We start from the raw sequence: 53,930 nt of genomic DNA, 5'->3' as shown, positions 1-53,930 counted from the left end.
CGCACGAGGCGGGCGAGTCGAAAACGCCACTGGCGCAGTGCGCGCTGCGAGGCCCGCACCATTCTCCCTGCCTGCAAAAAGGCCTGGCTGGCGCGCAGCCGGCCGACCCAGCGGTTCTTCAGCGTCATGAACCAGCCGTGGCAGCGCGCAAACCAGCCCACCGCCAGCAGCGTCGGCAAAGTCAGAGCGTAGATCCGCGCCACGACCAGGGCGCCGCCCAGCTTGGCGATGACGATGGTGGCGATGCCGGAGAAGGCATGGCCGTGCGCGATCGCCATCAGCGCCAGCAGCTTGACCGGCAGGAGCAGCAGCCCGGGCAGCACGAACAGGCATAGCGCGCCCCAGGGCGGCAGCAGGCGCACCCGCGCTTCGATCGCCGCCAGCAGCGGCCAGCGCGCCAGGCCCGCACCCAGCCGCGCGCCCAGGTCCCAGCACCACTCTTCGAGCAGCAGGAGCAGGGCGGCCAGGTGCACCAGCGGCGCGAACAGGCGGGTGCGCGCATTCGTCATGGCTCGTGTCATGTCCGAATGATACGGGAAAAGGCGGGGCCCACCGCCGCAGCCGTGCCGTACATGCATCACGCTTGTGCGCTTGGCGCTACAATGTGACCTATGAACAAGGCATTTGTAAAAGAGTCCGACAACGAGGACGATGACGAAGCCCTGGCGCTGGCCCAGCAGATCCCGGCCGGCTCCAAGAACTACATCACCCCGGCGGGCCACAAGGCCATCAAGGACGAGCTGCTGCAGCTGATCGACGTCGACCGGCCCGAAGTCGTGCGCGTGGTGCACTGGGCCGCCTCGAACGGCGACCGTTCCGAGAATGGCGACTATATCTACGGCAAGCGCCGCCTGCGCGAGATCGACCGCCGCATCCGCTTCCTCACCAAGCGCTTGGACTCGGCCTTCGTGGTCGACCCGTCCGTCCATTACGGCAACGACCAAGTCTTCTTCGGCGCCACCGTCGCCTACCTGAACAAGGCCGGCGAGGAGCACACCGTCACCATCGTCGGCATCGACGAATTCGATCCGCTGAAGGGCAAGATCAGCTGGGTGTCGCCGGTGGCGCGCGCGCTGACCAAGGCGCGCGAGGGCGACCTCGTCATCCTGCAGACGCCGCTGGGCACGGACGAGCTGGAAATCCTCAGCGTCGACTATCCCGAACCCGTTGCCGACTGAACCATGAACCGTCATACCGAGGCCACGCATCGGGCCGCGCATCCGGGCGACCCGCTGGCCGCGCTGCGCACGGCCACGGCCAGCCGCCACCAGGAGCTCGACAGCGGCCTCCCGATCGGCGCCGCCGATGCCTCGCTGGGCGACTACGCCGTCCACCTGGCGATGCTGCGCGCCTGGCTGGCGCCGCTGCAGGACTGGCTGGGCGGTTTCAGCGACGGTCCGCAGTTCGATCAGGCCGGCCGGCTCGACCTGATCGAGCAGGACCTGGCCGAGCAGGGCATGCCCCGCGCACCGGTCGTGACGAATGCCATCGAAGACTGGCCGGCCGCCTCCAGCCCCGCCTGGCGCTGGGGCGTGTGCTATGTGATCGAAGGCTCGCAGCTGGGCGGCGCCGTCCTCTACCAGCGCCTGCACGAACAGCTGGCGCCACATCCGCTGCGCTACCTGAAGGGCGTCGACGCCGGCCCCGGCCCGCGCTGGCGCGCCTTCATGCAGGCGCTGCGCGAGCATGTGCACAGCCCGGAGGAGATTGCCGAAGCCAGCGCCGGCGCCTGCGCGGCCTTCGACAGCATCCTGGCGCTGGGCTTGCACAGGCGCTAGCCTGGCTATGCACCTCTACCGCGAATTCCCGCCCCATCCGGCCCTGGCAGGGCATGTCGCCTGCCTGTGGACCAGCCATTCGCTGCCGAGCGGCGCGCCGGTGCGCCATCGCGTGCTGCCGGATAACTGCATCGACATCCTGTGGCAGGACCGCGCGCCGCTCGGCTTCGTGGCCGGGATGATGTCGCGCCCGCACCGGGTCGAGGTCGCGGCGCCGGTGCTGACGGTGGCGGTGCGTTTCCTGCCGGGCGCGGCGCGGGCCTTCTTCGGCCTGCCGCTGCATGCGCTGCAGGACGGGCATCCTTTATTGTCCGAGCTGTGGCCGCGCGATGAGGCCGAGGCGCTGGCAGCGGCGCTGTGGGAGCGCGAACTGCCGGTCGCACAGCGCCTGGCGGTGATCGAGCGTGCGCTGCTCGGGCGTCTGCGCGTGCATGAGGCGGACCGCGCCGACCGTTTGGCGCGCACGGCCGTCGGATTGATCGAGCGTGCCGGCGGGGCAGTGCGGATCGAGGAGCTGGCAGACAAGCTGGGCGTCTCGCGCCAGCACCTGGCGCTGCAGTTCCGCGAGCGCGTCGGCCTGAACGCCAAGACCTTCGCCATGGTGTGCCGCTTCCGGCGCGCCAGTGCGGCCTTGCGTGCCGAACCGGGCGCCATCGACTGGGCCGTGCTGGCGGGAGAATGCGGGTATTACGACCAGTCGCACCTGATCCACGAGTTCCAGCAGTTCGCCGGCGAGACGCCGCAGGCCTTTGCGCGGCCACAGTCCAGCCAGCCCGGCTAGAATGCCGGCATGGCCAAGAAAACTCCCATTTTCCCCGGTCCGCGCACAGGGCGCGGCCAAGTCCTCGCAATCCTGCTTTCCAACGCCGACCAGGCCGGCGCCGAGCCCCTGCGCGGGCGCGTGACCCTGGCGGCCATCGTGCGCTCGCTGAAGCGCAAATACCACTGGCCGATCGAGACCACCAGCTTCCCGTCGAATGCGGCGGATGGGCGGGCGACCTGGGCCACGGTGTACAGCCTGCCGGCCGACGTCATCGAGAAGGCGCTGGACGGGCGGGGGCGGGACTGGTTGCGGAGCAGCCTGGGTTGACTACGATGGCGCGCTGGCTCATCCGGGCAGGCATCTTCTTTCTTGTCCTCGGCCTTGCCTTGCTCTCGCCGCTGGCTGAGCTGCTGCCTGTCGATATGTTCAGCTACATGCGCCAGCGTGGGGGGTATGTCCGGATCGTGCCGACGGAAGGTAATGGCGGCCAGCTTGCCATTGCGATACAGCTCTTCGGACTGGTGCTCTTGTGTGCGGGCCTGATGGCGAGGCGGCGATGAGAGCCTTCGTTGCTGTCTTGCTGGCAGTCGGCGGCATCCTCGCATTGCTGTTTGCTTTGTCCGACAAGCCGTCCGACGCCGAGGTCTCGCAGGTCCGCATCCGCAACCAGACCGGCGTGCCGCTCGGGCAGGTCGAGGTGAACGGCATCGACTACGGCGATATCGCGTCCGGCGGCGTGACCGGCTATCGGGACATGAAATCCGCCTATGGCTACCCGAAAATCCAGTTGCTCATGAACCGGCAACGCGTACGCCTGCAGCCCGACGATTATGTGGGCGAGCAGCCCCTGGGCCCCGGCCATTTCACTTATGTGCTCGTAAAAGAGCAGGGCGCGACGATGATCCTGATCGATATCCAGGCCGTCAAGGAGCCGGATTAGCGGCTGCGCTCCTGAAGCAACTGGCAGTGGAGACAGACACGAGACGCCGCGCCAGAATTCAGGCATAGCTGCGGGCGGAACAGTAATAGTCCAGAGACCGGCTTCAAGGCACTGCATCCCATGCCTCGATCGCGGTGGTATATTCACCTTATCGAAATTGAATTGTTGCACAATCAATCAAATCGCAAAGGGCCGACGCATGAGAATGCATAGCACCACTCCCATACTCCGCATGTTTGATGAAGCGAAGGCCAGAGAATTCTATGTGGATTTCCTGGGATTCAAGGTCGACTGGGAGCACCGCTTCGCGCCTGATCTACCGCTTTACCTGCAAATCTCGCGCGAGGGCTGCATCCTGCATCTGTCCGAACATCACGGCGATTGTTGTCCCGGCTCGGCCATGCGGATTGCGGTGGACGGGATCGACGAGCTGCATGCCGAGCTGATCGCAAAGCAGCATAAGTATGCGCGTCCCAGCCTGGACGATACCCCATGGGCTACCCGCGACATGTCGGTCAAGGACCCATTCGGCAATCGCCTGACCTTTACCACCGCAATCAGCACCTGACACGGCTATCTTCGACTTTCCCGAACTTGATCATCAGAATTTCCTGATGTTTTTATGAATTCCGCCGCTATACACTTTGTTGGTCGTTCATAAACATGACGGCCTGCCAGCACAGTGTGATTCGGCAGAACTCATCGAAAGGAAATTGAAATGAACAGGTTGCCATTGAAGGTGATCGGTATCGTCGTCGCACTGATCCTCGTGGTATCGCTCGCGCCCTTCGGCACCGTACCGTCTGGACACCGGGGCGTGATGACGACGTTCGGCAGCCCGAGCAGCGAGGTGCTGAGCGAGGGTATCCACTTCCGCATTCCGCTGGCGCAGAAGCTCAACCTGGTCAACGTCTCGATCCAGAAAGGTGAAGGCGACGGCGATGCCGCCTCGCGCGACCTGCAGATCGTGCATACCCGCGTGGCGCTGAACTACCACGTGCAGCCTTCGGCGGCGGTGACGGTGTTCCGCGACCTCGGTAACGAGCCGGGCACGCGCATCATCATCCCGTCCGTGCAGGAAGCCGTGAAGGCCGTCACCGCGCGCTTCACCGCCGAGGAGCTGATCGCCAAGCGCACCGACGTGCGCGACCAGATCATGGTCCAGCTGCGCGAACGCCTGGGCCGCCACGGCATCGTGGTCGACGAGTTCTCGATCGTGAATTTCAACTTCTCGCGCTCCTTCAATGAAGCGATCGAAGCCAAGACCACGGCCGAGCAGTTGAAACTGAAGGCGGAACGCGACCTGCTGCGTATCGAAGTGGAAGCCAAGCAGCGCGTTGCGCAAGCCAGGGCCGAGGCCGAATCGCTGGCCATCCAGCGCCAGCAGGTGACGCCGGAACTGATCCGTCTGCGTGAAATGGAGAACCAGCGCCTGGCCATCGACAAGTGGGACGGCAAGCTGCCGAATGTGGCGGGCGGCGCAATCCCCTTCATTAACGTGAACGGCGCGAAGTAAGCCTGGAGGCGGCCATGAAATTCAATATCTATGGCCGCTTCCAGGTCGAGGTCCGGCGCGAAAACGGGGAATGGCTCGTTTATCGCGCCGACTCGGGGAAGCGGACAAGACTGAACGATGTGATGATTCCGGCGGATGTCATGGCGCCGGACATCGCCATTTATCTCGACGATGTATTCCACGAGTATGCTGGCATCGGCCAGAGCGTCGAGCAGCTGGCCGATTAATGCGCCGACAGCTTCATCAGCACGAGGCCGCCGATAATCAATACCGCGGCGCACACGCGCATGAGGCTGATCTCCTCGCCCAAAAAGACAATGCCGACGATGAATGCGCCAATCGCGCCGATGCCGGTCCAGATGGTATAGGCCGTGCCTAAAGCGAGGCTGCGCATGGCCACCGACAGCAAGCCGAAGCTCGCCATCATCGTGACGATGGTAACGATGGAATAGGTGAGATGGGTGAAGCCATTCGACAGTTTCATCGAATAAGCCCACACGACTTCGAACAGACCGGCGACGAGCAACAGGATCCAGGCCATGACGGCTCCCTTGATAACCGGGCCGTCCCGCGTGTGTTCCCGGATGGGGGAGGTCGTCCTCCTGCAGCGATATTGTAGCCGAGCTTCCATTTTTCCAATACCTTGCCCTCGCGGGATGGCATGATGTCGTTTTGACAGGGATATCAGGAGACCAACATGATCAAGGGACTGCGTACCGTGAAGTACCCCGTGTCCGACCTCGACAAGGCCAAGGCCTGGTTCACCGAGGTGTTCGGCACGGCGCCTTACTTCGACCAGCCGTTCTACGTCGGCTTCGCCATCGGCGGCTTCGAGCTCGGCCTGGTGCCGGATGGGACGCCGGGCACGGCGGGCTCGGTGGTGTACTGGGGCGTGGACGACATCGAGGCGGAGTTCGCGCGCATCGTCGGGCTTGGCGCGAGCTCGCACGAGGCGATCCAGGAGGTGGGGGAGGGGATCAAGGTGGCGGAGCTGAAGGATCCGTTCGGGAATGTGCTGGGCTTGATCTACAACCCGGTGTTCGATCTGACGCAGGTACGGTGATGCATACGCGGGCACGGGGTGCCCGCCCTACCGATAGCCGTAGGGTGGGCACACTGTGCCCACGCGTGAAAATTACGTCCGCTCGCGCTCGACCCGGTTCACGCCCGCCACACGCCGCAGGTTGCGGATCAGGTGGGCCAGGTGCACGCGGTCCTTCACCTGGATGGTGAAGCGCAGCTGGGTCATCATGTGTTCGTCGTCCTCGTCCATGCCCACATAGGTGATGTTGGCGTCGGACTCGCCGATCTCGGCGGCGACTCTGGCGAGGATGCCCTTCTCGTTGTTGATCAGGAGACGGATGCGGCAGTCGAAGCGGCGGTTCAGCTCCGTGCCCCACTGGACCGCGATCCAGCGGTCCGGTTCCTTGTTGCGCAGGCGCTTGGCTTGCGAACAGTCGCCGGTGTGGACCACCAGGCCCTGGTCGCGCCGCAGCTGGCCGACGATCTGGTCGCCCGGGATCGGCAGGCAGCAGGGCGCCAGCTGCACCGACACGCCTTCGCTGCCGTAGATCGTGACCGGATTGAGCTCGGGACCGCCGGTGCTGTCCTGGGCCGGCACGGTGTCGACGGCGCCATCCATCAGGCCGAAGATGTGGCGCGCCACCAGCGCCGGCATGCGCTTGCCGATGCCGACGTCGGCGTACAGTTCCTCCATCGACTTGGCCGAGGATTCGGCCAGCAGCTTCTCGATGGTGGACTGCTGCAGCTCGCCCTTGACGCCGAGCTGGGCGAGCGCCTGCGCCATCAGTTCCTGGCCCAGTTCCACCGATTCGTTCAGGTTGATGGTGCGCAGGTAGTGGCGGATCGCGGAGCGCGCCTTGCCGGTGCGGACAAAGGACAGCCAGGTCGGGCTCGGGCGCGAGTCGGGGTCGGTCTCGATCTCGACGATGTCGCCGTTGCGCAGTTCCGTGCGCAGCTGGGCCGGCTCGTGGTTGATCTTGACCGACACGGTATGGTCGCCGATGCCGGTGTGGATCGAGTAGGCGAAGTCGAGCGGCGTGGCGCCACGCGGCAGCGCGATGATCTTCGACTTCGGCGTGAACACATACACCGAGTCCGGGAACAGGTCGACCTTGACGTGCTCGAGGAACTCGGCCGAGTCGCCGGTCTGCTGCTGGATGTCGAGCAGCGACTGCAGCCAGGCGTGGGTACGCTGCTGCAGGTCCGACATGTTCTGGTCGCCGGTCTTGTACAGCCAGTGCGCCGCCACGCCGCTTTCCGCGGTGCGGTGCATTTCCTGGGTGCGGATCTGGAATTCGACCGGGGTGCCGTAGGGGCCGATCAGGGAGGTGTGCAGCGACTGATAGCCGTTGATCTTGCGGATCGCGATGTAGTCCTTGAACTTGCCGGGCATCGGCTTGTACAGGGCGTGCAGGGTGCCGAGCGCCACGTAACAGTTCGGGACGGTGTCGACGACCACGCGGAAGCCGTACACGTCCAGCACCTGCGAGAACGACAGGTGTTTATTCCGCATCTTCTTGTAGATGCCGAACAGGGTCTTCTCGCGGCCATAGACTTCGGCCTGGATACCGGCGGCGGCGAGCGTGTTCTTGACCGCGTCGAGGATCTTCTTGACCACTTCGCGGCGGTTGCCGCGCGCGGCCTTGATCGCCTTCGCCAGGGTCTGGTAGCGCAGCGGGTACAGGTGCGAGAAGGACAGGTCCTGCAGCTCGCGGTAGATGTCGTTCAGGCCCAGCCGGTGCGCGATCGGCACATACACTTCCATGGTCTCGCTGGCGATGCGGCGCTTCTTCGCGGGCGCCATCACGCCCAGCGTGCGCATGTTGTGCAGGCGGTCGGCCAGCTTGATCAGGATGACGCGTACGTCGCTGGCCATGGCCAGCAGCATCTTGCGGAAGTTCTCGGCCTGGGCCTCGACCACGCTCTGGAATTCGATCTTCTCCAGCTTGGACAGGCCGTCGACCAGGTTCGCGACCTGCGGACCGAAGCGCTCGATCAGCTCTTCCTTCTTGACGTCCTGGTCCTCGATCACGTCGTGCAGCAGCGCGGCCATGATGGCCTGGGCGTCCAGCTTCCAGTCGGCGCAGATCTCGGCGACGGCGATCGGGTGGGAGATATAGGGTTCGCCCGACTTGCGTACCTGACCGAGGTGCATCTCGTCGGAGAAGCGGTAGGCTTCCTTGACCTTCTTGAGTTCGGCGGGCGTGAGGTATTCGGCCAGTTTGCTGGCGAGGTGGGAAATCGACGCGACGCCAGGAGCAGGCGCGGGTTCGGCTTCGTGCGGCTTGCTTGCAGACCGGCTGGGCCGGCCCTTGGTGGTGCCTGAGTGGATGGAATCCGGGGGAGACAAGGTCATACTCGAAGATAATCAGCCGCTGTGTGGGGACAGCATATCAGAATAAAGAGGGGTCAGAGCCCGGTTCATGCGGATGGGCTCTGACCCCGACTTATTCTGGCCTAACTGATTCTGACCCAAGTAGTCAGTTGGGGTCAGATCCCACCCGTAAGATTCGGGATCTGACCCCAAAAAATTACATAGGGACCTTTTTCAGCATCTCCAGGCCGACTTTACCGGCAGCGATTTCGCGCAGCGCGACGACGGTCGGCTTGTCCTTGGCTTCGACCTTCGGGGTGTGGCCCTGCAGCAGCTGGCGGGCGCGGTAGGTGGCGGCCAGGGTCAGCTGGAAACGGTTCGGGACGTTTTTCAGGCAATCTTCGATGGTGATGCGGGCCATGGTCTACTCCAAAAAAATGATCGATCGCTAATCCGGGAGGATTAGCCTTGCGGTTGATGCGCGTGGATTCCCAACTGTGCAAACAGCGAAGCATTGCGGGCCGCCTGCTGGGCGAAACGTGCTCGTGTCGCTTTGACAATCGCCTGCAGCTCGGACAGGGCGACATTGAACTCTTCGTTGATGATAGCATATTCGAACTCGGGAGCGTGAGCGATCTCGCCGCCCGCAGCCAACAAACGCCGCGTGATGATGTGCGGCTCGTCGGTGCCGCGCTTGTGCAGGCGCTCTTCCAGCGCCGCGATCGACGGTGGCAGGATGAAGATGCCGGCCGCATCCGGGAACAGCTTCTTCACCTGGCGCGCGCCCTGCCAGTCGATCTCGAGCAGGATGTCGACGCCGTTTTTCATCTCCTGTTCGACGCTCAGGCGGCTGGTGCCGTAGTAATTGCCGTGCACTTCGGCCCATTCCAGGAACTCGCCGCGGTCGGCGCGGGCGACGAAATCGTCGGCGGTCGTGAAGTGGTAATGCACGCCGTCCTGCTCGCCCGGGCGCGGCGGGCGCGTGGTGGTCGAGATCGACAGCTTGATCCCCGGCTCCTGCGCCAGCAGGGCGTTGACCAGGGTCGATTTGCCGGCGCCGGACGGGGCGGCTACGATGAACAGACTGCCGGAGAAGGCGTTGGTGATCATGGTTGTTCCTTTTGCTACGTTTGCGATGTTCATAAATCGGCGTGGGCACGTGGCGCCCACCCTACATCCATCGTAGGGTGGGCACCCCGTGCCCACGACAGGAATACCGCGAAAAGCGATTATTCCAGATTCTGTACCTGTTCCCGCATCTGCTCGATCAGCAGCTTGAGCTCCATCGATGCATCCGCCAATTCCTTGACCGAAGCCTTGGCACCCAGCGTGTTCGCTTCGCGGTTCAGTTCCTGCATCATGAAGTCGAGGCGCTTGCCGACCTGGCCGCCCTTTTTCAGGATGTGGCGGGTTTCGTTCAGGTGCGCAGTCAGGCGCGACAGCTCTTCGGAAACGTCGATGCGGATGCCATACAAAGTGACTTCCTGGCGAATCCGCTCGAAGACTTCCTGTCGCGTCAGCACCTGCGGGTTGCCGTGGCCAGCCAGGCCCAGCGCATCCTGCATGCGTTCGACCGCCTTCTGCTGGAACTGCGAGATCACCTGCGGGATCAGCGGCGTGATGCGCTTGACGATGGCTTCCATCGATTCGATACGCGACAGCAGCATCGCTTCCAGGGCCGCGCCTTCGCGCCTGCGGCTGTCGACGAAGCCGGCCACCACCTGCTTGGTGAGCTCGGCGACATCGGCCTGCAGCGATTCCTGGCCCACTTGCGCTTCCTCGATCACACCCGGCCAGCGCAGCAGCTCGGCCACCGTCATCTGGGGCGCGGATGTGAAGTGGCGCGACACTTCGGCCTGCAGCCGCGCGAGGTCGGCCAGCAGTTCCTGGTTCAGCGCCTGGGAGCCGCTCGCGGCCTTGCGGCCGAAGGAGAGGCGGACTTCCACCTTGCCGCGGGTGATCGCAGCCATGATCGCCGAGCGCAGGTCGGGTTCCAGCGCACGCAGCTCGTCGTTGATGCGGAACTGCAGATCGAGGAAGCGTGAATTGACGCTCTTGATCTCGATCGTGAGGGTGCCGGCAGCGCCTTCGCTGGTGGCGACCGCATAACCTGTCATGCTAGAAATGCTCAATTGGATCCCCGGATAATCACAGGGCCTTGATGGCCCGTTTATTCTTTACAAAGCGGTGATTTATCCACACAATCGCCGTGTTACGCAAGGAATACTTCCCAAATGGCTGCACAAAATAACGCTCCCCTGCCCGAAGGGCTGGAAATTGGCGGATATCGCATTGTAAAGAAAATTGCGTCCGGCGGGTTCAGTATTGTTTATCTTGCATATGACGGCGACGGCAATGCGGTCGCGATCAAGGAATACCTCCCCAGCGCCCTGGCGCTGCGCCAGCCCGGCCAGCTCATTCCCATCATCTCGAAAGCCAATCTGCCGGTGTTCCGCATCGGCCTGAAGTGCTTTTTCGAGGAGGGCAGGGCGCTGGCCAAGATCGTCCATCCCAACGTGGTGCGTGTCCTGAACTTCTTCCGCGCCAACGACACCGTTTATATGGTGATGGCCTACGAATCCGGCCACTCGCTGCAGGAGCAGATCTCGCGCCTGATGGCCAGGAGCCAGCGCGCCAGCGAAGGCTTCATCCGCCAGGCCTTCAACGGCGTCTGCGGCGGCCTGCGCGAGGTCCACGCCAACAAGCTGCTGCACCTGGACCTGAAGCCGGCCAACATCTACCTGCGCACCGACGGCACCCCGCTGCTGCTGGACTTCGGCGCCGCGCGCCAGACCATCAACACCGACTCGCCGACCCTGGCGCCGATGTACACCCCGGGCTTTGCCGCCCCCGATCTGTACGCCAGGGGCGCCACGCTCGGCCCCTGGACCGACATCTACAGCATCGGCGCCGCCATCTATGCCTGCATGGCCGCCGCGCCGCCGCAGCCGGCCGACCAGCGCAAGGCGCGCGATGAAATGGAATCCCGCTTCGCCAAGCTGGATGGCGCATACTCGCCGGACCTAGTGGCGATGGTGAAGTCCTGCCTGGCGATGGACCCGCTGGCGCGCCCGCAGAGCGTGTTCGCCGTCCAGAAGGTGCTGCAGGCCGGCCTCCAGGCTGCCCGCGCGCCGGCCCAGGCCGAGGAGCCGCCGCCGTCCGGCTGGCGCAGCCTCGTCAGCCGCATCAATCCATTCGCTTAGGACTACCATGCAGTTTTCCGTCTACCAGCAAAGCCATATCGGTGGCCGCAAGGTCAACCAGGACCGCATGGGCTACAGCTACACGCGCGAAGCCCTGCTGCTGGTGCTGGCCGACGGCATGGGCGGCCACCAGCGCGGCGAGGTCGCCGCCAGCATCGCCCTGCAAACCATGTCGGCCCTGTTCCGCAGCCAGGCCACGCCCTATGTGAAGAAGCCGGAGCGCTTCCTCGAAGACGCGTTCGAACAGGCCCATGAAGCGATCCAGCGCTACGCCCGCGAACACGGCATGTCGGACAGTCCGCGCACCACGATCGTCGCCTGCCTGGTCCAGCACAACTGCGCCGTATGGGCGCACTGCGGCGACTCGCGCCTGTACTGGCTGCGGCGCGGCCAGATCCTGGCGCGCACGCGCGACCATTCGCACATCGAGCACCTGATCGCCAAAGGCCTGGCCGACCCCAGCGAACGCAGCACCCACCCCGACCGCAATAAACTCTACAGCTGCCTGGGCGCGTCGACGCCGCCGAAAGTCGAGCTGTCGCGCCAGGCCAGCCTGGAACCGGGCGACGTGCTGCTGCTTTGCTCGGACGGCTTGTGGGGCATCCTGCCCGACACCGAGATCGTGCACCAGCTGTCCACCCACACCATCGTGCAGGCGGTGCCGGACATGATCGGCATGGCCACCGCCATCGCCGGCCCGCGCGGCGACAACACCACGGCCCTCGCCATCCAGTGGCAGGGTGCGCACGACGCCCCTTCGAGCGGCGACGACGGCATGGTCTCGACCATGATGCTGCCGGAAGGCGAGGTCACGACCCGCCTGGCCGAGGAGCCGGCCGCTGCTTCGCTGGACGACTTCGGCGACGAGGACATCGAAAAGGCGATCGCAGAGATCCGCGACGCGATCGAGAAATCATCCCAGCTACTCAAATAAAAAAGGATTCATCATGACTTTCACCACGCGTCCAAGCAACCGCACGGTCGACCAGCTGCGCGCCGTCCGCATCACCCGCCAGTACACCAAGCACGCCGAGGGCTCGGTGCTGATCGAATTCGGCGACACCAAGGTGATCTGCACCGCCAGCATCGAAGAGAAGGTGCCGGGCTTCCTGAAAGGGAAAGGGCAGGGCTGGATGACGGCCGAATACGGCATGCTGCCGCGCTCGACGCACACGCGCATGGACCGCGAGGCCGCGCGCGGCAAGCAGTCCGGCCGCACCCAGGAAATCCAGCGCCTGATCGGCCGTTCGCTGCGCGCCGCGTTCGACCTGGACGCCTTCGGCGAGCGCACCCTGCACCTGGACTGCGACGTGATCCAGGCCGACGGCGGCACCCGCACCGCCTCGATCACGGGCGCGATGGTGGCCGCCTACGACGCCTTCAATGCGCTGGTCGGACGCGGCCTGATCGCCTCGGTGCCGGTCAAGCAGTTCGTGGCGGCGGTCTCGGTGGGCGTCTACAAGGGCATGCCGGTGCTGGACCTCGACTACATCGAAGACTCGGACTGCGACACCGACATGAACGTGGTGATGACCGACCTCGGCCACTTCGTCGAAGTGCAGGGCACGGCCGAAGGCGCGGCCTTCTCGCGCGCCGGCATGAACCGCCTGCTGGACCTGGCCGAGCAGGGGATTCGCGAGCTGGTGACCTTGCAGAAGCAGGCGCTGGGCCTGGCGGGCTGAATCGCGTAGGGTGGGCACGGGGTGCCCACCCTACGACAGCTTGGGCGCCGCCGGGAACAGGTTGTCGACATCGAAGACTTCCGAACGCGCCCCGCCCACCACCATACTGAAGGGCGAGATATCGCGGCTGCCGCCGCGCGAGGTGGACAGGCGGCTGCTGAACAGCCCGAATTCCGTGGCGATCTGGCGCGGCCGCTTGTCGAAGCCATCGTAGCCGCGATCCTCTTCCCGCTCTTCCAGTTCTTCCACCCGGGCTTCGAGCTTCGCAATCGTCTCGCGCAGTGCGGCCAGCTCGCGCTCCTTCTCGCGCAGCGCCTGTTCATGCGCGGCCTCGAGCCGGCGCATGCGCTGCTGGGCGTCGCCGTGCAGGCGGTCGGCCAGCTGCTCGACGAAGTCGTGCAGGCTGCGCGCGGTGTCCTCGCGCCGGAGGCCGGCCTCGAGGCCCTTGTCCTCGTCGGCCAGCTCCTTCAGGAAGCGGTGGATGGTCGACTTCGAGCCGGTATTCCCGAGGGCCAGCCGCACCGCGTCGACGGAAGGGTAGCGTCCCTCCGCCAGCAGCTGGTCGCGGCAGGTCCTGACCTGCGATTTCGTGAGTCCGGTTCTCGCCATATCGTTTATTTAGTTTTCAGGAACTGGCCTGGTTCACAAGCCCTCGGTGCTGCTCCCGGTGCAGCTTGGGATGCACGACCGGGATCGTCAACATGGTACTGCCGACCGCCATCAGCAGCAAGGCCGTGAAGGTTTCGCTGGTGATGATCTGCTTGTCGAGCAGGATGTTGGCGAAGATGATCTCGATCAGGCCCTTGGTTTGAAGCAGCCAGCCGATGATCGATGCTTCGCCGTCCTTCCACTTGAGAACCTTGCCGGCGATGTGGGCGCCGGCCAGCTTGCCGCCGACGGAGGCGAACAGCAGCAGGCCGGCGGCGAAGAACACCTGGTAGCCGCCCAGGTCCCACTTGGTGCGCAGCCCGGTGCTGAGGAAGAACACCGGCATCAGTACCAGCAGCACGTGCTTGAACAGCGCGTCCAGCTGCTCCTGGCCGAACCATTCGACGTCCATTACCACGCCGGCCAGGAAGGCGCCGACCATGAAGTGCAGGCCGGCCCAGTCGGCGCCGAAGGCGCAGGCGATCAGCCAGATCGTCGCGACGTACCAGCGGTCGCTGCGCGGCAGGCGCACCATCAGGCGACGGAACACCAGGGTCAGCACGGCGAAGGCGGCCAGGAAGCCGAGCTGGCGGCCGACGCGCTCCCAGTCCAGCATGATCAGCGCCAGCACGCCCCAGATCGCAACGTCGTCCAGGCTGGCGTAGCGCAGCAGGCGCTGGCCCATCGGCTGGCGCAGGATGTCCAGCTTCTCCATCAGCAGTACCAGCACCGGCAGCGCGGTGACTGCGCAGCCCATGCCGGTGCCCAGCAGGAATTGCCATGGCGCGGCCTTGGTGCCTATCCAGCCAGGATAGTTCAGCAGCAGCAGGGCGGCGGCGCAGCCGAACAGCAGCGGCATGCCGAGCGACAGGCCGGCCGTGGTCGCGCTCTCGCGGCGGTATTGCCAGACCTTCTTCAGGTCGAGTTCTATGCCGGCCAGCATTACGAACAACATCACGCCCCATTGCGCGATGCCGTTCAAGGTCTTCACAACGTCGGGATTGAAGACGAACTTGTGATACTCGGGAAAGAAAGCGCCGATCACGCCCGGGCCGAGGATGATGCCCATGATGATCTGCACAATGGCCAGGGGCGCAAAATAATCGGTCCGGCCCAGCCGCCAGACCAGGTAGGGTGCAACAAAGATCAGCAGCATCGCCAGCAGGAAGATTTCTGTCGTGCTCATAGGTCTCCTTTTCCTTATGTAATTATGTAATGAACAAGTGATGCGTATGCTAGCAGGAAATGGGATCGTTTCCACGGTACCTAGCCGATCTGATAGGCAGGCAGCTGCGTTTACGCGCTTCCACGAAACAGGCCTGGGCGCGCGGCGTTTTCGGCGCTCCCGGCTTCTTCGTCGGAGATAATGTTTCAGCTATTTACTTGGATGAGAACGATGAAGAAAAATCCACGTTTCGTAACGCGCGCTGTCATCTCGCTGTTGATGGCCGCCGCCGGCACGCTCGCGCAGGCAGCCAATCCCATCGTCCCCGGTTGGTACGCCGATCCCGAGATCCGTATCTTCAAGGGCCAGTATTGGATCTACCCGACTTATTCCGACGATGTCGGCAAGCCGGCCCGCGCCAGCAAGTTCACGCCGCAGCAGAAGGAGATGCGCGCCCGGAAGGACCTGATCTGGGAACCCTACCTGAAGCAGACCTTCCTCGACGTGTTTTCCTCGCCCGACCTGGTGCACTGGACGAAGCACGAGCGTGCGCTCGACGTCGAAAACGTCGCCTGGGCCGCCTACGCCATGTGGGCGCCCTCGGCCATCGAGCACAAGGGCAAGTACTACCTGTTCTTCGGTGCGAACGACATCAAGACCAACGGCCAGCTGGGCGGCATCGGCGTCGCCGTCAGCGACGGTCCCGAGGGACCGTTCAGGGATGCCCTCGGCAAGCCGCTGATCGGCGAGATCGTGAACGGCGCCCAGCCGATCGACCAGATGGTCTTCAAGGACGACGACGGGCAGATGTACATGTATTACGGCGGCTGGAAGCATGCCAACGTGGTCAAGCTGGCGCCCGACCTGCTCAGCCTCCTGCCTTTCCCGGACGGCAGCACCTACAAGGAGATCACGCCCGATCCCGAATACGTCGAAGGCTCCTTCATGGCCAAGCGCAAGGGCGTGTATTACCTGATGTGGTCCGAAGGGGGATGGACCGGGCCGGACTACCGCGTCGCCTACGCCATGGGCTCGACGCCCTTCGGGCCCTTCAAACGCGTCGGCACCATCCTCGCGCAGGACGGGAAGATTGCGCGCGGGGCAGGGCATCACTCGGTGGTGAACATTCCCGGGACCGACGACTGGTACATCGCCTACCACCGCCGGCCTTTGAAGGATGACAACGGCCACCATCGCGAGATGGCCATCGAGCGGCTTTACTTCAATGAGGACGGCACGATCCGGCCGGTGGTCATGACCAACGAAGGCGTGGCGCCGCGGCCGCTGAGTTCAGGCGGCCGATAGCGCGGTGTCGTACCCGGAGAGGTCAAGAAGGCTAAAATAACGCCTTCCACGCCTCTCCAAGAACGACCATGACCCAACGCCTCATCCTTGCCTCCAACAACGCGGGCAAGCTCAAGGAATTTGCCCAGCTGCTGGCCCCGATCGGTTTCGAACTGCATCCGCAGGGCGAATTCAAGGTGCCGGAAGCCGAGGAGCCCTTCGGCACCTTCGTCGAAAACGCCCTGCAGAAGGCCCGCCACGCCGCCCGCCTGACCGGCCTGCCGGCGCTGGCCGACGATTCCGGCGTGTGCGTGAATGCCCTGGGCGGCGCCCCGGGCGTGTATTCGGCGCGCTATGCCGGCGAGCCGAAGTCGGACGCCCGCAACAACGAGAAGCTGATCGAGGACCTCGCCAGCCACGCCGACAAGTCGGCCTATTACTATTGCGTGCTGGTCTACGTGCGCCATGCCGACGATCCGCAGCCGGTCATCGCCGACGGCGTCTGGCGTGGCCAGATCGTCGACACCCCGCGCGGCGCCAACGGCTTCGGCTACGATCCGTACTTCCTGATCCCGGCACTGGGCAAGACCACCGCCGAGCTGGAGCCCTCCGAGAAGAACGCCATCTCTCACCGTGGCCAGGCAATCCGCGCGCTGGTCGAAAAGTTGAAACTGAAATGATCCCGATTAAACCCGTCGGCAACGGCATCCCGGCGAATACCGAGCCGCGCAATCCGGCCGCCGCCGCCCTGCAATACCTGCAGCCCGGTGCGCTGAACCTCACTGCGCTGCCGCCGCTGTCGCTGTACATCCACTGGCCCTGGTGCGTGCGCAAGTGCCCCTACTGCGATTTCAACTCGCACGAATCGAACGGCCCGATCCCGGAGCAGGCCTACCTGGACGCGCTGCGCGCCGACCTCGAACAGTCGCTGCCCCTGATCTGGGGCCGCAAGATCCACACCGTGTTCATCGGCGGCGGCACGCCCAGCCTGATGTCGGCGGCCGCGCTGGACCGCCTGCTGTCCGACCTGCGCACCCTGCTGCCGCTGGAGATCAATGCCGAGATCACGATGGAAGCGAACCCCGGCACCTTCGAGGCCGAGAAGTTCAAGTCCTACCGTGCCAGCGGCATCACCCGCCTGTCGATCGGCATCCAGAGCTTCAACGGCAGGCATTTGCAGGCGCTGGGCCGCATCCATGACGAGAACGAGGCGAGAAAGGCCGTCGAGATCGCGCAGGCCAACTTCGACACCTTCAACCTCGACCTGATGTACGCGCTGCCGGGGCAGACGCTGGAAGAAGCGCGACGCGACATCGATACCGCGCTGTCGTATGCGCCGCCGCACCTGTCGCTGTACCACCTGACGATGGAGCCGAACACAGTGTTCGCCAAGTATCCGCCGCAGCTGCCCAGCGACGACGAGAGCGCCGACATCCAGGACATGATTGCGGAGACCATGAAAGCTGCGGGGTACCAGCACTACGAGGTCTCGGCCTATGCGAAGCCGGGACACCAGGCGCGCCACAACCTGAATTACTGGAATTTCGGCGACTATCTCGGCATCGGCGCCGGCGCCCATTCGAAGCTGTCCTTCCCGCACCGCGTGCTGCGCCAGGCGCGCTACAAGCAACCGGGCTCCTTCATCGAGGCGGCGCAAAAGGGCAATGCGGTGAGCGAGGAACACGAGATCACGCGCGCCGAGATGGGCTTCGAGTTCATGCTCAACACGCTGCGCCTGACCGGCGGCTTCGACCCGAACCTGTTCGGCGAGCGCACCGGCATGTCGATCACGGCCATCGAAAAAGCCCTCAACGAAGCCGAGGGCAAGGGCCTGATCTACCGCGACTTCAAGCTGATCAAGCCGACCGAACTGGGGCAGCGCTTCCTCAACGATTTACAAGAGATGTTCCTGACGGACTAGAATCAGCGCAGGGCCAGCGCCTTGCCCGGATCGGCGACCCGGAAGCGGCGCATCAGTTCTTCCAGCCGTGCCGACTGGTCCTGCATGCTGGTCGCCGCCGCAGCGGCTTCCTCGACCAGCGCCGCGTTCTGCTGAGTGGCCTGGTCCATCTGCGTGATCGCGGCATTCACCTGATCGATGCCGGCGCTCTGCTCGCGGCTGGCGGCGGTGATCTCGGCCATGATGTCGGTCACGCGCGCCACGCTGGCCACCACTTCCTCGATCGTCGCGCCGGCCTGCTGCACCAGCGCCGTGCCGGCATTCACCTGGGTCACCGAGTCGCCGATTAAACCCTTGATCTCGCGCGCCGCGGTGGCCGAGCGCTGCGCCAGGTTGCGCACTTCGGAGGCCACGACCGCGAAGCCGCGGCCCTGTTCGCCGGCGCGCGCCGCCTCCACGGCCGCGTTCAGGGCCAGGATATTGGTCTGGAAGGCGATGCCGTCGATGACGCCGATGATGTCGACGATCTTGCGCGAAGCGCCGTCGATGGCGCCCATGGTCTGCACCACCTGGCCGACGATCTCGCCGCCGCGAGTCGCCACCGCGGATGCCGCCTGCGCCATCTGGTTGGCCTGGGTGGCGTTGTCGGCGTTGTGGCGCACGGTCGACGTCAGTTCTTCCATCGATGCCGCGGTTTCTTCCAGCGAACTTGCCTGCTGCTCGGTGCGGCTCGAGAGATCGAGGTTGCCGCTGGCGATCTCGGTGCTGCCGGCGGCGATCGTGCGCGTGCCTTCCTTCACTTCCGCCACCACCTTTGCCAGGCCATCGTTCATGGACTGCATGGCGCGCATGAGATCGCCGATTTCGTCTTTGCGGCCATGGTGGAAGGAGCCGGTCAGGTCGCCGCCCGCCACCGTTTCGGCCACCTTCACGGCGCGCGACAGTGGACGGATGATGCTGCGCGTGATCGCTACCGCGCCGAAGACGCCCAGCACCACCATCAGCACGTTCAGCAACAGCACCAGGCGCGCCCGTTCGTCATAGGCGGCGCGGCTGGCGGTCGTCATCTGGTCGATGGTCTTGCGCTGCATGGACAGCAGTTCCTGCAGTCCGGCGGAATAGGCCTGGGCGGCTGGGGCGAAACCTTCGTTGTAGCGGCGCTCGGCGGTTTCGGCGTCGCCGGCCTTCTTCGCATTCATGACCTCGACCTTGGCCGCCTGGTATTTGGCGCGCAGGTCCTGCACCTTGGCCAGCTGGGCTTTCTCTTCCGGCGAGTCGAGCAGGGGTTCGACCTGCTTGATGATCTCGGTGCTGCGGGTCACGCTGTCGGCGATGTCCTTGGCGAACACGGTGCTCAGGGTCCCGTCCGTGCTGCGCGCGATCAGGGAGGTGCGCACGATGGCGGAGTAGGTGTTCACATTCCAGTCCGATACCAGGCGCTCCTTGGCGAGCGGGACGGCCAGCATCCTTTCGGTGGCGTTCGCATTGGCGCGGGCGGTCAGCAGGGCGGAAGCGGTGGCGATGGTGGCGAGTACCAGGATCGATGCAAAGGCGACGGCCAGGCGGGTGCCTATGCGCGTGTGACGCAGGAAATACTTCATGTGTCCCCTCTTGTTTATTTTTTATTAAGCTAGTGCTTGGGCGCACTATCCGAGGAAAGTATGCGATATTTACTTGCGGTATGGAAAAACTTTTTACACGGCGGCGGTGGTTTGTCGCAAATATGCACCGCTCAGGTGCGCGCCCCTGAGGCGAGCCGGACGATGGTACGGGCCAAGCCCTGCACCACGCGCGCCGTGCTGTCGTAGTCGAGCTTTTCCAGCGTGTCCCCGGCCCCGTCCTTCGTTGTCGTCTGGTAGTAGGGGTAGCGCAGGAATCCCGTGTCCGTGATCATGATCGCCGGATAGCCGAAGCGCTGGTAGGAGGCGTGGTCGGAAAAGGTCACGCCCTGCACGTAGGCCGGGGTGGCCAGGCCATGGGCCGGGAAGTCGGAGATGGCGCGGAAGGCCGATAGCGCGTCCTGCACCCGGCGCGAGGCTTCCAGCGTGCCGACGAAGGCGATGAAGTTGCCGGTGTCCGGGTAGCCGGTGTCCGGATAGCAGTCCGCCATCGCCTGCGCCAGCTTTCGGCTCTGGCGCTGCGAATACCAGCCGATGGCGGCCAGCACCGGCGAGGCATCGTCGTGCTCCACGCTGCCCAGCGCCTCGTCCTCGGACGAAGACGAGGACGGCGCCTCGTCGACAAAGAACACGAACTTCACTTCGGTGCCATGGCTCGGACGCATGTCCTTCAACAGGCGCGCCAGTGCGAGCACGGCTGCGCTGCCGCTGCCATTCCGGTCGTAACGGGCGCCGACGATGAAGATGCGCGCCGGCTTCGCGTTCGGGGCAAGGTTGGCCACCGACGCCTCGATGTTGTCCACCTTCCTGCCGCCGAGCCGGTAGGCCTGGCGCCGCACCGCATAGCCCTCAGCCTGCAGTACGCCCTCGATATAGTGCGTCGGGTCCTGTTCGCTGGACGCGATGGCGGCCGCGTCGGCGCGCAGGCGCAGCGCCAGCGAAGGTTCGGCCACGGCGGCCCCCGGCGTCACGGTGAACAGCGCCAGCAGCACCAGCAGGACGATGGCGACCAGGACTTTCCAATGTGAGCGCAGAAAGGTTCGCATGGCATGAAAGACGCCGCAAAAAGAGACCGGGGCCGGCCTGCGATTTCATCATACCGAAATCGCAGTCCGGCCCCGGCAGGGCGCTTTCAATTATGCGAAGTAACTCAGCGTGCGGTAGTCGCCGTCGCGTTGGCAGGCTCGCTCCAGCCGCCACCGAGCACGCGGTACAGCGTCACCTGGTTCTGCAGGCGCGCCAGGTTCGCCTGGATCGCCTGCTGCTGGGCGGTGAACAGCGAACGCTGGGCGTCCAGCAGGTCCAGGTAGCTGGCGGTGCCGTTGCGGTAGCGCAGGTCCGACAGGTTGAAGCGGTCGGCTTCCGCGGCGGCCACGGCCTGCTGGGCGCGCAGCTGCTCGCTGAAGGTGGCCTGGCCGGCCAGCGCGTCCGAGACTTCGCGGAAGGCCGACTGGATCGACTTCTCGTAGCGGGCCACGGCGATGTCGCGGCCGGCGCGGGCGCTCTCGACGCCGGCGCGGCGGGCGCCGAAGTCGAACAGCGGCAGGATCGCCTGCGGCGCGAAGGTCCAGCCGTAGGAACCGGACTTGAACAGGCCCGACAGTTCCGAGCTGGCGGTGCCGCCGCTGCCGGTCAGCGTGATGCGCGGGAAGTAGTTCGCGCGCGCCGCGCCGATGTCGGCGTTGGCTGCGATCAGCTGCTGCTCGGCGGCGCGGACGTCCGGACGCGAGACCAGCAGGTCCGACGGCATGCCGGCCGGCAGGTCCGGCAGGTTGGTGCTGGCCAGGGTGCCGCCCGGCGGCAGGGTGTCAGGAATGGTCTGGCCGACCAGCAGGGTCAGCGCATTCGTGTCCTGCGCGATCAGGCGCTGCTGCTGCGCCAGCACGGTGCGGGCCTGTTCGACCAGCGAGACCGCCAGCTGCAGGTCGAGCTTGGAGATCACGCCGTTCTCGAAGCGCAGCTGGGAGAGGCGCAGCGATTCCTCGCGCGTCTTGAGGGTCTGCTGGGTCAGGTCCAGCAGCTCCTTGTCGGCCAGCAGGGACAGATAGGTGTTGGCCACCGTGGCGATCAGGCTGATCTGCGCGGTCTTGCGCGCTTCCTCGGTCGCCAGGTACTGCGCCAGCGCCGCATCGCTCAGGTTGCGCACGCGGCCGAACAGGTCGAGCTCGAACTGGCTGACCGACAGGCCGACCTGGTAGCTGCTGGCCAGCGGCGCATCGCCGGGCGTCGAAGCGCGGCTGGCAGTGATGCCGCCATTGATCGCCGGGAATTGTGCCGCGCGCTGGATCTGGAAGGCGGCGCGCGCCTGCTCGATATTCAAGATAGACACGCGCAGGTCGCGGTTGTTGGCCAGCGCCATCTGGATCAGCTGCTGCAGGCGCGCATCCGCAAAGAAGCGCTGCCAGGCGATGGTGGCCGGGGCCTCATTCGCCACCGGATTGCCGCTGTTGACGGTGCCTTCCACGGTCGGGAAGGCGCCGGCCACCGGGGCGGCCGGGCGCTCGTACTTCGGCGCCAGGTTCACGCAGCCGGCCAGGGACAGGGCCAGGACCAGGGGAGTCAGGACGTTTTTCATTTTTTTCATTTAATCTCTTCCTTCACAATGCCGGCGCTGTCGGCGTGGTGTTCGTAGACCTCCTGCTGGCGCTTGCTGCCCTTGAAGAAGCTGCGGATGACCACGAAGAACACCGGCACGAAGAACACGCCGAGCGCGGTCGCGGTGATCATGCCGCCCATCACGCCGGTACCGATGGCGCGCTGCGAAGCCGCACCGGCGCCGCCCGCGATCACCAGCGGCAGCACGCCGAGGATGAAGGCCAGCGAGGTCATGATAATCGGACGGAAGCGCAGGTGGGCAGCTTCGATGGCCGCTTCGATCGGCGACTTGCCCTGCGCCTGCAGATCCTTCGCGAACTCGATGATCAGGATCGCGTTCTTCGCCGCCAGGCCGATCACGGTGATCAGGCCGACCTTGAAGTAGACGTCGTTCGGCATGCCGCGCATGGTGGCGGCCAGCAGCGAGCCGAGCACACCCAGCGGCACCACCAGCAGCACCGAGACCGGGATCGACCAGCTTTCATACAGCGCGGCCAGGGCCAGGAACACGGCCAGCAGCGAGAAGCCGATCAGCACGAACACGGTCGAACCGGACAGGATTTCCTCGCGCGACTGGCCGGTCCATTCGTAGGCGAAGCCCGCCGGCAGCTTGGCCGCCAGGTTCTGCATCTCCTGCAGGGCGTCGCCGGACGAGTAACCCGGCTTCGGTTCGCCTGTGATGCTCATCGCCGGATAGCCGTTGTAGCGGGTGGTCTGCTGCGGGCCGTTGATCCACTTCGTGCTGGCGAAGGCCGACAGCGGCACCGGCTGGCCCTTGGTGTTCATGGCGTTCAGGCGCAGCAGGTCTTCCGGCTGCATGCGATCCTTCGCATCGGCCTGCACCACCACGCGCTGCAGGCGGCCGGCGTTCGGGAAGTCGTTCACGTAGCTCGAACCCAGCGAGGTCGAGATCGCGGTGTTGATCGCATCGAAGGTCACGCCCAGGGCCTGCGCCTTGTCGCGGTCGATGTCGAGCTGCAGCTGCGGTGCGTCTTCCAGGCCTTCCGGACGGATGCCGGTCAGGACCTTGCTCTGCATCGCCATGCCCAGCAACTGGTTACGCGCTTGCAGCAGGGCTGCGTGGCCGAGGCCACCACGGTCCTGGAGACGGAAGGAGAAGCCGGCGCCGCGGCCCAGTTCCGGGATCGGCGGCGGGCTCACCACGAAGATGAAGGCGTCGCGCAGGCCCATCAGGTGACCCGTGATGCGGCCGGCCAGGCTCTGTGCGTCCGAGCCTTTCGCCTTGCGCTCGTCCCAGGACTTCAGCGGGATGAAGGCGAGGCCCATGTTCTGGCCCTGGCCCGAGAACGAGAAGCCGGTCACGGACACCATGTCGGCCACTTCCGGCTGCTTCATCACATAGTCTTCGGCGGCCTTCAGCACGGCGCTGGTGCGCTCGGCGGTGGCGCCCGGCGGCAGCTGGATGTTGGCGATGACGTAGCCCTGGTCTTCGTTCGGCAGGAAGGAGTTCGGCATCTTGGTGAAGATGAGGCCGACGACGCCCAGCAGCAGCGCGAACACGATCAGCGCGCGGCCGGTGCGGCGCAGGATCTTGCCGACAAAACCTTCATAGCGCTTGGCGCCGGTGCTGAAGGTGCGGTTGAACCAGCCGAAGAAGCCGCGCTTCTCCATGTGGTGGCCGGCGTCGACGGGCTTCAGCAGGTGCGCGCACAGGGCAGGGGTCAGGGACAGCGCCAGGAAGGCCGAGAAGGCGATCGAGGACACCATCACCGCCGAGAACTGGCGGTAGATGTTGCCGACCGCGCCGGCGAAGAAGGCCAGCGGCACGAACACCGAGATCAGCACCACGGTCACGCCGATGATCGCGCCCGAGATCTGGCCCATGGCCTTGCGGGTGGCGGCAAGCGGCGGCAGGCCTTCCTCGGACATGATGCGCTCGACGTTCTCCACCACCACGATGGCATCGTCGACGACGATACCAATGACAAGGACCATGCCGAACATGGTCAGCACGTTGATCGAGAAGCCCAGCGCCAGCAGGGTGGCGAAGGAGCCGAGCAGGGCGACCGGCACCACGATGGTCGGGATCAGGGTGTAGCGGATGTTCTGCAGGAAGACGTACATCACGATGAACACCAGGATCACGGCCTCGATCAGGGTCTCGATGACCTGGCTGATGGAGATCTGGATGAACTTGGTGGAGTCGTAGGGAATCGCGTACTTCATCCCGTGCGGGAAGTACTTCGACAGCTCGCCCATGCGGGCCTTGATCAGGTTCGCGGTTTCGAGCGCGTTACCGGTCGGCGACAGCTGCACGCCGATACCGGTGGACGGCTTGCCGTTCAGGCGCGCGGAAGTCGTATAGGCCTGGCCGCCGATCTCGATGCGGGCCACGTCCTTCAGGCGCACGGTGGAGCCGTCCGGGTTCGCGCGCAGCACGATGTTGCCGAACTGTTCGACGTTCGACAGCTGGCCGGTGACCACCACGGTGGCGGTGATCTGCTGGCCCAGGTTCAGCGGCAGGTCGCCGATGGTGCCCGAAGCCACCTGGGCGTTCTGGGTGCGGATCGCGTTGTTGACGTCCGCGGCCGACAGCTTGAAGCCGACCAGTTTGGCCGGATCGATCCAGACGCGCATCGCCTTCTCGGTACCGAACAGCTGGGCCTGGCCCACGCCCTTGATACGCTGGATCTCGGGCAGCACGTTACGCGAGGCGTAGTCGCCAAGCGCGATCGGGTCCCAGTTCGGGTCGTCCGAGGAGAGGATGGTGAACAGCAGGAAGTTCGAGCGGGCTTTATCCACGCGCACGCCCTGCTGGGTCACGGCCGCCGGCAGGCGCGGGGCCGCGCGCGACAGGCGGTTCTGAACGTCGACCTGGGCCAGGTCGGGATCGGTGCCGGTCTCGAAGGAGATCGTAATGGAACCGGTGCCGTTGGCCTGGCTGGTCGACTCCATGTAGACCATGCCTGGGGAACCGTTCATCTCGCGCTCGATCACGGAGATGACCGAGTCCTCGAGGGTTTGTGCCGAGGCGCCGGGGTAGGCGACGCTGACCACGATCGACGGTGGCGCCACGGTGGGATATTGCGCGATCGGCAGCTGCTTGATGGCGACAGCACCAAGCACCATGATGAACAGCGCGATCACCCAGGCGAAAATTGGGCGGTCAATAAAAAAACGAGCCATAACGAATTCCTGTTTCTCTTATTTAGCCGCGTTTGCCTGCGCACCTGCAGGAGCGGCGGCCGGCGCTTTGCTCTGCGTCCCGTCGGACACCGGGGTCCAAGGCACCGGCTGCACCGGCGTACCCGGCGGCAGCATCTGCAGTTTCTGGAAGCCGTCGACCATCACTTTCTCGCCTTCCTTCAGGCCGTCGGTGATGACCCAATTGCTGCCTTCCTGGGATGCGATCTTGACGGTGCGCGGGGTCGGCTTGTTGTCCGCGCCGATCACCATCAGGGTATCGCCGGTCTGGCCGCCGCGGGTCACGGCCTGTTGCGGCACCACGATGCCGGCCGGGAGTTCGGCCTGGGCCAGGCGCACGCGCACGTACTGGCCCGGCAGCAGGGCGTTGTCCGGGTTCGCAACCTGGGCGCGCAGGGTGACCTGGCCGCTGGTCGGGTCGACAGTCACGTCGGAGAACAGCAGCTTGCCTTTACGGCCGAGTTCCGTGCCGTCGTCGAGGACCACCGACACCGGAATCGCCGAGTCGATGCCGCGGTTGCCGGCGCTCTTGCGCAGGCGCTGCAGGTCGGCGGCGGACTGGGTGATGTTCAGGTAGACGTTGTCGGTCTGCTGGATCAGCGCCATCTGGGTCGCTTCCTGGGCCGAGACGAGCGCGCCTTCGGTCACCAGCGCGCGGCCGATGCGGCCCGAGATCGGCGCGTACACGTTCGCATAGCCGTAGTTGATCTGGGCGATGCGCAGCTGGGCCTTGGCGGCGTTGACGTCGGCCTCGCCCTGCTTGGCGGCGGCGACCGCGTTGGTGTACTCCTGCTTGCTGACCGCATTCGCTTCGACCAGCGGCTTGTAGCGCTCGACGGTGGCGGCGGCCGAAGCTTGCGTGGCCTGGGCGCGGCCGAGTGCGGCCTGGGCGCTGTTGACCTGTGCCTGGTAGGGTTCCGGATCGATCTGGAACAGCGACTGGCCCTGCTTGACCATGCTGCCTTCGGTGAACAGGCGCTTGAGGACGACGCCGTTGACGCGGGCGCGCACTTCGGCCACGCGGATCGCTTCGACGCGGGCCGGCAGTTCGGTCTCGAGGGCGACCTGCTGGAATTTGGTGGTGATCACGCCGACTTGCGGCGGAGGCATCTTGCCGCCCGCGGCGCCGGCGCCGGCTGGGGCGTCGTCCTTCTTGCCGCAGGCCGACAGCAGGGCCAGGGCGGTCAGGGTGCACGCAGCGATCCTGGTCAGATTCAAGGTTGAGGAGTGGGCAGAGCGCATTAAGCTTCCTTTTGTTAAGAAAAGGACAAGACCGCCCGCGGCACTTCGTTGGCGCCACAGTCGATTCGTCACTGGCTTTTGGATAAACCCAGATATACTATCACGAGTGTATGTTTAATGTTTTCAGACCACAAAAAATTGGAGAGAGGCGCCGATGGCCCGCAGAACCAAAGAAGAGGCCGCTGCCACACGTGACAGCATTCTTGATGCCGCAGAAAAATTGTTTGTTGAACAGGGCGTGTCCCGAACAACTTTGCAGCATATCGCAAGCGCCGCCGGTGTGACGCGCGGCGCAATTTATTGGCATTTCGACGACAAGGGCGCGCTGTTCAACGCGATGATGGAGCGCGCGACCCTGCCGCTGGAAGCCGAGCTGCAGTTGCTGGACGAGGCCGAATCCAGCGACCCCTTGTCCGACCTGCGCGACTACATGCTGGCCGTGCTGCGCCGCACCGTCGAGGATCCGGGCGCGCGCCGCGTGTTCGAGATCGCCACCCTGAAAGTCGAATTCGTCGACGAGATGGACGCAGTGCGCTTACGCCGCCAGGTCAGCATGAGTAACTGGATGGCGCGCGCCGAGCGCCGCATCAAGCTGGCGGCCGACAAGGGCCTGATCGGCAAGGACGCCGATCCGTCCAGGATCGCGCTGGCGATGTGGGTGATGATCGACGGGATGATCCGCAACTGGATGTTCGCGCCGCAGAGTTTCGACCTGCTGCAGCTGGGGAAGTGCGTGATCGATCCGTATATGGAAGGCTTGCGGGCGGGGCGCCGATGAGATTCCTGTTCGCGATGCTCGCCGGCCTTGCCTGCGCCCCGTCCGTCCTGGCGCAATCCCTGCCGTTCGAAGGGCGCTGGCTGCTGGACGATGGCTCGGGGCCGAAAGCGGTCTACACGCGCCTGAACATCGAGGGCGGGAGCATGACCTGGACCGGCGCGGATAAAAGGGCGTCGCCCTGCGTGCAGCAGTTCGAGGTGAAACAGGAGCGCCCCGGCACGGTCTACGTGGACGGCCGCGGCACCCGATTCCTTGCCGGAGTCAAGGGCAGCATCCCGACGTATCTGCTGCAGTTGCGCGCCAGCACCTGCGGCCGCGCCGGCGAGGAAACGCGGATCCGCTATCCGCTGGTCTACGATACGCAGCACATCGAAGTCATCGGCTACGTGAACGGCAAGCCCGTCAGCTCACGACGGTTTCATCGCAAGCCTGGCGCCAAGCGAGGTCCTTGAAAGCGGCGTGGACGCCAAGTGCTCCATTGGATCAGCCACAACAAGGAAAGCTGGATCGGCAAACGCAGCCATAGCGCCCACAGCGGTATGTGGAACAGTTCCGGCCGCTGCAGCATGTAGATGTGGACCGGGGTGACGGCCACGGTCAGCAGAAACAGCCCGATGCCGGCCGCCCTGCGTACCCGCGGTATCAGAATGCCGGCCGCACCCAGTAACTCGGCGACGCCACTGACCAGCACCGCCGCCACCGGCCAGGGGATATAAGGCGGTACGACACTGGCTTCGAGGCGGGTCGCGGCAAAATGCATGATCCCGCCGATGAAAAACCAGACGAACACGGTCGACAGGCCAAGCGCCTGCTTCTTGCTGATCTGGCGATTTGCCCAGGCGTTTCGCAAGATCATCACAGTTCGGCGACCGCAGGATGCGCAGCCTGGACGACGGCTTCTTCCTTGCCGGCGCTATCGCGCAATATCGTGATCAAGCCCTCCAGCGCCAGCGAAGGCTCGCCGCGCCACACCAGGTGCGTGCGATTCTCCGCGATCCGCGCCGGCAGCTTGTGCTGCCTGACTTTGTCCGAAGCCTGCAGCGCGCCCAGCACGCTCTGCGGCACGACGGCAAAGCCGGTGCCCGCCGCCACGCAGGCGATCATGCCCTGGTAGGAACCGAATTCCAGCACCCGCTCGGCCACCACGTCCTCGCTGCCCAGCCAGTCGTCCAGGCGCCGGCGGTAGGAGCAGCCGTGGGCGAATGCAATCATCGTCAGGCGGCCCAGGTCCTTGGCGCTTCGGATAGTCCCGGCATTGCGCGGCGTGATCAGGACCAGCTCTTCGCGGAACACCGGCAGCGACTGCAGTTCCGGCGCCGTGAAGGGTTCGGACACGAAGGCGGCCTCGATCTCGAAATTCCTGACCTTGTTGAGCATGGCGCCGGTGGTGCCGGTGACCAGTTCCACCACCACGCCTGGATGCGCATCGTGGTAGCGCGACAGGATGGGCGCGAGGCGGCTGCCGGCCGTGCTCTCCAGCGAGCCGAGCCGGAACACGCCCTGCGGCTTGCCGGTGCGCAGCTCGTCGACGGCTTCGTCGGCCAGGCGCAGCAAACGGGTGGCGTAATTCAGCAGGGTCCCGCCCTCGCTGGTAAGGCTGAGCGAGCGGCCGTCGCGCCGGAACAGGCGCACGCCGAGGTATTCTTCCAGCTGGCGGATGCGGGTGGTGACGTTGGACGGCACGCGGTGCAGCTTTTCCGCGGCCCGGTTCACGCCGCCTTCGCTGACGACGGTGCGGAAGATCAGCAGGGCTTCAAGGTCGATTGTTCTCATGGAGAGAATGATAGTCCACTTTTATTCATTAGTCAGCGCGCGCCGGCTGCGCTTTAATACAGGCATGGACAGCACAATACTTTCGACAAGCGCCAGGCCCGGGCGTACCGCGGCGGCAGTCTGCGCGGCCGCCATGATCTCGCTGGCGGTGGCCATGGGCATCGGCCGCTTCGCCTTCACGCCCCTGTTTCCGCTGATGGTGAGGGATGGCCTGATCGACAGCCATGCCGGCGCCATGCTCGCCGCCGCCAACTACCTGGGCTACCTGGCCGGGGCGCTGGTGGCCGCCCGCATCCGCATCAAGCCGGCGCTGCTGCTGGCGCTGGGCCTGGCCGGCACCGTGATCATCACCGCGGCGGTCGGCTGGACCGCGTCCGGCTTCTGGTGGGCCGTGCTGCGCTTCCTGGCGGGCGTGATGAGCGCCTGGACCCTGGTCGCGACCAGCGCCTGGGGCCTCGGCTGGCTGGCGGCGCTCGGACGGCCCGACCTGGCCGGCGTGCAATTCTCCGGAGTCGGGATCGGCATCGCCGCCGCCGGACTGTTCTGCCTGCTGCTTGGTTCTTCATTTCCGTCGCCGCAGCTGTGGATCGGCCTGGCGGCGCTGGGCGCGCTGGCCTCGGTGCTGCCGCTGATGCTGAGCCGCAGTCTGCCTGCGCCGCCTTTGTCGCCTGCTGCGGCTGCGGCTGCGGCGCCCGCCGTGGCAGCTGCGCCTGCAAAGACCGGCGGCCTGGTCGCCTGCTACACCCTGTTCGGCTTCGGCTACATCCTGCCCGCGACCTATTTGCCGGCGCTGGCGCGCCAACTGGTCGACGATCCGCACGTGTTCGGCCTGGCCTGGCCGGTGTTCGGCGCCGCAGCTGCCATCTCCACGGTGCTGGTATCGTGGCGCCTCGCGAAGGCCAATCGCATCGGCGTGTGGGCGGCCGCGCACGTGCTGATGGCGATCGGCGTGCTGCTGCCGGCGGTGTGGACGTCCTTGATGAGCGTGACCCTGGCCGCGCTGCTGGTCGGCGGCACCTTCATGGTCATCACCATGGTCGGCATGCAGGAGGCGAGGGCGCGCGCCGAAGGCCAGGCCACGCGCGTGCTGGGACGGATGACGGCCGGCTTCGCGCTCGGCCAGCTGGCCGGGCCGCTGGTCAGCGCCGGCATCGCGCGACTGACGGCCAGCGAGGCCGGTGCATTGAAGCTGGCGCTGACCCTGTCGGCGCTGGGACTATTGGCGAGCGCCGTCTACCTGTGGCGCCTGCGCAGCCACGATCAACCATCTCGATAAGGAGCAAGCATGAGCACCCCACAGGGCTTCGGCCCGATGACCAACGAGCGCCTCCCGCTTCCGTCCCGCGACGGCATGAGCGAGGCCCAGCAGGCCGCCGCCGACAGCATCATCAACGGGCCGCGCAAGGCCATCTTCGGGCCCTTCGTGCCGCTGCTGCAGGTGCCGGCGCTGATGGAGCACATCGGCAAGACCGGCGAGACCCTGCGCTTCCGCGGCAGCCTGAAGGATGCGATCCGCGAACTCGTGATCTGCGTGGTGTCGCGCGAGACCGGCAACCAGTTCGAGTGGCAGACCCACGCGCCGGCAGCCATCAAGGCCGGCGTCAAGGAGGAGGCGATTGCCTCGCTGGGCGCGGGACGCCGTCCGCGCGACCTGCCGGGCGACCAGGCTTGCGCGGTAGATTTCGCGCACGAGCTGATGCTGCGCCAGGGCGTGAGCGATGCGACGTACGCCGAGGCCGTGGCCCACTTCGGCGAGCCGGGGACTGTGGAGCTGACCGCGCTGATCGGCTACTTCACGATGGTGTGCTGGGTGATGAATGTGGCGCGCACGCCCGGGCCGGCGGGGTCGAATACGCCTGGGATGACGGCTTTCCCGGGCTAGAAAAGCAAAACGGCGGCTCGAGGCCGCCGTTGTTATTTGTGACGCTGAGTCACAAATCGATCAGCGCAGTTCCTCGATCATCTTCTTCAGCTTGACCGAATCCGCCACGAAGGCACGGATACCTTCGGACAGCTTCTCGGTACCCATCGCATCTTCGTTCAGCATGAAGCGGAAGGTCTTCTCGTCCATCGCGATCTTCTGGAGATCGGCGCCGGCATCGGCAGTCAGCTTGCGCTCGACCGGCGCATCCGCATCGGCCAGCTTCTGCAGCAGGTCCGGCGAGATGGTCAGCAGGTCGCAGCCGGCCAGTTCCAGGATCTGCGAGGTGTTGCGGAAGCTCGCGCCCATCACCTCGGTCTTGTAGCCGAACTTGCGGTAGTACTGGTAGATGCGCTTGACCGACTGCACGCCCGGATCGTCCGCACCCTGGTAGTCGGTGCCGGTCGATTTCTTGTACCAGTCGTAGATGCGGCCGACGAAAGGCGAGATCAGCTGCACGCCCGCTTCGGCGCAGGCGATGGCCTGGCACAGCGAGAACAGCAGGGTCAGATTGCAGCGGATGCCTTCCTTTTCCAGGATCTCGGCGGCGCGGATGCCTTCCCAGGTCGAGGCGATCTTGATCAGCACGCGCTCGCGCTTGATGCCGGCGGCTTCGTACAGGGCGATCAGTTCGCGGCCCTTGGCGACGGTCGCTTCGGTGTCGAAGGACAGCGCGGCGTCGATCTCGGTCGAGACGCGGCCCGGCACGAACTTCAGGATCTCGACGCCGAAAGCGATCAGCAGGCGGTCGACGATCTCTTCGACGCCGGCGCCCTTGGCTTCGGCGACGGCCTTTTCCAGCAGCGGACGGTATTCCGGCTTCTGCACGGCCTTCAGGATCAGCGACGGATTGGTGGTCGCGTCCTGCGGGGCGTAGGCCTTGATCGACTGGAAGTCGCCGGTGTCGGCGACGACAGTGGTGTACTGCTTGAGCTGTTCGAGTTGGTTCATGATGCTTGGAAAGTGATGTGAGATACGAATTCCGTGATTGTACCGTACCCGCAGCCGGCGATTTATTCGAAAAAGCGCATGCCGGCATATGGCGCCGCGCGGCATTCGGCCAGGCGGCTGGCCAGGCTGCCGACGTGGGCTTCGAGCTGGTGGCCGTCCGGATCCAGGAAATAGAAGGAATCGCCTTCGCTTTTGTTCCGGCGCCACTCGACCGTGCCGGCTTCGAGCAGGCGCGCGCGGAAGGCCGCGAAATCGTTCTGGGCAATGTCGAAGGCGACATGCGTATAGTCGGGGTCCTGGCCGGCGGCGCGCTTGCCGTCGAGCGATAGGCACAGCCATAGCTCGCCCAGGCGCAGGTAGGCGCCCGTGTTCCAGATCGCGGCCGGCTTGAAGCCGAGCAGGTCTTTATAAAAGGCGAAGCTGCGGTTGAGGTCGGCAACCGCCAGGGTCAGGTGGTTGAGTCCGGTCAGCAATCGGTGGCGTCCAGGAAGGCCGCGATCATGGCTTCCAGGCCGGCCTTGTCTTCGTCCGAGAAACGGTCCAGCTTCGGGCTGTCGATATCGAACACGCCGACCAGCTTGCCGTTCTTGATCACCGGAAGTACGATTTCCGAAGCCGAGGCTGAGTCGCAGGCGATGTGGCCCGGGAAAGCGTGGACGTCCGGCACCACGATGGTCTCGCGCTTGACGGCGGTGGTGCCGCAGACGCCGCGGCCGAAGGGGATGCGGGCGCAGGCCGGCTTGCCCTGGAAGGGGCCGACCAGCAGGTCCTCGCCTTCGCCTTTCTTGCTCGGCACGGTCAGGTAGAAGCCGGCCCAGTTGAGGTCGGCGAGGGTGTCGTAGACCAGGGCCGAGAACTGCGAGGCGTTGGCGGTGAGGTCGCGCTCGCCTTCGAGGACGCTGGCGACCTGGCGTACCAGCAGGTCGTAGTCGGGGCGGGTGCTGCGTTCGGGATTGATGTGCATGGCGGTGACGGCGTCGGTCGATGTCGAAACGCGTATTTTACGGCAGGGTGCGCCGTCACGCAGCGCGCCCCCGGTGCATTATAATTTTGGCATTCGGCGCCACTCTCTCAGCCATGAACCAATTTTCCAAGATCACCCATCCGGACGGACTCGTCGAGCTTTCCTCGGAAGCGGGCAGCTTCAGGTTCCGGCGCCTGCGCCCGGGCGTCCTGCTCGTCACGATCAGCGGCCAGGACAACGGCCAGTTCGGCCAGGCGGCCCTCGACGAGATGCGCATGGAAATCCTGCGCACCCAGCCGCTCGAGTTGCTGGTGGACGCCGAACAGACCACGCTGGTGTCGACCGAGGTCAGCAAGGAGTGGACCCAATTCTTTTCGAACTGCCGCACCCAGCTCAAGCGCGTATCCGTGCTGACCGGCTCGCGCTACATGAACCTGGTCGTATCGATCTCCCAGCACCTGTCCCAGACGGGCAATCTCATCACCGTCACCTCGGATCGCGCCGCCTTCGATGCCGCGGTGGAGCGCGCCCGCCAGGCCTGAACCTGGCTGTCAGGCGGCCAGCTTCTTCAAGGCCGGAACGATCTCGTGCAGGCTGCCCACTTCGCAAGTGGGCACGGCCTCCGATTCGTTCGCCAGCTGCGTTGGATTGAACCAGCAGCTGTCGATGCCGAAACGGTTGGCGCCGAGGATGTCGGCATCCAGCCGGTCGCCGACGATCACGGTCTCGTGTTTGGCAAAGGCGCGCGCCATCCTGGTCGCGTAGTCGAAGAAGCGGCTGTCCGGCTTGGCGTAGCCGCAGGCTTCGGAGGTCGAGACGAAGGAGATATGGTCTTTCAAACCCGAGCTGGCGATGCGGCGGGTCTGGATATGCTCGACACCATTGGTGATGATGCCGACTTCGCCGATCGCGCACAGGGCTTCGCAGACCTGCCTGGCGCCGTCGATCAGTACCACGGTTTCGGACAGCGACTCGAGGTAGAGGTGGCTGGCGGCCGCCGGATCCAGCTCGAGGCCGTTCTGCGCGAAGGTGCGGCGGAAGCGTTCGACCTTCAGGAAGTCCTTCGAGACGGCGCCCAGCTCGAATTCGCGCCAAAGGGCGATGTTGATTGCCTGGTATTGCGGGAACAGGGTGGCTATGCCTTCGCGCATGCCGAGCGCCTCCAGCGTGCGCACGAAGGACAGCTGTTCGGAGGCCTTGAAGTCGAGGAGGGTGTCGTCGAGGTCGAAGAGGAAGAGAGTGTGTTTCATCCGCACTAGTTTAGCCCAGCACGCGATTCAAGTGGTCAGCGGGGTCATCACCGTTTTGCGGAAGGCCGGACGTTGAGCCAGGCGCTCGAACCATCGCTGCAGATTGGGCAGCGGCGCGCGCGCGATCGGCAGGGCAAACCAGCGCCAGGCCGCGCAGCCGGCCGCGATGTCGCCCACCGTGAACGCGTCGCCGCCCACGTAATCGCGCCCGGCGAGATGATCGTCGAGGATGCGCATGGTAGCGAGCGCGGCCAGGCGCTGCTCTTCGATCCGCGCCGGATCGCGCTCGCCCGCGGGTGTGCGCATGTAGGCGCGGAACAGCGGCAGCAGGGCCGGCCACAGGGTCGAATTGGTCCAGTCCATCCAGCGCTCGGCGTCGGCGCGCGCGCGGGGCTCGAGCGGCAGCAGGCTGTCCGGCCCATAGCGGCCGGCGAGATAGCGGACGATGGTGTTCGACTCCCAGACCACGTAGCCGTCATCGGATATGGTCGGGACCAGACCGTTCGGATTCAGGCGGCGGAATTCCGGCGTGCCGACCAGGCCGAAGTGGCGGCCGGCGTCAATGCGTTCGTACGCGAGCGCCAGCTCTTCGCAGGTCCATAGGACCTTCTGGACGTTGATGGAGTCGGCATTGCCCCAGACGGTAATCACGGCGGCAGATTAGCCGATGAAGGAATCGAACTGCATGTCGAATTCCTGCAGCGCCTTCTGCGCATTCTGCATCTTCTTGCGGAACTCCGGACCGCGCTGCAGCGCCAGGCCGACGGCCAGCACGTCGATCACGACCAGGTAGGCCAGGCGTGCGGAGATCGGGGTGTAGGGGTCGGTCGCGAACACGAGGTCGATCGGGATCAGCAGGCTGGCCATGTCCGCCAGCGGCGTGCCGGACGGCGCCAGCACGATCACCTCGGCGCCGCCGCGGCGTGCCAGCTTGGCCGAGCGCGTGAGCGCGGGGTTGTTGCCGCGCTGGGAGATCGCCACCACCACGTCGCCTTCGCGCAGCAGGGCCGCGGCAATCGAGTGGATCGCCGGGTCGGTGTAGGCGATGGTCGGCACGCCCGAGCGGAAGAACTTGTGCTGCGCATCGGCGGCGACGAAGCCGGAGGTTCCCTGGCCGTAGAACTCGATCTTGTTGGCGCGCGACAGGATGTCCAGCGCCTTCTGGATCAGTTCCGGTTTCAGGTTGTTGCGCAGGTCGAGCAGGGTGTTGATGGACCGGCTGCAGATCTTGTTGACCAGGTCGGCGGCGAGGTCGTCCTGGGCCGGCTGCTCGCTGGCGCCAGGCAGGGCCAGCGCCAGGCCCTGGGCCAGCTTCAGCTTGAACTCGTGCCAGCCGTCATAGCCGAGGGTGCGGCAGAAGCGCACCACGGTCGGCTCCGAGACCTGGGCGGCGCGCGCCAGCGCGGTGATGTTCTGACTGACGGTGCCGTTGGGCGAGGCCAGCACGGCGAGCGCGACCTTACGCTCGGACTTCGACAGCGAATCGAGCTGGGTGCGGATGGAGTCGAGCAGCACGGTTATCAGGTCCTTAGTCTTCCGGCAGCGCTTCTTCGCGCCACTGCAGGCCGTCGCGGCCGATCAGGGCGCTGGACGCGGCCGGGCCCCAGGTGCCGGAGGAATAGGGCACCGGCGAGGTGTCGTCCTGTTCCCAATGGTCGAGGATGGGTTCGACCCATTCCCAGGCCGCTTCCAGTTCGTCGCCGCGCATGAACAGGGTCAGCTGGCCGCGCAGCACGTCGAGCAGCAGGCGCTCGTAGGCTTCCATGCGCGGCGCCTTGAACTGCTCGCGGAAGTCGAGTTCGAGCTCGGCCTGCTTCAGGCGCATGCCGTCGCCCGGGGTCTTCGACATCAGGTTCAACGACAGGCCCTCGTCCGGCTGCAGGCGGATCACCAGCGAATTCGGCTGGAAGCTCGAAGTCGGCTGGTTGAAGATCGAATGCGGGATCGGCTTGAAGCGCACGACGATCTCGGCCAGGCGGTCAGCCATGCGCTTGCCGGTGCGCAGGTAGAAGGGCACGCCGGCCCAGCGCCAGGTATCGATCTCGGCCTTCATGGCGACGAAGGTCTCGGTCTTCGACTGTTTGGGCGCGCCCGGTTCGTCGCGGTAGCCCGGCACCGGCTGGCCGTCGACAAAGCCGTTGCGGTACTGGCCGCGGATGATGTTCTGCGACAGCGTGGTCGGGGTAAAACGCTTCAGCGAGCGCAGCACCTGCAGCTTGGAGTCGCGCACGGCGTCCGGCGCGATCGAGGTCGGCGGCTCCATCGCGACGATACACAGCAGTTGCAGCAGGTGGTTCTGCAGCATGTCGCGCAGGGCGCCGGAATTGTCGTAGTAGCCGAGGCGGTTGCCGACGCCGATCTTCTCGGCGATGGTGATCTGCACGTCCGAAATCCACTCGCGGCGCCACAGCGGCTCGAACAGCACGTTACCGAAGCGCAGGGCCAGCAGGTTCTGCACGGTCTCCTTGCCGAGGTAGTGGTCGATCCGGTAGATCTGCGACTCGGCGAAGACCTTGCCGACGTCCGCATTGATCTGCTTGGCCGATTCGAGGTCGCGGCCGAGCGGCTTTTCCAGCACGACGCGCGAATTCGGCGTCGCCAGGCCGCTGGCGGCCAGGTTGTCGCAGATCGTCGCGAACAGCGAGGGCGGCGTCGCCAGGTAGTAGACGCGGGTTAGCGACTCGTCCTTGCGCAGGGCGTCGACCAGTGCGGCGTAGCTCGGCAGTTTGACGGCATCGACGGCCACCCAGGTGATGCGCTCCAGGAATTTCTTCCATGCGGCTTCATCGACGCTTTCCTTGATGTGCGGCTTCGAATTCGTCTCGATCATTTGCAGGAACTGCTCCTGCGTCATGTCTTCGCGGCCCACGCAGATGATGCGGGCGGTGGCCGGCAAGTCGTTGGCGACGTCACGCGCGTACATCGCGGGCAAGAGTTTGCGCATCGCGAGGTCGCCGGAGCCGCCGAAGAAAACGAGGTCGAAATCGGAAAGAGCCATGGGTGTCTGATCGTAAGATGAGGGGTGTGAGCTTGATTGTAAATTTACTACACAATTATTGGTTGCGCAAGTAAATTTACTACGTCAGAGGATGTGCTGCTGGTATATGGTGCCACATCCATTTGAGGGTTGGCGCAGACGTGGGCACGGGGTGCCCACCCTACGAACAGCGGCAATGTAGGGTGGGCACCCCGTGCCCACGAGCATGCCGATCAGCCGCGATATTCGGGCATTTCAAGCCCAGCCACATCCACCCGGAACGCCAGCACCTTCCCGCTATGCGGATACTGCGCCAGCTCTTCCTGCGGGCGTCCGCCGCAGGCACTGGTGACATACATGGTCCGCAGATCCGGCCCGCCGAAGCACACCGCAGTCGGACATTTCAAAGGCAGATCGACCTGCTGCAGTAACTCACCACTAGGCGACAGCTTCAGGATGCGTCCGCCTTCATACATGGCGATCCAGTAGTTGCCTTCGCTGTCGATCGCCGCGCCGTCCGGGCGGCCGCCGTAGGTGCCGGTGGTCTTGTCGGCTTCGAAGGTGACCAGGTTGCGGCCGTTCGACTGGGTACCGGTAGCGAGGTCGTAGTCGTAGACGTCGATGCGGTGGCTGGTGGTGTCGGCATGGAACATGGTCTTGCCGTCCAGGGTCCAGGCCAGGCCGTTCGAGTTGGTCATGCCGCCGGCCCAGGCCTGGCGCAGCTTGCCGGCTTCGAGCACGTACATCTCGGCCTTGGGCTGGTCGCGCGGCTCGTACAGGGTGCCGACCCAGAAGCGGCCCGCCGGGTCCACGCGGCCGTCGTTGAAGCGCATGATCTTGGTGTCGTAGGGCGCGGGGGCGATGTCCTCGCGCTCGCCGGTGCTGGTGTTCAGGTAGACGAAACCGTTGCGGGTGGCGACGACCAGGTTGTTGTCGACGTCGATGGCCAGCGCCGACGGCTCGCTGTCCATCTTCCACGAGGAATACTTGCCGCTAGCCGGGTGCAGGCGGTGCACCATACAGTCGGGCACGTCGACCCAGTACAGCGCGGATTCGACCGCGTGCCAGACCGGGCATTCGCCGGTCTTCATCGGTTCGTCATGGACGACCACGAATTGTTCGCTCTTCATATGCAGTCCTCCCTTACACCGTGGCCTTGGCGCGCGCGATCAGGCCGTTGGTCGAGCTGTCGTGCCCGGCGGGTTGCGCCTCGCCGTTGAGTTCCGCCTCGATCTTCTTGGCCAGCACCTTGCCCAGCTCGACGCCCCACTGGTCGTAGCTGTTGACGTCCCACAGCGCGCCCTGCACGAAGACCTTGTGCTCGTACAGCGCGATCAGGGCGCCCAGCGTGGCCGGGGTCAGGTACTCCATCAGGATGGTGTTGCTGGGGCGGTTGCCCGGGAAGGTCTTGTGCGGCACCAGGCGCTCGATGTCGTCGGCCGGCTGGCCGGCCAGGTCCTGGCGCACCTCGTCGGCCGTCTTGCCCTTCATGAAGGCTTCCGACTGCGCGAAGCAGTTGGCCAGCAGGGCCGCGTGGTGGTTGTGGAATTCGTGGGCCGGGCGCAGGGCGGCGATGAAATCGATCGGCGTCACGTCCGTGCCCTGGTGCAGCAGCTGGAAGTAGGCGTGCTGGCCGTTGGTGCCGACGTCGCCCCAGATCACCGGGCCGGTTTCGTAGTCGGTGATGGTGTCGCCGGCGCGCGTGACGCGTTTGCCGTTGCTTTCCATGTCGAGCTGCTGCAGGTAGGCCGGGAAGCGGTTCAGGTCCTGGTGGTAGGGCGCGATCGACACCGACGGGCAATCGAGGAACTCGCGGTTCCAGAAGCCGACCAGGCCCATGATCATCGGCAGGTTCTGCTCGATCGGGGCGGTGCGGAAGTGCTCGTCCATGGCGTGGGCGCCGGCCAGGAAGTCCATGAAGTAGCCATGGCCGACGGCCAGCGCGACCGGCAGGCCGATTGCCGACCACACCGAATAACGGCCGCCGACCCAGTCCCAGAACGGGAACATGTTGGCCGGGTCGATGCCGAAGGTCTTGATCGCTTCGACGTTGGTCGATACGGCGACGAAGTGTTTTGCCAGCGCCGCTTCAGGCGCCTGCTGCAGGAACCAGGCGCGCGCGGTGTTCGCGTTCATCATGGTCTCGGCCGTGGTGAAGGTCTTCGAGGCGATGATGAAGAGGGTGGTTTCCGGATTCACGCGCGACAGCGCAGCGTCCATGTCGTGGCCGTCGACGTTCGAGACGAAGTGCATGGTCAGGCGCGGATGGGTGAACTGGCGCAGCGCCAGGCAGACCATCTTCGGGCCGAGGTCGGAGCCGCCGATGCCGATGTTGACGACGTCGGTGATTTCCTTGCCGGTGTGGCCTTTCCACGAACCGTTGCGCACGCTGTCGCTGAAGGTCTTGACGTGGTCCAGCACGCCGTGCACATCGGCCGTGATGTTCTGGCCGTCGAGCTCGAACGGCTTGCTGCGCGGGGCGCGCAGGGCGGTGTGCAGGACGGCGCGGTTTTCGGTCAGGTTGATCTTCTCGCCGGCAAACATCGCATCGCGCAGGCGCTCCACGCCGCGCTCGCGCGCCAGCTGAGCCAGCAGTTCAAGCGTGCGCCCGTCAAGACGGTTTTTTGAATAGTCTAGGAACAGCCCGGCGGCTTCGACGGACAGTCGCTCGAAGCGCTGCGGATCCTGTGCGAACAGCTCGCGCATCTGCCATTCCCTGGCTTGGGAAGCGTGATTACGGAGCGATTGGTAGCTGGTGGTGCTGGTGAGAAGAGGTTGGCGCATAGTATGGACGGTATGATGTCATTTTGTGCAGATTATCGAATCATACAGGAAGCGGGCGTAAAATCACTACATAAAGTGAGCGTGAAGCCGTGGGCACGGGGTGCCCACCCTACCGTAGGGCGGGGCGGAATGCGCAGCATTTTGCGAACGTGCCCGCGATCAACATTCGAATCTCTCGGGGCTGACATGAAAACGGGGCGCCAGCATGCGCCCCTTCAGCTTTTGTAGTAAAATTTCAGAAATCCAATTCACAAGGAACGATCATGGTGCATCCCGTAGTAGAGAAGGTGACCCAACGCATCATCCAGCGTAGCCGGCCGTCGCGCCGGGCCTATCTGGCGCACCTGGACGCCGCGCGCGTGCAGGGCGTGCAGCGCGGGACGCTGGCCTGCACGAACCTGGCCCACGGCTTCGCCGCGTTCCCGGCCAACGACAAGCTCAAGCTGCGCGAGCAGAAGCAGCCTTCGGTGGCCATCGTTTCGTCGTACAACGACATGCTGTCGGCCCACCAGCCTTTCGAATACTTCCCGAAAGTGATCAAGGACGCCGTGCGCGAAGTCGGCGCCGTGGCCCAGTTCGCGGGCGGCGTGCCGGCCATGTGCGACGGCGTCACGCAAGGCCAGCCGGGCATGGAACTGTCGCTGTTCTCGCGCGACACCATCGCCATGTCGACCGCCATCGCGATGTCGCACAACATGTTCGACTCGGCGCTCTACCTGGGCATCTGCGACAAGATCGTGCCGGGCCTGCTGATCGGCGCGCTGCACTTCGGCCACATCCCGGGCATCTTCGTGCCGGGCGGCCCGATGACCACCGGTATCTCGAACAAGGAAAAGGCCGCGGTGCGCCAGCGCTACGCGAAAGGCCTGGCCACGCGCGAAGAGCTGCTCGAAGGCGAAGCCCAGGCCTACCACGGCGCCGGCACCTGCACCTTCTACGGCACCGCCAACAGCAACCAGATGCTGATGGAGATGATGGGCCTGCACCTGCCGGGTTCCGCCTTCATCACCCCGGGCACGCCGCTGCGCGACGCCTTGACGCGTGCCGCCTCCCAACACGCCGTCAAGATCTCGCAGCAGGGCGGCGAGTACATGCCGATCGGCCACATCGTCGACGAGAAGAGCATCGTCAACGCCATCGCCGCGCTGCACGCCACCGGCGGCTCGACCAACCACACCATGCACCTGATCGCCATCGCGCGCGCAGCCGGCATCGTGGTCGACTGGACCGACTTCGACGAGCTGTCGAAAGTGGTGCCGCTGCTGGCCCGCGTCTACCCGAACGGCGACGCCGACGTGAACCACTTCCAGGCCGCCGGCGGCCCGACCTTCGTGATCCGCGAGCTGCTGGACGCCGGCCTGGCCCACGACGACGTCAACACCATCCTCGGCCGCGGCCTGCGCGCCCACTGCAAGGAACCCTTCCTGGACGGCGACAAGGTCGTGTGGAAGGACCTGCCGGAACAGAGCGGCGACGAGAACGTGCTGCGCAAGCACACCAACCCGTTCAGCGACAACGGCGGCCTGATACTGGTGCAGGGCAACCTGGGCCGCGCCGTGATGAAGGTCTCGGCGGTCAAGAAGGAACACCACATCGTCGAGGCCCCGGCCAAGACCTTCGATTCGCAGGAAGACTTCATGCATGCGTACAAGGCCGGTCAGCTGAACACCGACTTCGTCGCCGTGATCCGCTTCCAGGGCCCGCGCGCCAACGGCATGCCGGAATTGCACGCGCTGACCCCGGCGCTGTCGAACCTGCAGGACGCCGGCTACCACGTGGCGATGGTTACCGACGGCCGCATGTCTGGCGCGTCCGGCAAGGTGCCGGCGGCGATCCACGTGTCGCCGGAAATCCTGGCCGGCGGCCCGCTGGGCCTCGTGCGCGACGGTGATATCATCCGTGTCGATGCGACCCAGGGCACGCTGGAAGCGCTGGTGCCGTCCGATATCTGGGCCTCGCGCAAGATGGCGACGGCGGACCTGAGCAAGAGTCACATCGGCATGGGCCGCGAGCTGTTTGCCATGTTCCGCGAACACGTCAGCGCGGCAGAGGAGGGCGCCGCCCACTTCCCGCTGCCGTCGCCGATCGAGACCACCGTTCCCCTGCACGAAGGCACCGACACCGGTGAGATCATGCCGGGTTCCGACGAAGACTTCCTGTTTCGCAAATCCAAATAAAACCTGAGAGAGCAAAACGATGAGTACTGATATGAGCCTGCTCGACATCATGAAATCGGCTGTCGTGATCCCGGTGATCGCGATCGACGATCCGGACCACGCCGTCCCCCTTGCCAAGGCGCTGGTCGCCGGCGGCATCCGCGTGCTCGAGGTCACCCTGCGCACCAAGCACGGCCTGGAGGCGATCCGCGCGATGGCCCAGGTCGAAGGCGCGATCGTCGGCGTCGGCACCCTGACCCAGCCGGAAGAATTCGCTGCCTCGCGCGATGCCGGCGCGGTATTCGGCGTGTCGCCGGGCCTGACCCCGGCCCTGATCGAAGCCGCGAAGAAGAGCGGCCTGCCGCTGCTGCCGGGCTGCATGACCCCATCCGAAGTGATGGTAGCGCGCGAAGCCGGCTTCAAGCAGCTGAAGCTGTTCCCGGCCGTGCCGGCGGGCGGCGTCGGCATGCTGAAAGCAATCGGCGGCCCGCTGCCGGACGTGACCTTCTGCCCGACCGGCGGCATCTCGATCGAGACCGCGCCGCAGTTCCTGGCGCTGAAGAACGTGGCCTGCGTGGGCGGTTCCTGGCTGACCCCGGCGGATGCGATGAAGGCCGGCGACTGGGATCTGATCACCGAGCTGGCCAAATCGGCGTCTTCGCTGCGCGCCGCTTAAAGCTTGAGCTTCAACTAGGCATGTCTCGCCTGGCGCGTGCTCTGACCGCGGGCGAGATAGAGATGGCGTCGCTGCTGTTCGGCGACGCCATCGACTACACGCGCGTGCGGGTCCACAACCGCCGTTACCTGCCGCTGGTGCAGCCGAAGAACTGCGCCATGACGCCCAACGGCAGCATCTACTTCCACCACTCCTGCTTCCTCCCTGATTACAGCGAGGGCAACCCGACCGTCATCCACTGGTTCATGCACGAGATGGTGCACGTCTGGCAGCACCAGCTGGGCTACCCGGTGCGGCTGCGCGGCGCGATCCGGTTCGGCCTGTCCTACCACTACGAGCTGCGCGAAGACGCGCGTCTTTCCGACTACAACATGGAAGCCCAGGGCGACCTGCTGGCCGATTACTTCGCGCTGAAGTTCATGCAGCAGCCGCGCGTGGTGCGCCAGCGCCGCCATGCGCATCAGCTGGGCTTGTACGAATGCGTGCTGGCGGGCTTCCTGGCCGATCCGGCCGATCGCGAGAATCTGCCGCGGGGCGGGGCGCGCAAGCTCCTTCGCCTCTAGCATTGCGATTCATCAAGCCCCAGCCGAGCCCGCCAACGTAGGCTCTCGTTCGTGCGCTCGTTCCCCAAGAGACCGTCATGCGATTCCCATTCCTTGTCTGCGCCCTGTGCGCGCTGGTGTTCACGCTGCCGGCGGCGAAAGCCATTGCCCGCATCGGCGCCGCCGAAGTCCGCGAAGGCCCGCGCGGCGGCCCCTGCTTCACCATCAGCCCGCGCGAAGAACGCGAGGGTACGCCGGATTTCCACTCCGTCACCGTGTCGGACGGCCAGCGCCTGCTGTGGAAAATGATCATGCCGCCCGAACGCACTTTTCCCCTGAGCTTTTCGATGTGCGTGCCCTACGGCGGCCAGGTCGCGTCACTGCCGCGCAGCCAGGCTGCGGCGCTGGAAGCCGGCAAGGTCTACTACCTGCGCATCGACGCCCGCCCCGGCAAGACGCGCGGCACCGCCCAGGCCTACGAGGCCCGCTTCTGCCTGGCGAAGCAGCGCGACGGCAGCGCCGTCGTGCACCAGATCTGGGAAGGCGAACGTCCCGGCAAGCGCATGTTCGGCTGCCTGCCGCCGGGCGAGTGATTACACTTCGGTGCGCCCCGTGTCCGGGCGATCGCGCTCGTAGTGCCTGGCCAGCGGGAAGGGCGGCAGCCAGGATTCGCGGCGTATGGTCCAGAGTTCGTAAGTCGGCTTGAACTGGTCCGGGCTGTCCAGCGCGCCCAGGCTGATCTCGATTTCATCCCCGCTTTTCGAGAAGGTAGACGAGCCGCAGCGCGGGCAGAAATAGCGCGTGCCGTAGTGGTGGGCTTCGCCTTCGATGGTCACCGCGTCTTCGGGATAAATCGCGGAGGCGTGGAACAGCGCGCCGTGGTGCTTGCGGCAGTCCATGCAGTGGCAGAGGCCGACGCGGTAGGGCCGGCCTGTTGCGGTGACGCGCAGGTCGCCGCACAGGCAGCCGGCAGTGAGTTGGTCCATGCTGGTCTCCTTATCGTTCGATGTACACCTGGCCGGAGATGTCGGCCTTTTTCGGCGACAGGCCGTGTTCGATGAGCACGCAAGCGATGGCATCCCGCGCGTAGCCCGTGGTGTCCAGGCGCCGGTTCGCATACAGCGAGGAGAATTTGTCCTTCAGCTCCTCGAGCGACAGCGGCGCAAGAAAATCGCGCGCCGCCTGAAGCTCGGCCTCGGAATACCTCGACGGGATATTGTCCAGCGCCGCTTGCTGCTGAAAGCGGAAAACGTGGTCCTCGGCCTGCAGGGCAAACTTGACCGCCCTGGCGGAATCGGCGGCGTCATATCCCAGCTGGAGTTCGTGGTGTATCGCGCCCAGCAGGAAATTCGCCGTGGTGCAGACCTGGCGAGCCCGTCCCGTCCGTGCATCGACGACGGTGATCAGCACATAGGAGGGCGAGGTCGACATCACGCGGAAGGCGTCCTCGTAGCTGGCGCGCGGCTGCATCGGGACGTCGTCCCGGGCCGCCACGCCGATGCTGGAGGCGCCAATAAGGAGTGCAATAGCTATTTTCGCTAACATCCCGTGCTCGCTTCGGTTTCCCGGTTAACCCCGCACCGCGGCTTCGATCTTCGCGACGTCGATCTTGCGCATGTCCATCATCGCCGTGAAGGCGCGCTTGGCCGCGACCGGATCGTCACCGGCCACCGCGTCGGACAGCACGCGCGGCGTGATCTGCCACGACAAGCCCCATTTGTCCTGGCACCAGCCGCAGGCATTTTCCTGGCCGCCGTTGCCGACGATGGCATTCCACAGGCGGTCGGTTTCTTCCTGGTCCTCGGTCGCGATCTGGAAAGAGAAAGCCACGCTGTGGCTCGGGCCGGGGCCGCCGTTCAGGCCGAGACAGGGAATGCCGGCCACCGTGAACTCGACCGTCAGCACATCGCCTTCCTTACCGGCGGGATAGTCGCCCGGCGCGCGGTGCACGGCCTTGACCTCGCTGTCCGGGAAAGTCTTGGCGTAGAAATTCGCCGCATCCAGTGCATCGCCGTTGAACCACAGGCAAATCGTGTTTTTGTTGGCCATCATCGTCTCCTCAGGGTGTATGATTGTTGAACAATTAACGGCACGTCAGTCTAGCAGCCTTGCGCCCCGCAAGGCACTGTAAGTTCTTGCAGGTTCGTGGAGGGTAGTCCCTTGCAGCAGTTTGAGGTGGAAGGACATCAAGAGTGGCTGCATGGCTTTGCGCAAGCGAAGACCGAGGCAGCCTTGCTGGAACTTCTGGCGAAGGCCGCCAACGAACTCGGCTTCGACTACTGCGCGCTCGGGATGCGCTTGCCGCTGCCGTTCTCGAATCCGCGCACCGTCATGTTCAACAATTACCCGCAGGCCTGGCAGCAGCGCTACCAGTCCGAGCAGTATCTGCGGATCGATCCCACCGTCGCCCATGGCATGACCTCGACCCGGCCCATGCTGTGGTCGGAAGCCCTGTTCGCGTCCAGCCGTCCGCTGTGGGAAGATGCGCGCGCCCACGGCCTGCAGATCGGCTGGGCCCAGCCGACGCACGACCTGAAAGGCGTCGCCAGCCTGCTGACCTTCGCGCGTTCCGGCGAATCCATCGGCCGCAGCGAATTCCAGGCCAATTCTCAGAAGATGCAGTGGCTGGCCCAGGCGGCGCATGCGGCGCTGTCCAACATCCTGGCCGCAAAGCCGGATGGCGTGGCCTCGATCAAGCTGACCGAGCGCGAAATCGAGGTGCTGCGCTGGGCCGCGGACGGCAAGACGGCCTCGGATACGGCCGAGATCCTGTCGATTTCCGAGCGCACGGTGATCTTCCACATCGATAACGCGTTGCGCAAGCTGGGCGCGGCCAACAAGACGGCAGGCGTACTCAAGGCGGCGATGCTGCGCTTAATCTGAGGTAGGAATTCGCGGACCGCCCACGCGCATCCGTTAAAATGGCGGCATTTTTCACCTTCCAACATCATCATGACCCAGGACGAACTCAAGCAGGCCGTGGCCCGCGCCGCTATCGATTACGTGGTCGACGGCGAAATCATCGGCGTCGGCACCGGCTCGACCGCCAACTTCTTCATCGACGAACTCGGCAAGATCAAGGACCGCATCAAGGGCGCCGTCGCGTCTTCCGAAGCCACCGCGGCGCGCCTGCGCAGCCACGGCATCGAGGTGCGTGACCTGAACGACGTCGAGTCGATTTCCGTCTACGTCGACGGCGCCGACGAGATCGACGCTTCCGGCGCCATGATCAAGGGCGGCGGCGCAGCGCTCACCCGCGAGAAGATCGTCGCTTCGGTGTCCAGGAGCTTCGTCTGCATCGCCGACGGTTCCAAGCTGGTGCAAACCATGGGCAAGTTCCCGCTGCCGGTCGAAGTCGTGCCGATGGCGCGCGCGGCCGTGATGCGCAAGCTGGCCGCCCTGGGTGGACAGCCGCGCCTGCGCACCAAGCCGGGCAGCGACGAGGCCTTCGTGACGGATAACGGCGGCCACATCATCGACGTCGCCGGCCTGTCGATTACCGACCCGGTGGCCCTGGAAAGCGAGATCAACCAGATCGTCGGCGTGATCGCCGTCGGCCTGTTCGCCCAGCGCGGCGCCAACGTCTGCCTGCTGGGCATGGCGGAAGGCGTCAAGACCCTGACTTTCTGATCCGGAGAGCGGCATGCAGCGTCTGCCAGTCACGATGTTCCTTGCCGCACTTCTCGGCGGCTGTGCGATGTTCCACCAGCCGCTGCCGCCGGCGCCCGCCGCGGCGCCGCTGGCGTCCAAGCCCGCCGGACCGGTGGACGCGGACGGCACGCCCATCCAGAAGCTGCCGTTCCGCCTCGGCGTCTCCTCGAGCACCGTCGAGAAGATGGCGAAGCAGCAGGCCTGCATGGGCGGGCAGGGGGCCGGCCTGGTCACCGAACAGGGGCCGGTCGAGGTCTACCGCATGCAGTGCGATAACGGCAAGGTGTTCATGGCGCGCTGCGAGATGCGCCAGTGCCGGCAGATGTAAGCAGCCTTGATTTCCTCCCTATCCCATTTCAAGCGTGCGCCGCGGATTTTTGCAGTGCAGCATCCTATCGTCTTGACATAACTTTACGAACTCTTACAGTTGATTTGCATTTTTTGCTGGTAATTGCTCATAGAATTTTCGCATCGTCTTCTGTGTAGAACGGAACAACATGAAAGTTTTAGCTGGACAGTCTCTCAGGCTCGATGCGATCCATTTCGAGGCGCCGGCCGTAACGGCCCCGCTGGTTGCGCCGGCACTGCTGCGGCAGGCCGACAAGATCCTCTTCATCGCCCACCTTGCCCTCGGCGACTTCACTTATCTGCAAGGCTGCTTCCAGGCCTTTGCGCGGGCGTATCCGCACCTGAAGATCCATTTGTGGGTCGACGAGCGCCGCCGCACCAGCCGCTCCAGCGAGTGGGCCCACCTCAAAAAGTATGCGCTGTACGACTGGCTGGCCGAGTGCCCGGCCATCGCCAAGGTCTATGACGAAACGTACAGCCCGCAGGTCTATCGCGAATCGCTGGAGCAGGCGCGGCAGGAGGAGTATCTGATCGTGGTCTCGCTGGCCGTGCTGGAGCGCCACAAATACGCCAGCCTGGCGCGCAGCATCAGCCCGCATGGCTTCGTGGTCGGGCAGAAGAAGCGCGTGCGGCCCTGGGACCTGCCCAAGCGCCTCATCTACCGCAAGCTGGACGCCTTCATTCCGGCCTATACGCCGGCATCGCATCCGGACCAGCACATCAGCGACATCTACGCAGGCTGGTTCACCCAGCTGTTCGGCATGGAGATCCCGCGCGCGGCGCGCTTCCCGGTGCTGCGCATCGCCGACCGCTGGATCGCCTATGCGCGCCGGCAGTTTGCCGACTGGGGCTTCATGGACGTGGACGGCAGGCCGTCCCGCGTCGTGTTCGTCAACGCGTTTTCCAAGTCGGTGGAACGCAGCTGGCCGCTCGAGCGTGTCATCGGGCTGATCCGGACCATGCGCTGCCGGCCGGAGTGGGGCGACGTCGGCTTCGTGGTCAACGTCGTGCCCGAGGAACTGGCGCGCGCCCGCGAGCTGTTTGCCGGCGCGGGCCTGGAGCGGACCCACCTGTTCAGTGCCGAGGACAATTTCTTCCAGCTGCCGGCCGTGCTGAGCCTGTGCGAACTGATCATTTCGGTGGAGACGGCCGTGATGCACCTGGCGAATGCCGTGCACGTGCCCGTCATCGCACTGATGCGGCAGAACAATCCGGAATGGGCGCCCATCGACCGCGCCAACAGCACCGTGATCACGGCGCCGGAACATGGCGACTGGGTCGACAAGATCGGCGTGCAGGATGTGATGCGGGTGCTGGCAGCCTTCGGCAGGCTGTAAGGGTTCAGGCAGCGCCCGCGGGCCCCCCTTCAGCCGGCGGCACCGCCGGCAGGAGCCGTGTGCGGCTGCGGCGATCGACCAGCGTCCAGCCGGTCGGTTGCTCGAGCCGGTAGCTGGCCTGGACGCCGCGCAGCTTGTTCCACAGCGATTGCGGCCGCGACAGCAGGGCCTGCGGCATGCGCTGGCCCTTGGTCAGGAACTGGCGCTGGCCGCCCGCGACCCTGGCGCCGTTGCCGCCGTCCTGGCATTGCCACCAGCCTGATACGGGACAGGTGTCGCCTGCCGAGGCCGTGTCGCCCGGCTTTGGCCCTGGCGGCACGTCGCGCTTTGCCGGCGGCGCACCGGTCGGGCGCACCCGGATGCTGGACGAGATCTTGTCCCAGAGCTGGAGCATGGCGTCTTCGCCGAGGAAGCTCGTCACCGGCCGGGCGCCGGCATTCACGGGATGGCCGGTCGACATTTCCAGGTGCATGAAGGGGACGTAGACATTGTCCTCGGTGCCGTTCACTTCCCAGTTGAACCCGAAGGTGTGCACGAAGTTCAGCTCGGTCCACCGCTCCGCCACTTCGCCGCCTTCGATGCCGTCGATGCTGCGCTTGCCTTTTCTGAGCTTGTCCATCAATGGCTTTTGCCACAGCGGCATTTCTGCGTCGACTGCCGTATCGCGCGCCAGACGGTCTTCCTTGTCGGGTTTCGTGCCGGCGCGTGTGGTGAGGGCCAGGGCAAGGTCGGGATGATCCTGGAAGCCGGCAAAGATCGTTACCCCTTCGGTGTCGTCGGCTGACAAGGGTTCCACGAACATGCCGGGACCAAAGCAGAAGCCCGCGGCCATAGGAATCTCGTTCGCCGGGACGAGCCGCAGTTTGTCGATCAGCTTGCGCAAGTCGCCGACGCGTTCTGCGTCATAGCCATCGGCCTTAAAGTTAAAACTTTTCCCATTCGAATGGACATAGGCTTCCAGCTTCACGTTTATCCATTCCACCGGTTTCCCATTTTCTTGTCCTTTTGTAATGGTCCTGCCGAATATGAAAATTTTTCCGACAAACCCGTGATTGTCATATTGGTCGAGCTTTTCCAGGCTTTTCTTGCCAAGTTCGTTTTGTTCAGCCTCGATCTCGGTTTGTCGTGTCAAGACACGTGCGTCAAAGGTTTCCCTTGTTTCCTCCTGCCCTGAAATCCACAAGCCATCCACGAAAACTTGACTATATGAATAGTCCATCTTGGCTGGGAGATCGATAAGGAACCTGCCAACACAAACTGTTTTCATCTGCTCAGTGAGTTGTCCCACTGTATAACGGTCCATCATCGAATTTCCTATGCCGTAAAGAAGATAAATCCCATAGAGTGTCGCCAAGACACCGAAAAATGGATGCACCTTCTTTTTTGGCTTATCCATTCTTGCCGAATTCCTGGACAACTTTGACGATGCAGTAGCAGGTCAGCAGGATGCTGTCGTGATGCTTGTAGCTTTCCTGATGACGATAGCCATGCGTGGCAAATAAGGTCTTGACCTTGCCTTTCGGGCCCGCGCCGGATTGGTCCGACACAGTATCGTCGCCCGTCGATTCCTGCTGCTCGATGGAAAAAGTAAGAACCATCTTGCCCTCGACTTCCACCGTCCGGCTACCGTCGGGTCCATGGGCCAGACATTTTGCGCTTCGAATATTTGCGGCAGTAACTGGCACTGGTGAATACACGCTGGAGGCCTGCGCCACCCAGCGGATCTGTCCGTAACTCGGATGATTCTTATCTGCGCCGTAGTAAGCGAAGCTGAGAGGGTGGTAATAGTCCGAAAGCCATTGGTGAAACTTTTCTGCGATTGAAATGGCCTCGTTAATTTTTTTGCCCACCTCGCCTTCTTTCTTGTATAGCTTGGCAGGATCGGCCAAACCCGGATTGATTAACCTATACCACGAGCTCATATCGCGATATAAATCGTAGGGATTCGGCTGAGATTCACTTGGTAAATGCAGGCAGTCGTTGGATGCGTCACGGCGTTCGCCATGAGCAGGCGCGTTCACGACGCTGGCGTGCAGCCAGGGCCGCGGATGCATCTGGTTGGGCAGCAGTTCGAGCGCACCAGGCGACACCGCCATGACCGGCGTCGTATCCTCGGGCCGCCGGCCGGCGATGTCGGCAAACTTGCCTGCCTTGAAGTTATCGACCTTGCCGTTGACCGGACCTTCGCATTCGGTGCCGCAGGCCAGGCGGCGGTAGGCCAGAGGCGTCCCTAGCGCTGGCATCACGCCATGGATCACCCCTGCAATCTTGTCGGGAATTCGTTTCGCACAGGCACGCGCAACCAAGCCGCCCATCGAATGGGTGATAAGAATGACTTTCTCGCACTGATGTTTGCGCTTGTTCCACCAGTCGATGATGTCCTGAATACGCTTTTCCAGGCGCTTTGCCGATTCGCCGCAAGATCGTAACCAGTTGTAGCCGCAGGCATAGATTGGATATTGGTACTCGGCATATTTTTCCAATTCGGCTTCAGTCAAAGGCGCCACCGAGCGCACCCCCCAGCGCTTGAGCGTATCGCCTTCCATTGCCTGCATGACTTCTTTCCAGCGGCTACGGATGTGCCGTTTATTCAGCGCGTCGAACTGGAAAGTCATTTCCAGATGGCTCTGCAGTTCGAACAGCAAGGTGCCGTAGGAGCCATTGAAGATTTCTCCCCAGCCGCGTTCGCGCATGACGCTGCGTTCCAGATAGCAAGAACCGATATCCAGGTCGCCGCTATCGTCGACTTCTACATAGTCCGGATGAAGAATCAGCTGGCGCATTCTCGGGCTTCGCTTTTTCCAATCGGTAGCATAAAGCAGGGCGGCACTATCGCTGTTCGGCGGCCGCCATGCCGGTTCGCCGGGTCTGAGCGGATAGCCTGCTGGCAAGGGTACATCGCGCCTGACCCGCAGATTAGTTCCCATAGTTCCCGGAATAAATATGACCGGAACAACTTTGTTAGAACCTTTGTACACCAGGCCGCGTGTCTTCAAACTGGTCGGCGTCAGAACCGTGCGTACATGCAGGCTCCCGTCTTCATTGATTACGGGATCTTTTAATCTTCGCAATGGATCAGTCATGTTTGCCTTTCGCGATAAACGTGCAGTGCAGGCATGACAGACGCTCGGCGCTCCTGTTCGGTTCCGGGCTTTACGAGGCGCACTTTAGATCGCGGGCAAAGGATGACTTGCGTAATCTGCAGTGCACCAATTCCTTGCGAGCAGTACCGGTTTTATTTGAAATATTGCGAAGAAAAACTATTCACCGATCTATTGAGTAAGACGCGGCAGCAAAAAAGAATGAAAAGAAATTTGCCGGCTGGCGGCGCAAAGGCGGCAGGGTTGGGCGACGCAGGACACGCCGCCCGAAGAACTTCTGGGTACTTAGGCGGTCGGCGGCACGTAGCCGGCAGCCTGGTCGGCGCCTTCGCCGAAGAAATGGCGTTCCATCTGGGTTGCCAGATACTTGCGTGCGCGGGCGTCGGCCATGTTCAGGCGGTTTTCGTTGATCAGCATGGTCTGGTGCTTGAGCCAGCCCTGCCACGCTTCCTTCGACACGCTTTCGTACAGCTTCTTGCCCAGTTCGCCAGGGTAGGGCGGAAAGTCCAGTCCTTCGGCTTCCTTGTTCAGTTTGACGCAGTGGACGGTGCGGGCCATGTTCTTGCTCCTGGTTCGATTCGGGAAAACCTAGATTATAAGGTCTTGATGAAAATCTGCGACCGGCGCTGCCAGTTATACATGTGGGCGCGGTCCTTCGGCAGGTCGTCGACGGTGGCCGGGACGAAGCCGCGCTTCTTGAACCAGTGCGCGGTGCGGGTAGTCAGCACGAAGAGTTTCGTGAGGCCGGCGGCGCGCGCGCGGTTCTCGATATTCTTCAGGATGCGTTCGCCGTCGCCCTGGGTCTGGGCGTCCGGGCTCACGGTCAGGCAGGCCATCTCGCCCATCTTCTCGCCCGGGAAAGGGTAGAGGGCGGCGCAGCCGAAGATCACGCCATCGTGGTCGATGACGGAGAAGTGGTCGATCTCGCGTTCGATCAGCTCGCGCGGGCGCTTGACCAGGGTGCCGTCGGCTTCCAGCGGCTCGATGAGCTTGATAATTCCGCCGACGTCCTCAATTGTGGCCTGTCGCAGGCTTTCCAGGTTCTCGTGGCTGATCATGGTGCCCACGCCGTCGTGGGTGAACAGCTCGAGCAGGGCCGAGCCGTCCATCTCGTAAGGCACGATGTGCGAGCGGTCGACGCCGCTGTTGCAGGCCTTGATCGCATGCTGCAGGTAGAACGAGGCGTCGGCCGGCAGGAAGCCCGCCTGCAGCACGGCTTCGGCCTGGTGCGAGGACAGTTCGCGGATCTCGGCGCCGGCGGCGTCCTTCATCATCGGCGTTTCGGTAATGAAGATGAGCTTTTCGGCATGCAGGGCGATGGCGGCCTGCGCGGCCACGTCCTCCATGGTCAGGTTGAACACCTCGCCGGTCGGCGAGAAACCCAGCGGCGACAGCAGCACGATATTGTCTTCGGTCTGCAGGATCGGGTGGATCTTTTCGGCCGCGATCTTGCGGGTGACGCCGGTCAGTTCGAAGTCGACGCCGTCGATCACGCCAAGCGGGCGCGCGGTCACGAAGTTACCCGAGACGACGCTGATATGCGCATTCGACATCGGCGTATTCGGTAAACCCTGGCTGAAGGCCGCTTCGATATCCAGGCGCAGTTCGCCGGCCGCTTCCTTCGCGCACTCCATCGCCGCGCTGTCGGTGATGCGCACGCCGTTATGGAAGCGTCCCTCGACGTTGCGCAGGCCGAGCTGCTCGGCGACCTGGGGCCGCGAGCCGTGCACCAGCACGACGCGGATGCCGAGGCCGACCAGCAGGGACAAGTCCTGGGCCAGCACCGGCAGGGCGCCGGAGGCGACGAGTTCACCGGGGAAGGCGACGACGAAAGTCTTGCCGCCGAATGCATGAATATACGGCGCGACCGAGCGCAGCCACTGG

At 64.6% G+C, this 53,930-nt stretch carries 60 protein-coding genes (2 of these 60 only partly in view); 29 read left to right on the top strand and 31 right to left on the bottom strand.

The features are described from left to right. A protein-coding gene (locus tag AC07PE_RS03290; protein ID WP_498761539.1) for a hypothetical protein crosses the window boundary here: on the bottom strand, positions 1-521 show its 5' portion. It extends 100 nt beyond the left edge of the window; only the first 521 of its 621 coding nucleotides appear in the window; it begins with the start codon at positions 519-521; its stop codon lies beyond the left edge, outside the window. Positions 522-611: 90 nt separating this feature from the next. Here AC07PE_RS03290 and greB point away from each other — a divergent pair, with 90 nt between their 5' ends. The 9 genes from greB to AC07PE_RS03245 all read left to right on the top strand — a co-directional run bounded on the left by greB (position 612) and on the right by AC07PE_RS03245 (position 5,224). Further along, positions 612-1,178, top strand: a complete 567-nt coding sequence (gene greB / locus AC07PE_RS03285; protein ID WP_498761537.1) for a transcription elongation factor GreB — start codon at positions 612-614, stop codon at positions 1,176-1,178. 3 nt (positions 1,179-1,181) lie between these two features. Then, positions 1,182-1,778 (top strand): biliverdin-producing heme oxygenase, encoded by a 597-nt coding sequence (locus AC07PE_RS03280; RefSeq protein WP_498761535.1) that lies wholly within the window; start codon positions 1,182-1,184, stop codon positions 1,776-1,778. Positions 1,779-1,785: 7 nt separating this feature from the next. Continuing rightward, the gene (locus AC07PE_RS03275) at positions 1,786-2,559 is read left to right on the top strand and encodes a DUF6597 domain-containing transcriptional factor (protein WP_498761533.1); all 774 of its coding nucleotides are present in this window, start codon (positions 1,786-1,788) and stop codon (positions 2,557-2,559) included. A 9-nt stretch (positions 2,560-2,568) separates the two neighbouring features. After that, positions 2,569-2,868: a hypothetical protein gene (locus AC07PE_RS03270; protein ID WP_498761531.1), complete on the top strand. Its 300-nt coding sequence runs from the start codon at positions 2,569-2,571 to the stop codon at positions 2,866-2,868. A 5-nt stretch (positions 2,869-2,873) separates the two neighbouring features. Further along, positions 2,874-3,101 (top strand): hypothetical protein, encoded by a 228-nt coding sequence (locus tag AC07PE_RS03265; protein WP_498761529.1) that lies wholly within the window; start codon positions 2,874-2,876, stop codon positions 3,099-3,101. Next, complete coding sequence (locus AC07PE_RS03260; protein WP_498761527.1) at positions 3,098-3,481, top strand: hypothetical protein; 384 nt, start codon at positions 3,098-3,100, stop codon at positions 3,479-3,481. The genes AC07PE_RS03265 and AC07PE_RS03260 overlap by 4 nt, the downstream gene beginning before the upstream one ends. Positions 3,482-3,680: 199 nt before the next feature. Then, complete coding sequence (locus AC07PE_RS03255; protein ID WP_498761526.1) at positions 3,681-4,049, top strand: glyoxalase superfamily protein; 369 nt, start codon at positions 3,681-3,683, stop codon at positions 4,047-4,049. 150 nt (positions 4,050-4,199) lie between these two features. Beyond that, positions 4,200-4,997 carry a prohibitin family protein gene (locus AC07PE_RS03250; RefSeq protein WP_498761524.1) on the top strand — a complete coding sequence of 266 codons (798 nt, stop codon included), beginning with the start codon at positions 4,200-4,202 and terminating at the stop codon, positions 4,995-4,997. A gap of 14 nt (positions 4,998-5,011) precedes the next feature. Further along, complete coding sequence (locus AC07PE_RS03245; RefSeq protein WP_498761522.1) at positions 5,012-5,224, top strand: DUF7661 family protein; 213 nt, start codon at positions 5,012-5,014, stop codon at positions 5,222-5,224. Here the strand turns inward: AC07PE_RS03245 and AC07PE_RS03240 are convergent. Beyond that, the gene (locus AC07PE_RS03240; protein WP_498761520.1) at positions 5,221-5,538 is read right to left on the bottom strand and encodes a DMT family transporter; all 318 of its coding nucleotides are present in this window, start codon (positions 5,536-5,538) and stop codon (positions 5,221-5,223) included. The two genes, AC07PE_RS03245 and AC07PE_RS03240, sit on opposite strands and share 4 nt — an antisense overlap. Positions 5,539-5,694: 156 nt before the next feature. Here AC07PE_RS03240 and AC07PE_RS03235 point away from each other — a divergent pair, with 156 nt between their 5' ends. Continuing rightward, a complete protein-coding gene (locus AC07PE_RS03235; RefSeq protein WP_498761518.1) occupies positions 5,695-6,060 on the top strand; it encodes a VOC family protein in 366 nt (121 codons plus the stop codon). A 72-nt stretch (positions 6,061-6,132) separates the two neighbouring features. Here the strand turns inward: AC07PE_RS03235 and AC07PE_RS03230 are convergent, their stop codons facing one another. From AC07PE_RS03230 to AC07PE_RS03215, 4 genes are all read right to left on the bottom strand, one after another. Further along, complete coding sequence (locus AC07PE_RS03230; protein WP_498761516.1) at positions 6,133-8,376, bottom strand: RelA/SpoT family protein; 2,244 nt, start codon at positions 8,374-8,376, stop codon at positions 6,133-6,135. 175 nt (positions 8,377-8,551) lie between these two features. Continuing rightward, positions 8,552-8,755, bottom strand: a complete 204-nt coding sequence (rpoZ, locus tag AC07PE_RS03225; protein WP_005665923.1) for a DNA-directed RNA polymerase subunit omega — start codon at positions 8,753-8,755, stop codon at positions 8,552-8,554. Positions 8,756-8,796: 41 nt separating this feature from the next. Then, entirely contained in the window at positions 8,797-9,444 is a 648-nt protein-coding gene (gene gmk / locus AC07PE_RS03220; protein WP_498761514.1) for a guanylate kinase, read from the bottom strand. Between the two features lie 119 nt (positions 9,445-9,563). Further along, the gene (locus AC07PE_RS03215) at positions 9,564-10,451 is read right to left on the bottom strand and encodes a YicC/YloC family endoribonuclease (protein ID WP_498761512.1); all 888 of its coding nucleotides are present in this window, start codon (positions 10,449-10,451) and stop codon (positions 9,564-9,566) included. Positions 10,452-10,568: 117 nt separating this feature from the next. On the opposite strand from AC07PE_RS03215, the gene AC07PE_RS03210 reads away from it, so the two are divergent. The 3 genes from AC07PE_RS03210 to rph are packed head-to-tail and all read left to right on the top strand — an operon-like array spanning position 10,569 to position 13,219. Next, complete coding sequence (locus tag AC07PE_RS03210) at positions 10,569-11,537, top strand: serine/threonine protein kinase (protein WP_498761510.1); 969 nt, start codon at positions 10,569-10,571, stop codon at positions 11,535-11,537. A 7-nt stretch (positions 11,538-11,544) separates the two neighbouring features. Next, complete coding sequence (locus AC07PE_RS03205; protein WP_498761508.1) at positions 11,545-12,471, top strand: PP2C family protein-serine/threonine phosphatase; 927 nt, start codon at positions 11,545-11,547, stop codon at positions 12,469-12,471. Between the two features lie 13 nt (positions 12,472-12,484). Then, the gene (gene rph, locus AC07PE_RS03200; protein ID WP_498761507.1) at positions 12,485-13,219 is read left to right on the top strand and encodes a ribonuclease PH; all 735 of its coding nucleotides are present in this window, start codon (positions 12,485-12,487) and stop codon (positions 13,217-13,219) included. 30 nt (positions 13,220-13,249) lie between these two features. Here rph and AC07PE_RS03195 read toward each other — a convergent pair whose 3' ends face one another. Both AC07PE_RS03195 and AC07PE_RS03190 read right to left on the bottom strand, forming a co-directional pair. Beyond that, positions 13,250-13,828, bottom strand: coding sequence for a DNA-binding protein (locus tag AC07PE_RS03195; protein WP_498761505.1), 579 nt, complete (start codon positions 13,826-13,828; stop codon positions 13,250-13,252). Between the two features lie 16 nt (positions 13,829-13,844). Then, a complete protein-coding gene (locus tag AC07PE_RS03190; protein ID WP_498761503.1) occupies positions 13,845-15,053 on the bottom strand; it encodes a cation:proton antiporter in 1,209 nt (402 codons plus the stop codon). Positions 15,054-15,263: 210 nt separating this feature from the next. Between AC07PE_RS03190 and AC07PE_RS03185 the strand changes: the two genes are divergently transcribed. The 3 genes from AC07PE_RS03185 to hemW all read left to right on the top strand — a co-directional run bounded on the left by AC07PE_RS03185 (position 15,264) and on the right by hemW (position 18,237). Next, positions 15,264-16,337 (top strand): glycoside hydrolase family 43 protein, encoded by a 1,074-nt coding sequence (locus tag AC07PE_RS03185; RefSeq protein ID WP_498761501.1) that lies wholly within the window; start codon positions 15,264-15,266, stop codon positions 16,335-16,337. 68 nt (positions 16,338-16,405) lie between these two features. Beyond that, positions 16,406-16,996: an RdgB/HAM1 family non-canonical purine NTP pyrophosphatase gene (gene rdgB, locus AC07PE_RS03180; RefSeq protein ID WP_498761499.1), complete on the top strand. Its 591-nt coding sequence runs from the start codon at positions 16,406-16,408 to the stop codon at positions 16,994-16,996. Further along, positions 16,993-18,237, top strand: a complete 1,245-nt coding sequence (hemW, locus tag AC07PE_RS03175; RefSeq protein ID WP_498761497.1) for a radical SAM family heme chaperone HemW — start codon at positions 16,993-16,995, stop codon at positions 18,235-18,237. Before rdgB ends, hemW begins: the two co-directional genes overlap by 4 nt. Before the next feature lie 2 nt (positions 18,238-18,239). Here the strand turns inward: hemW and AC07PE_RS03170 are convergent, their stop codons facing one another. The 5 genes from AC07PE_RS03170 to AC07PE_RS03150 all read right to left on the bottom strand — a co-directional run bounded on the left by AC07PE_RS03170 (position 18,240) and on the right by AC07PE_RS03150 (position 26,837). After that, positions 18,240-19,817: a methyl-accepting chemotaxis protein gene (locus AC07PE_RS03170; protein WP_498761495.1), complete on the bottom strand. Its 1,578-nt coding sequence runs from the start codon at positions 19,815-19,817 to the stop codon at positions 18,240-18,242. Between the two features lie 131 nt (positions 19,818-19,948). Further along, the gene (locus AC07PE_RS03165; RefSeq protein WP_498761493.1) at positions 19,949-20,881 is read right to left on the bottom strand and encodes a zinc-binding metallopeptidase family protein; all 933 of its coding nucleotides are present in this window, start codon (positions 20,879-20,881) and stop codon (positions 19,949-19,951) included. Between the two features lie 104 nt (positions 20,882-20,985). Next, entirely contained in the window at positions 20,986-22,419 is a 1,434-nt protein-coding gene (locus AC07PE_RS03160) for an efflux transporter outer membrane subunit (protein ID WP_498761491.1), read from the bottom strand. Further along, positions 22,416-25,577 (bottom strand): efflux RND transporter permease subunit, encoded by a 3,162-nt coding sequence (locus AC07PE_RS03155; protein WP_498761489.1) that lies wholly within the window; start codon positions 25,575-25,577, stop codon positions 22,416-22,418. The genes AC07PE_RS03160 and AC07PE_RS03155 overlap by 4 nt, the downstream gene beginning before the upstream one ends. 18 nt (positions 25,578-25,595) lie before the next feature. Next, a complete protein-coding gene (locus AC07PE_RS03150; protein WP_498761488.1) occupies positions 25,596-26,837 on the bottom strand; it encodes an efflux RND transporter periplasmic adaptor subunit in 1,242 nt (413 codons plus the stop codon). A 238-nt stretch (positions 26,838-27,075) separates the two neighbouring features. On the opposite strand from AC07PE_RS03150, the gene AC07PE_RS03145 reads away from it, so the two are divergent. Both AC07PE_RS03145 and AC07PE_RS03140 read left to right on the top strand, forming a co-directional pair. Continuing rightward, positions 27,076-27,615, top strand: a complete 540-nt coding sequence (locus AC07PE_RS03145; RefSeq protein WP_498761486.1) for a TetR family transcriptional regulator — start codon at positions 27,076-27,078, stop codon at positions 27,613-27,615. Beyond that, entirely contained in the window at positions 27,612-28,067 is a 456-nt protein-coding gene (locus AC07PE_RS03140) for a hypothetical protein (RefSeq protein ID WP_498761484.1), read from the top strand. Before AC07PE_RS03145 ends, AC07PE_RS03140 begins: the two co-directional genes overlap by 4 nt. Here AC07PE_RS03140 and AC07PE_RS03135 read toward each other — a convergent pair. Next, positions 28,034-28,471, bottom strand: coding sequence for a DoxX family protein (locus AC07PE_RS03135; RefSeq protein ID WP_498761482.1), 438 nt, complete (start codon positions 28,469-28,471; stop codon positions 28,034-28,036). The genes AC07PE_RS03140 and AC07PE_RS03135 overlap by 34 nt on opposite strands. After that, the gene (locus AC07PE_RS03130; RefSeq protein ID WP_498761480.1) at positions 28,471-29,388 is read right to left on the bottom strand and encodes a LysR family transcriptional regulator; all 918 of its coding nucleotides are present in this window, start codon (positions 29,386-29,388) and stop codon (positions 28,471-28,473) included. The genes AC07PE_RS03135 and AC07PE_RS03130 overlap by 1 nt, the downstream gene beginning before the upstream one ends. Before the next feature lie 64 nt (positions 29,389-29,452). Between AC07PE_RS03130 and AC07PE_RS03125 the strand changes: the two genes are divergently transcribed. Both AC07PE_RS03125 and AC07PE_RS03120 read left to right on the top strand, forming a co-directional pair. Then, positions 29,453-30,664 carry a YbfB/YjiJ family MFS transporter gene (locus tag AC07PE_RS03125; protein WP_498761478.1) on the top strand — a complete coding sequence of 404 codons (1,212 nt, stop codon included), beginning with the start codon at positions 29,453-29,455 and terminating at the stop codon, positions 30,662-30,664. A 9-nt stretch (positions 30,665-30,673) separates the two neighbouring features. After that, entirely contained in the window at positions 30,674-31,270 is a 597-nt protein-coding gene (locus tag AC07PE_RS03120) for a carboxymuconolactone decarboxylase family protein (RefSeq protein ID WP_498761477.1), read from the top strand. A gap of 60 nt (positions 31,271-31,330) precedes the next feature. On the opposite strand, the gene tal is transcribed toward AC07PE_RS03120, so the two are convergent. The 3 genes from tal to AC07PE_RS03105 form a co-directional block, all read right to left on the bottom strand. Further along, entirely contained in the window at positions 31,331-32,260 is a 930-nt protein-coding gene (tal, locus tag AC07PE_RS03115; protein ID WP_498761475.1) for a transaldolase, read from the bottom strand. A gap of 62 nt (positions 32,261-32,322) precedes the next feature. Next, on the bottom strand, positions 32,323-32,733 hold the full coding sequence (fos, locus tag AC07PE_RS03110; RefSeq protein WP_498761473.1) for a fosfomycin resistance glutathione transferase: 411 nt from the start codon (positions 32,731-32,733) through the stop codon (positions 32,323-32,325). Further along, positions 32,727-33,224: a GAF domain-containing protein gene (locus AC07PE_RS03105; protein WP_498761472.1), complete on the bottom strand. Its 498-nt coding sequence runs from the start codon at positions 33,222-33,224 to the stop codon at positions 32,727-32,729. Before AC07PE_RS03105 ends, fos begins: the two co-directional genes overlap by 7 nt. 113 nt (positions 33,225-33,337) lie before the next feature. Here AC07PE_RS03105 and AC07PE_RS03100 point away from each other — a divergent pair, with 113 nt between their 5' ends. Further along, positions 33,338-33,766 (top strand): hypothetical protein, encoded by a 429-nt coding sequence (locus AC07PE_RS03100; RefSeq protein ID WP_498761470.1) that lies wholly within the window; start codon positions 33,338-33,340, stop codon positions 33,764-33,766. 9 nt (positions 33,767-33,775) lie between these two features. Here the strand turns inward: AC07PE_RS03100 and AC07PE_RS03095 are convergent, their stop codons facing one another. From AC07PE_RS03095 to pgi, 6 genes are all read right to left on the bottom strand, one after another. After that, positions 33,776-34,474: a YjjG family noncanonical pyrimidine nucleotidase gene (locus AC07PE_RS03095; protein WP_498761468.1), complete on the bottom strand. Its 699-nt coding sequence runs from the start codon at positions 34,472-34,474 to the stop codon at positions 33,776-33,778. 27 nt (positions 34,475-34,501) lie between these two features. Then, entirely contained in the window at positions 34,502-35,125 is a 624-nt protein-coding gene (locus tag AC07PE_RS03090) for a glutathione S-transferase family protein (protein WP_498761466.1), read from the bottom strand. 9 nt (positions 35,126-35,134) lie between these two features. Next, a complete protein-coding gene (locus AC07PE_RS03085) occupies positions 35,135-35,989 on the bottom strand; it encodes an SIS domain-containing protein (protein WP_379768396.1) in 855 nt (284 codons plus the stop codon). A gap of 13 nt (positions 35,990-36,002) precedes the next feature. Next, positions 36,003-37,472 (bottom strand): glucose-6-phosphate dehydrogenase, encoded by a 1,470-nt coding sequence (zwf, locus tag AC07PE_RS03080; RefSeq protein WP_498761464.1) that lies wholly within the window; start codon positions 37,470-37,472, stop codon positions 36,003-36,005. Positions 37,473-37,684: 212 nt separating this feature from the next. Then, positions 37,685-38,581, bottom strand: a complete 897-nt coding sequence (locus tag AC07PE_RS03075; RefSeq protein ID WP_498761462.1) for an SMP-30/gluconolactonase/LRE family protein — start codon at positions 38,579-38,581, stop codon at positions 37,685-37,687. A 13-nt stretch (positions 38,582-38,594) separates the two neighbouring features. Next, positions 38,595-40,235, bottom strand: a complete 1,641-nt coding sequence (pgi, locus tag AC07PE_RS03070) for a glucose-6-phosphate isomerase (RefSeq protein WP_498761460.1) — start codon at positions 40,233-40,235, stop codon at positions 38,595-38,597. Between the two features lie 260 nt (positions 40,236-40,495). On the opposite strand from pgi, the gene edd reads away from it, so the two are divergent. The 4 genes from edd (at position 40,496) to AC07PE_RS03050 (ending at position 44,202) form a co-directional block, all read left to right on the top strand. Then, positions 40,496-42,412: a phosphogluconate dehydratase gene (gene edd / locus AC07PE_RS03065; protein ID WP_498762958.1), complete on the top strand. Its 1,917-nt coding sequence runs from the start codon at positions 40,496-40,498 to the stop codon at positions 42,410-42,412. 31 nt (positions 42,413-42,443) lie between these two features. After that, complete coding sequence (gene eda, locus AC07PE_RS03060) at positions 42,444-43,067, top strand: bifunctional 4-hydroxy-2-oxoglutarate aldolase/2-dehydro-3-deoxy-phosphogluconate aldolase (protein WP_230029349.1); 624 nt, start codon at positions 42,444-42,446, stop codon at positions 43,065-43,067. A 20-nt stretch (positions 43,068-43,087) separates the two neighbouring features. Next, on the top strand, positions 43,088-43,630 hold the full coding sequence (locus AC07PE_RS03055; protein ID WP_498761458.1) for a Rhs element Vgr protein: 543 nt from the start codon (positions 43,088-43,090) through the stop codon (positions 43,628-43,630). Between the two features lie 77 nt (positions 43,631-43,707). Further along, positions 43,708-44,202 (top strand): hypothetical protein, encoded by a 495-nt coding sequence (locus tag AC07PE_RS03050; RefSeq protein ID WP_498761457.1) that lies wholly within the window; start codon positions 43,708-43,710, stop codon positions 44,200-44,202. On the opposite strand, the gene AC07PE_RS03045 is transcribed toward AC07PE_RS03050, so the two are convergent. The 3 genes from AC07PE_RS03045 to AC07PE_RS03035 are packed head-to-tail and all read right to left on the bottom strand — an operon-like array spanning position 44,203 to position 45,658. Then, the gene (locus AC07PE_RS03045) at positions 44,203-44,595 is read right to left on the bottom strand and encodes a GFA family protein (RefSeq protein ID WP_498761455.1); all 393 of its coding nucleotides are present in this window, start codon (positions 44,593-44,595) and stop codon (positions 44,203-44,205) included. Between the two features lie 10 nt (positions 44,596-44,605). Further along, entirely contained in the window at positions 44,606-45,154 is a 549-nt protein-coding gene (locus AC07PE_RS03040) for a hypothetical protein (RefSeq protein WP_498761453.1), read from the bottom strand. Between the two features lie 24 nt (positions 45,155-45,178). Then, positions 45,179-45,658 carry a VOC family protein gene (locus AC07PE_RS03035; protein WP_498761452.1) on the bottom strand — a complete coding sequence of 160 codons (480 nt, stop codon included), beginning with the start codon at positions 45,656-45,658 and terminating at the stop codon, positions 45,179-45,181. Positions 45,659-45,784: 126 nt separating this feature from the next. On the opposite strand from AC07PE_RS03035, the gene AC07PE_RS03030 reads away from it, so the two are divergent. The 4 genes from AC07PE_RS03030 (at position 45,785) to AC07PE_RS03015 (ending at position 48,945) form a co-directional block, all read left to right on the top strand. Then, entirely contained in the window at positions 45,785-46,492 is a 708-nt protein-coding gene (locus AC07PE_RS03030; protein WP_498761451.1) for an autoinducer binding domain-containing protein, read from the top strand. 69 nt (positions 46,493-46,561) lie between these two features. Beyond that, the gene (rpiA, locus tag AC07PE_RS03025; protein ID WP_498761450.1) at positions 46,562-47,239 is read left to right on the top strand and encodes a ribose-5-phosphate isomerase RpiA; all 678 of its coding nucleotides are present in this window, start codon (positions 46,562-46,564) and stop codon (positions 47,237-47,239) included. A gap of 13 nt (positions 47,240-47,252) precedes the next feature. Further along, positions 47,253-47,588 (top strand): hypothetical protein, encoded by a 336-nt coding sequence (locus AC07PE_RS03020; protein WP_498761448.1) that lies wholly within the window; start codon positions 47,253-47,255, stop codon positions 47,586-47,588. Between the two features lie 169 nt (positions 47,589-47,757). Then, on the top strand, positions 47,758-48,945 hold the full coding sequence (locus tag AC07PE_RS03015; RefSeq protein ID WP_498761446.1) for a glycosyltransferase family 9 protein: 1,188 nt from the start codon (positions 47,758-47,760) through the stop codon (positions 48,943-48,945). Between the two features lie 4 nt (positions 48,946-48,949). On the opposite strand, the gene AC07PE_RS03010 is transcribed toward AC07PE_RS03015, so the two are convergent. From AC07PE_RS03010 to argA, 4 genes are all read right to left on the bottom strand, one after another. After that, positions 48,950-50,341, bottom strand: coding sequence for a T6SS immunity protein Tli4 family protein (locus AC07PE_RS03010; protein WP_498761444.1), 1,392 nt, complete (start codon positions 50,339-50,341; stop codon positions 48,950-48,952). Further along, positions 50,334-52,028 carry an esterase/lipase family protein gene (locus AC07PE_RS03005; protein WP_498761442.1) on the bottom strand — a complete coding sequence of 565 codons (1,695 nt, stop codon included), beginning with the start codon at positions 52,026-52,028 and terminating at the stop codon, positions 50,334-50,336. Before AC07PE_RS03005 ends, AC07PE_RS03010 begins: the two co-directional genes overlap by 8 nt. A gap of 303 nt (positions 52,029-52,331) precedes the next feature. After that, positions 52,332-52,604: an oxidative damage protection protein gene (locus tag AC07PE_RS03000; protein WP_498761440.1), complete on the bottom strand. Its 273-nt coding sequence runs from the start codon at positions 52,602-52,604 to the stop codon at positions 52,332-52,334. A gap of 35 nt (positions 52,605-52,639) precedes the next feature. Then, on the bottom strand, positions 52,640-53,930 hold the 3' portion of the coding sequence (gene argA, locus AC07PE_RS02995; RefSeq protein ID WP_498761438.1) for an amino-acid N-acetyltransferase. It continues 32 nt past the right edge of the window; 1,291 of the gene's 1,323 nt are visible here — the last part of the coding sequence; the start codon falls outside the window, past its right edge; its stop codon occupies positions 52,640-52,642.

The organism is Telluria sp. GW821-FHT07G12, assembly GCF_059418525.1.
Note: the sequence above shows the minus strand (reverse complement) of the source record. Positions and strands in the feature narration are given on the sequence as shown.

Coding starts and splice junctions, on each gene's coding strand:
- greB (WP_498761537.1), top strand. CDS start 612: ATGAACAAGGCATTTGTAAAAGAGTCCGACAACGAGGACGATGACGAA.
- AC07PE_RS03280 (WP_498761535.1), top strand. CDS start 1,182: ATGAACCGTCATACCGAGGCCACGCATCGGGCCGCGCATCCGGGCGAC.
- AC07PE_RS03275 (WP_498761533.1), top strand. CDS start 1,786: ATGCACCTCTACCGCGAATTCCCGCCCCATCCGGCCCTGGCAGGGCAT.
- AC07PE_RS03270 (WP_498761531.1), top strand. CDS start 2,569: ATGGCCAAGAAAACTCCCATTTTCCCCGGTCCGCGCACAGGGCGCGGC.
- AC07PE_RS03265 (WP_498761529.1), top strand. CDS start 2,874: ATGGCGCGCTGGCTCATCCGGGCAGGCATCTTCTTTCTTGTCCTCGGC.
- AC07PE_RS03260 (WP_498761527.1), top strand. CDS start 3,098: ATGAGAGCCTTCGTTGCTGTCTTGCTGGCAGTCGGCGGCATCCTCGCA.
- AC07PE_RS03255 (WP_498761526.1), top strand. CDS start 3,681: ATGAGAATGCATAGCACCACTCCCATACTCCGCATGTTTGATGAAGCG.
- AC07PE_RS03250 (WP_498761524.1), top strand. CDS start 4,200: ATGAACAGGTTGCCATTGAAGGTGATCGGTATCGTCGTCGCACTGATC.
- AC07PE_RS03245 (WP_498761522.1), top strand. CDS start 5,012: ATGAAATTCAATATCTATGGCCGCTTCCAGGTCGAGGTCCGGCGCGAA.
- AC07PE_RS03240 (WP_498761520.1), bottom strand. CDS start 5,538: ATGGCCTGGATCCTGTTGCTCGTCGCCGGTCTGTTCGAAGTCGTGTGG.
- AC07PE_RS03235 (WP_498761518.1), top strand. CDS start 5,695: ATGATCAAGGGACTGCGTACCGTGAAGTACCCCGTGTCCGACCTCGAC.
- AC07PE_RS03230 (WP_498761516.1), bottom strand. CDS start 8,376: ATGACCTTGTCTCCCCCGGATTCCATCCACTCAGGCACCACCAAGGGC.
- rpoZ (WP_005665923.1), bottom strand. CDS start 8,755: ATGGCCCGCATCACCATCGAAGATTGCCTGAAAAACGTCCCGAACCGT.
- gmk (WP_498761514.1), bottom strand. CDS start 9,444: ATGATCACCAACGCCTTCTCCGGCAGTCTGTTCATCGTAGCCGCCCCG.
- AC07PE_RS03215 (WP_498761512.1), bottom strand. CDS start 10,451: ATGACAGGTTATGCGGTCGCCACCAGCGAAGGCGCTGCCGGCACCCTC.
- AC07PE_RS03210 (WP_498761510.1), top strand. CDS start 10,569: ATGGCTGCACAAAATAACGCTCCCCTGCCCGAAGGGCTGGAAATTGGC.
- AC07PE_RS03205 (WP_498761508.1), top strand. CDS start 11,545: ATGCAGTTTTCCGTCTACCAGCAAAGCCATATCGGTGGCCGCAAGGTC.
- rph (WP_498761507.1), top strand. CDS start 12,485: ATGACTTTCACCACGCGTCCAAGCAACCGCACGGTCGACCAGCTGCGC.
- AC07PE_RS03195 (WP_498761505.1), bottom strand. CDS start 13,828: ATGGCGAGAACCGGACTCACGAAATCGCAGGTCAGGACCTGCCGCGAC.
- AC07PE_RS03190 (WP_498761503.1), bottom strand. CDS start 15,053: ATGAGCACGACAGAAATCTTCCTGCTGGCGATGCTGCTGATCTTTGTT.
- AC07PE_RS03185 (WP_498761501.1), top strand. CDS start 15,264: ATGAAGAAAAATCCACGTTTCGTAACGCGCGCTGTCATCTCGCTGTTG.
- rdgB (WP_498761499.1), top strand. CDS start 16,406: ATGACCCAACGCCTCATCCTTGCCTCCAACAACGCGGGCAAGCTCAAG.
- hemW (WP_498761497.1), top strand. CDS start 16,993: ATGATCCCGATTAAACCCGTCGGCAACGGCATCCCGGCGAATACCGAG.
- AC07PE_RS03170 (WP_498761495.1), bottom strand. CDS start 19,817: ATGAAGTATTTCCTGCGTCACACGCGCATAGGCACCCGCCTGGCCGTC.
- AC07PE_RS03165 (WP_498761493.1), bottom strand. CDS start 20,881: ATGCGAACCTTTCTGCGCTCACATTGGAAAGTCCTGGTCGCCATCGTC.
- AC07PE_RS03160 (WP_498761491.1), bottom strand. CDS start 22,419: ATGAAAAAAATGAAAAACGTCCTGACTCCCCTGGTCCTGGCCCTGTCC.
- AC07PE_RS03155 (WP_498761489.1), bottom strand. CDS start 25,577: ATGGCTCGTTTTTTTATTGACCGCCCAATTTTCGCCTGGGTGATCGCG.
- AC07PE_RS03150 (WP_498761488.1), bottom strand. CDS start 26,837: ATGCGCTCTGCCCACTCCTCAACCTTGAATCTGACCAGGATCGCTGCG.
- AC07PE_RS03140 (WP_498761484.1), top strand. CDS start 27,612: ATGAGATTCCTGTTCGCGATGCTCGCCGGCCTTGCCTGCGCCCCGTCC.
- AC07PE_RS03135 (WP_498761482.1), bottom strand. CDS start 28,471: ATGATCTTGCGAAACGCCTGGGCAAATCGCCAGATCAGCAAGAAGCAG.
- AC07PE_RS03130 (WP_498761480.1), bottom strand. CDS start 29,388: ATGAGAACAATCGACCTTGAAGCCCTGCTGATCTTCCGCACCGTCGTC.
- AC07PE_RS03125 (WP_498761478.1), top strand. CDS start 29,453: ATGGACAGCACAATACTTTCGACAAGCGCCAGGCCCGGGCGTACCGCG.
- AC07PE_RS03120 (WP_498761477.1), top strand. CDS start 30,674: ATGAGCACCCCACAGGGCTTCGGCCCGATGACCAACGAGCGCCTCCCG.
- tal (WP_498761475.1), bottom strand. CDS start 32,260: ATGAACCAACTCGAACAGCTCAAGCAGTACACCACTGTCGTCGCCGAC.
- AC07PE_RS03105 (WP_498761472.1), bottom strand. CDS start 33,224: ATGCACATCAATCCCGAACGCAGCACCCGCCCCGACTACGACCTGCTG.
- AC07PE_RS03100 (WP_498761470.1), top strand. CDS start 33,338: ATGAACCAATTTTCCAAGATCACCCATCCGGACGGACTCGTCGAGCTT.
- AC07PE_RS03095 (WP_498761468.1), bottom strand. CDS start 34,474: ATGAAACACACTCTCTTCCTCTTCGACCTCGACGACACCCTCCTCGAC.
- zwf (WP_498761464.1), bottom strand. CDS start 37,472: ATGGCTCTTTCCGATTTCGACCTCGTTTTCTTCGGCGGCTCCGGCGAC.
- AC07PE_RS03075 (WP_498761462.1), bottom strand. CDS start 38,581: ATGAAGAGCGAACAATTCGTGGTCGTCCATGACGAACCGATGAAGACC.
- pgi (WP_498761460.1), bottom strand. CDS start 40,235: ATGCGCCAACCTCTTCTCACCAGCACCACCAGCTACCAATCGCTCCGT.
- eda (WP_230029349.1), top strand. CDS start 42,444: ATGAGCCTGCTCGACATCATGAAATCGGCTGTCGTGATCCCGGTGATC.
- AC07PE_RS03055 (WP_498761458.1), top strand. CDS start 43,088: ATGTCTCGCCTGGCGCGTGCTCTGACCGCGGGCGAGATAGAGATGGCG.
- AC07PE_RS03050 (WP_498761457.1), top strand. CDS start 43,708: ATGCGATTCCCATTCCTTGTCTGCGCCCTGTGCGCGCTGGTGTTCACG.
- AC07PE_RS03045 (WP_498761455.1), bottom strand. CDS start 44,595: ATGGACCAACTCACTGCCGGCTGCCTGTGCGGCGACCTGCGCGTCACC.
- AC07PE_RS03040 (WP_498761453.1), bottom strand. CDS start 45,154: ATGTTAGCGAAAATAGCTATTGCACTCCTTATTGGCGCCTCCAGCATC.
- AC07PE_RS03035 (WP_498761452.1), bottom strand. CDS start 45,658: ATGGCCAACAAAAACACGATTTGCCTGTGGTTCAACGGCGATGCACTG.
- rpiA (WP_498761450.1), top strand. CDS start 46,562: ATGACCCAGGACGAACTCAAGCAGGCCGTGGCCCGCGCCGCTATCGAT.
- AC07PE_RS03020 (WP_498761448.1), top strand. CDS start 47,253: ATGCAGCGTCTGCCAGTCACGATGTTCCTTGCCGCACTTCTCGGCGGC.
- AC07PE_RS03015 (WP_498761446.1), top strand. CDS start 47,758: ATGAAAGTTTTAGCTGGACAGTCTCTCAGGCTCGATGCGATCCATTTC.
- AC07PE_RS03010 (WP_498761444.1), bottom strand. CDS start 50,341: ATGGATAAGCCAAAAAAGAAGGTGCATCCATTTTTCGGTGTCTTGGCG.
- AC07PE_RS03005 (WP_498761442.1), bottom strand. CDS start 52,028: ATGACTGATCCATTGCGAAGATTAAAAGATCCCGTAATCAATGAAGAC.
- AC07PE_RS03000 (WP_498761440.1), bottom strand. CDS start 52,604: ATGGCCCGCACCGTCCACTGCGTCAAACTGAACAAGGAAGCCGAAGGA.